The 55,973-nt window shown below is 70.6% G+C and carries 58 protein-coding genes, 2 tRNA genes, 1 pseudogene and 1 riboswitch (1 of these 62 cut by a window edge); of the genes and pseudogenes, 27 read left to right on the top strand and 34 right to left on the bottom strand.

Annotated elements, in window-relative coordinates; genetic code table 11:
- The first annotated feature begins 102 nt into the window (after positions 1-102).
- Entirely contained in the window at positions 103-648 is a 546-nt protein-coding gene (locus tag ACN28F_RS15895; RefSeq protein WP_289208737.1) for a phosphoribosyltransferase family protein, read from the top strand.
- 23 nt (positions 649-671) lie between these two features.
- On the opposite strand, the gene ACN28F_RS15900 is transcribed toward ACN28F_RS15895, so the two are convergent.
- A complete protein-coding gene (locus ACN28F_RS15900) occupies positions 672-1,115 on the bottom strand; it encodes a hypothetical protein (RefSeq protein ID WP_289208738.1) in 444 nt (147 codons plus the stop codon).
- A gap of 74 nt (positions 1,116-1,189) precedes the next feature.
- Between ACN28F_RS15900 and ACN28F_RS15905 the strand changes: the two genes are divergently transcribed.
- Positions 1,190-2,008, top strand: coding sequence for a glycosyltransferase family 2 protein (locus ACN28F_RS15905; protein ID WP_421358465.1), 819 nt, complete (start codon positions 1,190-1,192; stop codon positions 2,006-2,008).
- Between the two features lie 10 nt (positions 2,009-2,018).
- Here ACN28F_RS15905 and ACN28F_RS15910 read toward each other — a convergent pair whose 3' ends face one another.
- A complete protein-coding gene (locus ACN28F_RS15910; protein WP_421358467.1) occupies positions 2,019-2,978 on the bottom strand; it encodes an LLM class flavin-dependent oxidoreductase in 960 nt (319 codons plus the stop codon).
- A 554-nt stretch (positions 2,979-3,532) separates the two neighbouring features.
- On the opposite strand from ACN28F_RS15910, the gene ACN28F_RS15915 reads away from it, so the two are divergent.
- Complete coding sequence (locus tag ACN28F_RS15915) at positions 3,533-3,817, top strand: hypothetical protein (protein WP_289208741.1); 285 nt, start codon at positions 3,533-3,535, stop codon at positions 3,815-3,817.
- A complete protein-coding gene (locus tag ACN28F_RS15920) occupies positions 3,805-4,185 on the top strand; it encodes a ribbon-helix-helix protein, CopG family (RefSeq protein WP_353850497.1) in 381 nt (126 codons plus the stop codon). The genes ACN28F_RS15915 and ACN28F_RS15920 overlap by 13 nt, the downstream gene beginning before the upstream one ends.
- Before the next feature lie 74 nt (positions 4,186-4,259).
- Here the strand turns inward: ACN28F_RS15920 and ACN28F_RS15925 are convergent.
- Both ACN28F_RS15925 and ACN28F_RS15930 read right to left on the bottom strand, forming a co-directional pair.
- Positions 4,260-4,333, bottom strand: a tRNA-Gly gene (locus ACN28F_RS15925).
- A 94-nt stretch (positions 4,334-4,427) separates the two neighbouring features.
- Positions 4,428-4,943, bottom strand: coding sequence for a pyridoxamine 5'-phosphate oxidase family protein (locus ACN28F_RS15930; RefSeq protein ID WP_289208742.1), 516 nt, complete (start codon positions 4,941-4,943; stop codon positions 4,428-4,430).
- 114 nt (positions 4,944-5,057) lie between these two features.
- Between ACN28F_RS15930 and dcd the strand changes: the two genes are divergently transcribed.
- Positions 5,058-5,636: a dCTP deaminase gene (gene dcd, locus ACN28F_RS15935; RefSeq protein WP_289208743.1), complete on the top strand. Its 579-nt coding sequence runs from the start codon at positions 5,058-5,060 to the stop codon at positions 5,634-5,636.
- Positions 5,637-5,770: 134 nt separating this feature from the next.
- Here the strand turns inward: dcd and ACN28F_RS15940 are convergent, their stop codons facing one another.
- The gene (locus ACN28F_RS15940) at positions 5,771-6,802 is read right to left on the bottom strand and encodes an NlpC/P60 family protein (RefSeq protein WP_421358470.1); all 1,032 of its coding nucleotides are present in this window, start codon (positions 6,800-6,802) and stop codon (positions 5,771-5,773) included.
- A gap of 6 nt (positions 6,803-6,808) precedes the next feature.
- A riboswitch (cyclic di-AMP (ydaO/yuaA leader) is annotated at positions 6,809-6,951 on the bottom strand.
- Positions 6,952-7,205: 254 nt separating this feature from the next.
- Positions 7,206-8,264, bottom strand: a complete 1,059-nt coding sequence (locus ACN28F_RS15945) for an NlpC/P60 family protein (protein WP_421358472.1) — start codon at positions 8,262-8,264, stop codon at positions 7,206-7,208.
- 161 nt (positions 8,265-8,425) lie between these two features.
- On the opposite strand from ACN28F_RS15945, the gene ACN28F_RS15950 reads away from it, so the two are divergent.
- Complete coding sequence (locus tag ACN28F_RS15950; RefSeq protein WP_421358473.1) at positions 8,426-9,145, top strand: GOLPH3/VPS74 family protein; 720 nt, start codon at positions 8,426-8,428, stop codon at positions 9,143-9,145.
- On the opposite strand, the gene ACN28F_RS15955 is transcribed toward ACN28F_RS15950, so the two are convergent.
- From ACN28F_RS15955 to ACN28F_RS15965, 3 genes are all read right to left on the bottom strand, one after another.
- On the bottom strand, positions 9,111-9,716 hold the full coding sequence (locus tag ACN28F_RS15955; protein WP_289208747.1) for a VanZ family protein: 606 nt from the start codon (positions 9,714-9,716) through the stop codon (positions 9,111-9,113). The two genes, ACN28F_RS15950 and ACN28F_RS15955, sit on opposite strands and share 35 nt — an antisense overlap.
- Before the next feature lie 10 nt (positions 9,717-9,726).
- A complete protein-coding gene (locus ACN28F_RS15960) occupies positions 9,727-11,928 on the bottom strand; it encodes a (Fe-S)-binding protein (RefSeq protein WP_421358475.1) in 2,202 nt (733 codons plus the stop codon).
- Between the two features lie 312 nt (positions 11,929-12,240).
- Positions 12,241-12,504 (bottom strand): cell division protein CrgA, encoded by a 264-nt coding sequence (locus ACN28F_RS15965; protein WP_278119775.1) that lies wholly within the window; start codon positions 12,502-12,504, stop codon positions 12,241-12,243.
- 230 nt (positions 12,505-12,734) lie between these two features.
- On the opposite strand from ACN28F_RS15965, the gene ACN28F_RS15970 reads away from it, so the two are divergent.
- From ACN28F_RS15970 to ACN28F_RS15985, 4 genes and pseudogenes are all read left to right on the top strand, one after another.
- On the top strand, positions 12,735-13,547 hold the full coding sequence (locus ACN28F_RS15970; protein WP_289208749.1) for a DUF881 domain-containing protein: 813 nt from the start codon (positions 12,735-12,737) through the stop codon (positions 13,545-13,547).
- Between the two features lie 81 nt (positions 13,548-13,628).
- A pseudogene (locus ACN28F_RS15975) lies at positions 13,629-14,773 on the top strand (class E sortase); the annotation flags it as partial.
- 2 nt (positions 14,774-14,775) lie between these two features.
- Entirely contained in the window at positions 14,776-15,090 is a 315-nt protein-coding gene (locus tag ACN28F_RS15980; protein WP_289208750.1) for a hypothetical protein, read from the top strand.
- 14 nt (positions 15,091-15,104) lie between these two features.
- The gene (locus tag ACN28F_RS15985; protein WP_282224647.1) at positions 15,105-15,755 is read left to right on the top strand and encodes an aminodeoxychorismate/anthranilate synthase component II; all 651 of its coding nucleotides are present in this window, start codon (positions 15,105-15,107) and stop codon (positions 15,753-15,755) included.
- A gap of 63 nt (positions 15,756-15,818) precedes the next feature.
- Here ACN28F_RS15985 and pknB read toward each other — a convergent pair whose 3' ends face one another.
- The 7 genes from pknB to ACN28F_RS16020 form a co-directional block, all read right to left on the bottom strand.
- Positions 15,819-17,654 carry a Stk1 family PASTA domain-containing Ser/Thr kinase gene (pknB, locus tag ACN28F_RS15990; protein WP_289208751.1) on the bottom strand — a complete coding sequence of 612 codons (1,836 nt, stop codon included), beginning with the start codon at positions 17,652-17,654 and terminating at the stop codon, positions 15,819-15,821.
- Entirely contained in the window at positions 17,651-19,156 is a 1,506-nt protein-coding gene (locus tag ACN28F_RS15995; RefSeq protein ID WP_289210773.1) for a serine/threonine-protein kinase, read from the bottom strand. The genes pknB and ACN28F_RS15995 overlap by 4 nt, the downstream gene beginning before the upstream one ends.
- 1 nt (position 19,157) lies before the next feature.
- A complete protein-coding gene (locus ACN28F_RS16000; RefSeq protein WP_289208752.1) occupies positions 19,158-20,666 on the bottom strand; it encodes a peptidoglycan D,D-transpeptidase FtsI family protein in 1,509 nt (502 codons plus the stop codon).
- Entirely contained in the window at positions 20,663-22,105 is a 1,443-nt protein-coding gene (locus tag ACN28F_RS16005) for an FtsW/RodA/SpoVE family cell cycle protein (RefSeq protein ID WP_421361412.1), read from the bottom strand. Before ACN28F_RS16005 ends, ACN28F_RS16000 begins: the two co-directional genes overlap by 4 nt.
- A gap of 79 nt (positions 22,106-22,184) precedes the next feature.
- Complete coding sequence (locus ACN28F_RS16010; RefSeq protein WP_421358479.1) at positions 22,185-23,657, bottom strand: BofC C-terminal domain-containing protein; 1,473 nt, start codon at positions 23,655-23,657, stop codon at positions 22,185-22,187.
- On the bottom strand, positions 23,654-24,136 hold the full coding sequence (locus ACN28F_RS16015; protein ID WP_282224643.1) for an FHA domain-containing protein FhaB/FipA: 483 nt from the start codon (positions 24,134-24,136) through the stop codon (positions 23,654-23,656). Before ACN28F_RS16015 ends, ACN28F_RS16010 begins: the two co-directional genes overlap by 4 nt.
- Positions 24,137-24,138: 2 nt before the next feature.
- A complete protein-coding gene (locus ACN28F_RS16020; RefSeq protein ID WP_289208754.1) occupies positions 24,139-24,960 on the bottom strand; it encodes an FhaA domain-containing protein in 822 nt (273 codons plus the stop codon).
- Positions 24,961-25,207: 247 nt separating this feature from the next.
- Between ACN28F_RS16020 and ACN28F_RS16025 the strand changes: the two genes are divergently transcribed.
- The 3 genes from ACN28F_RS16025 to ACN28F_RS16035 all read left to right on the top strand — a co-directional run bounded on the left by ACN28F_RS16025 (position 25,208) and on the right by ACN28F_RS16035 (position 27,306).
- Positions 25,208-25,293, top strand: a tRNA-Leu gene (locus tag ACN28F_RS16025).
- A gap of 136 nt (positions 25,294-25,429) precedes the next feature.
- Positions 25,430-26,503, top strand: a complete 1,074-nt coding sequence (locus ACN28F_RS16030) for an NAD-dependent epimerase/dehydratase family protein (protein ID WP_421358481.1) — start codon at positions 25,430-25,432, stop codon at positions 26,501-26,503.
- Positions 26,500-27,306 carry a WecB/TagA/CpsF family glycosyltransferase gene (locus ACN28F_RS16035; RefSeq protein ID WP_421361413.1) on the top strand — a complete coding sequence of 269 codons (807 nt, stop codon included), beginning with the start codon at positions 26,500-26,502 and terminating at the stop codon, positions 27,304-27,306. Before ACN28F_RS16030 ends, ACN28F_RS16035 begins: the two co-directional genes overlap by 4 nt.
- 469 nt (positions 27,307-27,775) lie before the next feature.
- Here the strand turns inward: ACN28F_RS16035 and ACN28F_RS16040 are convergent, their stop codons facing one another.
- Genes ACN28F_RS16040 through ACN28F_RS16050 form a run of 3 tightly spaced genes read right to left on the bottom strand, consistent with a single transcriptional unit; the run spans position 27,776 to position 29,111 of the window.
- Positions 27,776-28,168 (bottom strand): hypothetical protein, encoded by a 393-nt coding sequence (locus ACN28F_RS16040; protein WP_421358482.1) that lies wholly within the window; start codon positions 28,166-28,168, stop codon positions 27,776-27,778.
- A 17-nt stretch (positions 28,169-28,185) separates the two neighbouring features.
- Positions 28,186-28,854: a hypothetical protein gene (locus ACN28F_RS16045; protein ID WP_421358484.1), complete on the bottom strand. Its 669-nt coding sequence runs from the start codon at positions 28,852-28,854 to the stop codon at positions 28,186-28,188.
- Positions 28,854-29,111 carry a hypothetical protein gene (locus tag ACN28F_RS16050; RefSeq protein ID WP_281552414.1) on the bottom strand — a complete coding sequence of 86 codons (258 nt, stop codon included), beginning with the start codon at positions 29,109-29,111 and terminating at the stop codon, positions 28,854-28,856. Before ACN28F_RS16050 ends, ACN28F_RS16045 begins: the two co-directional genes overlap by 1 nt.
- A 335-nt stretch (positions 29,112-29,446) precedes the next feature.
- On the opposite strand from ACN28F_RS16050, the gene ACN28F_RS16055 reads away from it, so the two are divergent.
- Positions 29,447-29,866: a VOC family protein gene (locus ACN28F_RS16055; RefSeq protein ID WP_421358486.1), complete on the top strand. Its 420-nt coding sequence runs from the start codon at positions 29,447-29,449 to the stop codon at positions 29,864-29,866.
- Between the two features lie 43 nt (positions 29,867-29,909).
- Here ACN28F_RS16055 and ACN28F_RS16060 read toward each other — a convergent pair whose 3' ends face one another.
- From ACN28F_RS16060 to ACN28F_RS16070, 3 genes are all read right to left on the bottom strand, one after another.
- Entirely contained in the window at positions 29,910-30,308 is a 399-nt protein-coding gene (locus tag ACN28F_RS16060) for a hypothetical protein (protein ID WP_421358487.1), read from the bottom strand.
- A 638-nt stretch (positions 30,309-30,946) separates the two neighbouring features.
- A complete protein-coding gene (locus ACN28F_RS16065) occupies positions 30,947-31,180 on the bottom strand; it encodes a winged helix-turn-helix domain-containing protein (RefSeq protein WP_281552412.1) in 234 nt (77 codons plus the stop codon).
- 317 nt (positions 31,181-31,497) lie between these two features.
- Positions 31,498-31,719 (bottom strand): winged helix-turn-helix domain-containing protein, encoded by a 222-nt coding sequence (locus ACN28F_RS16070; protein WP_281552411.1) that lies wholly within the window; start codon positions 31,717-31,719, stop codon positions 31,498-31,500.
- Positions 31,720-32,123: 404 nt separating this feature from the next.
- On the opposite strand from ACN28F_RS16070, the gene ACN28F_RS16075 reads away from it, so the two are divergent.
- From ACN28F_RS16075 to ACN28F_RS16115, 9 genes are all read left to right on the top strand, one after another.
- Positions 32,124-32,381: a hypothetical protein gene (locus tag ACN28F_RS16075; protein ID WP_281552410.1), complete on the top strand. Its 258-nt coding sequence runs from the start codon at positions 32,124-32,126 to the stop codon at positions 32,379-32,381.
- Positions 32,382-32,469: 88 nt separating this feature from the next.
- The gene (locus ACN28F_RS16080) at positions 32,470-32,880 is read left to right on the top strand and encodes a DivIVA domain-containing protein (RefSeq protein ID WP_421358489.1); all 411 of its coding nucleotides are present in this window, start codon (positions 32,470-32,472) and stop codon (positions 32,878-32,880) included.
- Positions 32,877-34,649: a hypothetical protein gene (locus ACN28F_RS16085; RefSeq protein WP_421358490.1), complete on the top strand. Its 1,773-nt coding sequence runs from the start codon at positions 32,877-32,879 to the stop codon at positions 34,647-34,649. Before ACN28F_RS16080 ends, ACN28F_RS16085 begins: the two co-directional genes overlap by 4 nt.
- Positions 34,650-34,657: 8 nt before the next feature.
- On the top strand, positions 34,658-35,098 hold the full coding sequence (locus ACN28F_RS16090) for a hypothetical protein (RefSeq protein WP_289208756.1): 441 nt from the start codon (positions 34,658-34,660) through the stop codon (positions 35,096-35,098).
- 79 nt (positions 35,099-35,177) lie between these two features.
- Positions 35,178-35,465, top strand: a complete 288-nt coding sequence (locus ACN28F_RS16095) for a FitA-like ribbon-helix-helix domain-containing protein (protein WP_289208757.1) — start codon at positions 35,178-35,180, stop codon at positions 35,463-35,465.
- Positions 35,462-35,857 carry a type II toxin-antitoxin system VapC family toxin gene (locus tag ACN28F_RS16100; protein ID WP_289208758.1) on the top strand — a complete coding sequence of 132 codons (396 nt, stop codon included), beginning with the start codon at positions 35,462-35,464 and terminating at the stop codon, positions 35,855-35,857. The genes ACN28F_RS16095 and ACN28F_RS16100 overlap by 4 nt, the downstream gene beginning before the upstream one ends.
- Before the next feature lie 61 nt (positions 35,858-35,918).
- Complete coding sequence (locus ACN28F_RS16105) at positions 35,919-37,355, top strand: hypothetical protein (protein WP_289208759.1); 1,437 nt, start codon at positions 35,919-35,921, stop codon at positions 37,353-37,355.
- Positions 37,352-38,152, top strand: a complete 801-nt coding sequence (locus tag ACN28F_RS16110; RefSeq protein WP_421358493.1) for a 3-ketoacyl-ACP reductase — start codon at positions 37,352-37,354, stop codon at positions 38,150-38,152. Before ACN28F_RS16105 ends, ACN28F_RS16110 begins: the two co-directional genes overlap by 4 nt.
- Before the next feature lie 157 nt (positions 38,153-38,309).
- Complete coding sequence (locus ACN28F_RS16115; RefSeq protein WP_289208761.1) at positions 38,310-38,846, top strand: hypothetical protein; 537 nt, start codon at positions 38,310-38,312, stop codon at positions 38,844-38,846.
- 102 nt (positions 38,847-38,948) lie between these two features.
- Here ACN28F_RS16115 and ACN28F_RS16120 read toward each other — a convergent pair whose 3' ends face one another.
- The gene (locus tag ACN28F_RS16120; protein WP_421361415.1) at positions 38,949-39,170 is read right to left on the bottom strand and encodes a DUF397 domain-containing protein; all 222 of its coding nucleotides are present in this window, start codon (positions 39,168-39,170) and stop codon (positions 38,949-38,951) included.
- The gene (locus ACN28F_RS16125) at positions 39,146-40,021 is read right to left on the bottom strand and encodes a helix-turn-helix domain-containing protein (RefSeq protein ID WP_421358495.1); all 876 of its coding nucleotides are present in this window, start codon (positions 40,019-40,021) and stop codon (positions 39,146-39,148) included. The genes ACN28F_RS16120 and ACN28F_RS16125 overlap by 25 nt, the downstream gene beginning before the upstream one ends.
- Before the next feature lie 442 nt (positions 40,022-40,463).
- Between ACN28F_RS16125 and ACN28F_RS16130 the strand changes: the two genes are divergently transcribed.
- Positions 40,464-40,748 (top strand): hypothetical protein, encoded by a 285-nt coding sequence (locus ACN28F_RS16130; RefSeq protein ID WP_289210776.1) that lies wholly within the window; start codon positions 40,464-40,466, stop codon positions 40,746-40,748.
- A gap of 39 nt (positions 40,749-40,787) precedes the next feature.
- Here the strand turns inward: ACN28F_RS16130 and ACN28F_RS16135 are convergent, their stop codons facing one another.
- Positions 40,788-41,711, bottom strand: coding sequence for a PASTA domain-containing protein (locus tag ACN28F_RS16135; RefSeq protein WP_289208764.1), 924 nt, complete (start codon positions 41,709-41,711; stop codon positions 40,788-40,790).
- Between the two features lie 124 nt (positions 41,712-41,835).
- On the opposite strand from ACN28F_RS16135, the gene ACN28F_RS16140 reads away from it, so the two are divergent.
- The gene (locus tag ACN28F_RS16140; protein WP_421358498.1) at positions 41,836-43,026 is read left to right on the top strand and encodes a hypothetical protein; all 1,191 of its coding nucleotides are present in this window, start codon (positions 41,836-41,838) and stop codon (positions 43,024-43,026) included.
- Between the two features lie 40 nt (positions 43,027-43,066).
- Here the strand turns inward: ACN28F_RS16140 and ACN28F_RS16145 are convergent, their stop codons facing one another.
- Positions 43,067-44,548, bottom strand: coding sequence for a glutamate--cysteine ligase (locus ACN28F_RS16145; protein ID WP_289208766.1), 1,482 nt, complete (start codon positions 44,546-44,548; stop codon positions 43,067-43,069).
- Between the two features lie 309 nt (positions 44,549-44,857).
- Positions 44,858-45,433, bottom strand: a complete 576-nt coding sequence (locus tag ACN28F_RS16150; RefSeq protein ID WP_289208767.1) for a YceI family protein — start codon at positions 45,431-45,433, stop codon at positions 44,858-44,860.
- Between the two features lie 98 nt (positions 45,434-45,531).
- On the opposite strand from ACN28F_RS16150, the gene ACN28F_RS16155 reads away from it, so the two are divergent.
- Positions 45,532-46,023 carry a MarR family winged helix-turn-helix transcriptional regulator gene (locus tag ACN28F_RS16155; protein WP_289208768.1) on the top strand — a complete coding sequence of 164 codons (492 nt, stop codon included), beginning with the start codon at positions 45,532-45,534 and terminating at the stop codon, positions 46,021-46,023.
- Between the two features lie 298 nt (positions 46,024-46,321).
- Here the strand turns inward: ACN28F_RS16155 and ACN28F_RS16160 are convergent, their stop codons facing one another.
- From ACN28F_RS16160 to ACN28F_RS16190, 7 genes are all read right to left on the bottom strand, one after another.
- Positions 46,322-48,997, bottom strand: coding sequence for an ATP-binding protein (locus tag ACN28F_RS16160; RefSeq protein ID WP_421358500.1), 2,676 nt, complete (start codon positions 48,995-48,997; stop codon positions 46,322-46,324).
- Between the two features lie 93 nt (positions 48,998-49,090).
- Complete coding sequence (locus tag ACN28F_RS16165; RefSeq protein ID WP_289208770.1) at positions 49,091-50,251, bottom strand: acyl-CoA dehydrogenase family protein; 1,161 nt, start codon at positions 50,249-50,251, stop codon at positions 49,091-49,093.
- A gap of 35 nt (positions 50,252-50,286) precedes the next feature.
- Positions 50,287-51,819 carry an acyl-CoA carboxylase subunit beta gene (locus tag ACN28F_RS16170; RefSeq protein ID WP_289208771.1) on the bottom strand — a complete coding sequence of 511 codons (1,533 nt, stop codon included), beginning with the start codon at positions 51,817-51,819 and terminating at the stop codon, positions 50,287-50,289.
- A 94-nt stretch (positions 51,820-51,913) separates the two neighbouring features.
- A complete protein-coding gene (locus ACN28F_RS16175) occupies positions 51,914-52,837 on the bottom strand; it encodes a hydroxymethylglutaryl-CoA lyase (protein WP_289208772.1) in 924 nt (307 codons plus the stop codon).
- A 93-nt stretch (positions 52,838-52,930) separates the two neighbouring features.
- Complete coding sequence (locus ACN28F_RS16180) at positions 52,931-54,280, bottom strand: acetyl-CoA carboxylase biotin carboxylase subunit (RefSeq protein WP_421358502.1); 1,350 nt, start codon at positions 54,278-54,280, stop codon at positions 52,931-52,933.
- Positions 54,281-54,345: 65 nt separating this feature from the next.
- Entirely contained in the window at positions 54,346-54,957 is a 612-nt protein-coding gene (locus ACN28F_RS16185; protein WP_421358504.1) for a TetR/AcrR family transcriptional regulator, read from the bottom strand.
- A 174-nt stretch (positions 54,958-55,131) separates the two neighbouring features.
- Positions 55,132-55,683, bottom strand: coding sequence for a YbaK/EbsC family protein (locus tag ACN28F_RS16190; RefSeq protein ID WP_289210777.1), 552 nt, complete (start codon positions 55,681-55,683; stop codon positions 55,132-55,134).
- A 168-nt stretch (positions 55,684-55,851) separates the two neighbouring features.
- On the opposite strand from ACN28F_RS16190, the gene ACN28F_RS16195 reads away from it, so the two are divergent.
- On the top strand, positions 55,852-55,973 hold the 5' portion of the coding sequence (locus ACN28F_RS16195; protein WP_421358506.1) for a glycosyltransferase family 2 protein. The gene runs 1,459 nt beyond the window's last position; the window shows 122 of its 1,581 coding nt (coding positions 1-122); its start codon is at positions 55,852-55,854; its stop codon lies off the right edge, out of view.

A 55,973-nucleotide genomic window follows, 5' to 3' on the forward strand; every position in this document is an offset into this window, starting at 1 on the left:
GAGCCCCGGCAACGCCCGACAACCCGGCTACGGCGGTCACGGCACCCGTCACGGCACCGTCGCGGCACCCGTCGGCGGCGTACCTGGCGGCATACTCGGCCGGTGACCGACGGGATCCGACGCCTACTGACCGACACGTTCCGCTGGCACGACCCCGGCCCGACCAGCAGCCACCTCGTCAGCGACATGTCCGGCTGGTGGCGCGACCCACGGATCGTCGCTGCGCTCGGGCCCGCGCTGGCGGCGCTCGCCGCCGACGACCGCCCCACGGTGGTGATGGCACCCCAGGTGACCGGGCTGCTCATCGCCCCACTCGTGGCGAGCGCGCTCGGCGTCGGCGTGGTGCCGGCGTACAAGGAAGACCCGCAACGGGCCATCGCCGATGCCACCACCTGGACCACGACGGCACCCGACTACCGGGGACGGACCCTGCGGCTCGGCATCCGCGACCGCCACCTGCGCCCCGCCGACCGGGTCCTGCTCGTCGACGACTGGGTGAGCACCGGTGCTCAGCTCCGGGCGATGGCGCAGCTCGTCGCCGTACGGCAGGCCACCGTCACCGGCAGCGCGGTGATCGTCGCCGACTGCCCGCCGGCCGTCGTCGACGAACTACGCATCCGGAGCCTGCTGCACGGTACGGAACTCTGACCCACGACCGACCCGGCCACGAGCTACGGCGTCGCCTCGTGCCCGGGCCGACCGGCGGTGCGCCGGGACTGCTTCATCTCGGCCTCGTGGATGTGTCGGCGGCCGCCCGCCAACTCGTCGCGGGCCGCCCGCTCGATCTCCTGGAACGCCGCGTAGTAGCCGTCGTCGAACTCCTCGACCAGCTGGAACGTCCACCGGCCCGCCAGCACGTTGCGGCCGATCAGCTCGTCCTGCACCCGCTCGGCGATCTGATGGTGGCCGGCGTCGCTCAGCAGCTGCACCACCCGGTCCAGGGTCGCGTCCGCACCGCCGATCAGCTGGTGCATCGAGTACAGGTGACCCCGCGCGCGGTGCACCGTCTCCAGCGCCTTACTCAGCTCGCCCAGTGCGGCCACGGTCGCGTCGTCCACCCCGACGGGACGGGAGTGGGCGGCGTCCACCGAGCGCTGATCCGACGATTCCGGCATGGACAATTAGTACCAGTGCACCCGGCGGCACGACGGTAGGTCCCGGATCAACCACCATCGGTAAAGTCACTCCGGTGCAGCGATCAACCCGGATCATCTCGGTGGTCACCCCCGTCCATCCGCCGAGCATCCCGTTCCTGACCGCCGCGTACGCCGCACTGCGCGACCAGCGGCTACCCGCCGGCTGGCAGTGGCGGTGGCTGGTCCAGGAGGACGGCCAGACCGGTGCGGTCGCCGCCGCCCTACCCGACGACCCCCGAATCAGTACGGGGACCAACCGCCCGGGTGGCCCCGGCGTCACCCGCACCATGGCGCTGTCCCGGGTGGACGGGCCGCTGGTGAAGGTGCTCGATGCCGACGACCGGCTCACCGCCGACGCGCTGGCCCGCGACATCGCGGTCCTCGCAGCCGATCCGACCATCGGCTGGACCACGGCGCGGGCGCTGGACCTGGCCCCGGACGGCAGCACCTCGGCGGTAGCCACCGACCCGGCACCCGGCAGGCTGACCGCCGGGACGGTGCACCGGCACTGGCAGGCAAACGCCCACCAGTTGCCGGTGCACCCGGCGACCCTGTGCATCCGGACCGACCTGCTGTTCGCCCTCGGCGGCTGGATGGCGCTGCCCGCCTCGGAGGACACCGGGCTGTTGCTGGCGGCCGACGCGGTACGCGACGGCTACTTCATCGGCGAGGCAGGGCTGCTCTACCGCCGGTGGGCCGGTCAGGTGACCAGCCAGCAGGCACACTGGTCACCTATCGAACGGGCCAACCGTACCCAGGTCATCGAAGCCCGGGTCGCGGCGCTACGCCGCAGCTGGACCCGGACCGACGCGGCACCGACACCCGTACTGGCAGCGACCAGCTACGACCTCGACGAACTCGGCCCGCTGTAGGTTGCGGGCTCTAGTCTTCCAGCGGTACGCCGCCCAGTGCGCCGCCGCGCAACCGGCGACTCAGCTGTCCGATCACGGGGGTCAACGGATCCAAGGCATCCTCGCGTACGACAAAACGGGTGACGCCCCAGCGCCTCTCGTGCTCGGCGATGGCGGAGAGGATCTCTGACTCGGTGCCGATCAGCACGAAGGGCGTGGCCAGTAGTTCGGCCACGGTCATGCCGAGTGCCGCGCTCATGCCTGCGGCGTCGGCTTCCGCGTCGTCCGTCACGATCACCTTCTGTACGAGTGCCTCGAGCTGCGGCGGGTCGTCACGCCCGTGGGCACCGACCGCGACCTGCCGCAGTTGTGCCTCGATCTCGTCCCTGCGCCAGCGGGTCTGGTGCTGGTGCCCGTCGGGGAGGGTGCGGCCGAACCCGGTGAGACCGACGACGTCGGCGTTGCCTCCCGCCCAGCGCAACAGGTGGGAGTTGCCCGTGCCGACAGTGAGCGGCACTCGGTCCTGCACTGGCCTTGGCCCGGTCAGCCGGGCCGCACGTGCGGTGACCTCAGAAATGTCGACACTCACCTCCGCACCGTCGAGCAGGGCACGCACCGCTTCAGCCACCGCGGTGCACCGCCGTACCCGACCCGCGACATCGGGCCGATGTCGCCCGATCGCCTCCCACTCGGCCGGGGTGTGGCCCGCGCCAAGGCCGAGGCGGGCGCGGCCGCCGGAGACCACGTCGAGCGTGGCGACATCGGCCGCGAGCAGCATGGGTTCGCGGACTCCGGCATTGGATACGTACGAGCCGAGCCCGATGGCCGACGTGACGGCCGCCGCAGCCGCGAGAGCGACGAAGGGCGAGGCCGCCGAGCCCGGATGGTCCGGGACAAGTAAGGCGTCGAATCCGGCGGTCTCGCACTTCCGGGCGAGTTGCAGCCAGCTACCGGCATCGGATGGATTCGCCTGCAGTGAGATCGCGGTCACGACGCCAGTCTGTCGCGGTCCGGGTCGGACCTGCCTGCCCAGGTCGTGAGATCTGCCGCACCTGCGGCGGGGGCGATCAGCACTACCAAGATCAGCATCCGAGTCGATGACCAAGCCTACGAAATGATCAAAAGGTGGCAGAGCTGACCAACCGCAGCCCCAGCGAGCTGATCCGCGAAGTGCTGCAGGCCGCGTAGCCGCGAAAGTAGCGATCCGGCGACCCACGCACATGCAGCAGCAGACCCTGGTTGGGACTGGCGTCCTGACCAGGGCTTTCGGTGTGGAGCGGGTGACGGGAATCGAACCCGCACTGTCAGCTTGGGAATCGCCGACCCGGGCCCGTGCTGGGCTCGTCCCCCAGGCCACAGGGGCCTCCCGTAGCGTGGGCTGGCCTTCATCGTCCTGGCCTACTGGCAAGGCAATGGCACGATTGGACGGCGCGCGGGGAATTCCCAGCGCAACGACAGATCGAGCTGCCTGGCCGGGCCCTTGCCGGCGGTCGAGCGAACGTGTCATCCTAGCCAGGACAGGTTTCGTCGGACAAAATACGACGCGTGGCCAGGTACAGGTACTCGTGGGCGCAGTCCGCCAGCAAGCACAACATAGCGCAACATCGATCACGGTACGTCATCGAACACTGCGGTCAGCCGTACGCCCTCCCACCAGAACCCCCGGACCGGCCAGAACGGCTGCTGTTCCTCGGCGACGACAGGGACGGCGTCGCTCTCGAAGTCGTCGCCATCGAGTTGCTGGACGGGACGCTGCGCGTGATCCACTCCATGGACATGCGACCCAAGTACAACCGGCTCTACAAGGAGGCGAAGCCATGGCGGGTGTAACGCGAGCGACGAAGGACCGAACGACCTCCACGACATCTAACAAGACAAAGGCACCACGCCGGGCAACCACCACCGCAGCCCGGGCGACTCGGGCAGCCAGCCGACAGACCAAGGACGGTACGACGCTCACGTCGCAGCTGGAGAGCGAACTGGTCGCAGAAGCAGAGGCTGGGTACGACCCCGACAGTCTCGCACCCCGCCGGGTCGGCAGACCGCCACTCTCCAGCAGTGGCGGCGCATCGCACAAGATCAGCATCCGAGTTGACGACCAAACCTACGAAATGATCAAAAAGGTGGCAGAGCTGACCAACCGCAGTCCCAGCGAGTTGATCCGTGAAGTGCTGCAGGCCGCGTACCCGCGAAAGTAGGAAGCTGGCGGCGATCCCGCGCGCATACGACGAAGCCCTGGTTGGGATTGTGATCCTGACCAGGGCTTTCGGTGTGGAGCGGGTGACGGGAATCGAACCCGCACTGTCAGCTTGGGAAGCTGATGTTCTGCCATTGAACTACACCCGCGAGCGGCCCTACTCTACCCTGTCGGCCGCCCTGGTGCGCAACGCCCTCACGCCCGGCTCGTCGAGACGACCGGCGGTCGGGCGACGAGTGTCGATCAGCAGGCGACCGCAGCCGCCGCCTCGTGGGGAACGGGGGTGCCGCTGGCCGGGTCGATCCAGACCTGCACCGCAGGCTCCAGCGCGATCGTGGTGGCGGGGCCGGCGCCGGTGCCGTGCCGGGCGACCATCGCCACGTCGACGGTGAACTCGAACAGTCGCCAGTCCACGTGCGGCACGGCACGCGCGGAGCGGGCGAGTCGGGCGACGGTGGCGACGTCGGTGACCGGGCGCGCGCGGCCGGCGAGGTACGCCTCGTCGTCGCTCTCCTCCGGCGGGAACGAGTGCAGCGCGTACCGCCCGTCGCGCTCCAGGTCGCGACGCTTGGGCGAGTCGACGATGAAGCAGAACAACCCGTCCTTGGTGATCACGGGCGAGACCGGATGAACCCGGGGGCCACCGTCGGCACGCACCGTCGCCAGGTAGCCGAGACCGGGGCCGTACTGCTGCATGAGAAGCCGGATCGCCGTGGCCAGGCGGGGCTCGTCGGCTGCGAACTGGGACCAGGTTGCCATGCCGACCATTCTATCGAACATGTGTTCGAAGAGATAGTCGGAACGCGGCGTGTCCGCCCTCGACGATTACCCCAGCCGGCGAGGTGCCCGGCCGAGGGTCGCTATGGTGTGACGATGCTCCTCTCCGACCGGGACATCGTCGCGGAGACCAAGACCGGCGGGCTCTCCCTCGAACCGTTCGAGCCTGCGCTCATCCAGCCGTCGAGCATCGACGTCCGGCTCGACCGGTACTTCCGGGTGTTCAACAACCACCTGTACACCCACATCGACCCGGCGACCCGGCAGGACGATCTGACGTCGCAGGTCGAGGTGCCCGACGGCGACCCGTTCGTGCTGCACCCCGGCGAGTTCGTGCTCGCCTCGACGCTCGAGGTCGTCTCACTCGGCGACGCACTCGCCGCCCGGTTGGAGGGCAAGTCCAGCCTGGGCCGGCTCGGGCTGCTCACCCACTCGACCGCCGGCTTCATCGACCCGGGCTTCTCCGGCCACGTCACGCTCGAACTGTCCAACGTCGCGAACCTGCCGATCAAGCTGTGGCCCGGCATGAAGATCGGCCAGCTCTGCATCTTCCGGCTGTCGTCGACCGCCGAGCATCCGTACGGGTCGTCGGTCTACGGCTCCCGCTACCAGGGACAGCGCGGACCTACCCCGAGCCGGTCCTGGCAGCAGTGGCGGACCTGGCCGACCAGCTGAGCCAGCGCGGGCAGGTAGCGAAAGACGCCCTCCCAGGCCGGGGGGAGACCTGGGAGAGCGTCTTTCTGGTGGCCGGTGCTGCCGCGCAACGGGGGGATCCGCGACATGCGCCAGGCCATGGGGAGGAGTGAGGTCTAGCCGGGCCTTCCGTAGCTGTGGATGCCGGAGCCGAGCTTGCGCATCGCGATCGGCTCGCCGGCCTGCGAGGCGTGCACGATCCAGCCGTCGCCGACGTACATTCCGACATGGGACAGGCTGTAGTAGAAGACGAGGTCGCCGGGGCGCAGCTCGTCACGGCTGATGTTCCTGGTCACCTGCCGCTGACGTGCCGCGTTGTGCGGCAGTGAGACGCCGCCCTGCCGCCAGGCGGCCAGGGTCAACCCGGAACAGTCGTAACCGCTCGGGCCGGCGGATCCCCAGATGTACGGCTTGCCGATCTGCGCGCAGGCGAAGGTGACCGCCTTTCCGGCGGCTCCCCCCGGGTAGGTCGCCGGGCAGGGTGCCGGGCGCAGCGAGCCCAGGCTGGTGGACGATCCGTACGCCTGCAGTCGCAGCTCCTGGAGCCGGTCGACCTCGGCGTCGATCTCCTTGGCCTTCGCGGACAGCTGCGCCTCGGTGCTGGTCAACTCGACGATCAGTTGGTCCAGCGGAGCTTTCTCCGCGGCGTACTTCTCCTTGAGGTCGACCACGGCCTGGACGTCGCGGGCCTGCCGGCGGGCGAACTGGTCGAGCAGTTCCAGCTGGTCGGCGAGGTGGGTCGGCTTGCCGCTGGTCAGGATCGCGCTGAACGCCGACGGGCTGCCGCCCTTGTACGACCGGGCGGCGAACTCGCTGACCCGGTCCATCGCGAGGTCGATCTGGACCTGCAGCGGTTGGATCTTCTTCTGCAGCGCCTCGGCCTGCTTCTTCTTGGCTGTGAGGTCCTGCCGTACGGCGTTGTGCCGTTCGATGGTGGGCTCCAGCTCGGCCCAGACCTCGTCGATCTGCGCTTCGATCTCCGCCACGGTCTGTTGCGCCTGGGCGGGTGCGGGTGCGCCGGTCAGCAGCAGGCCGATGCTGGCGGTGACGGCGATCGCGCCCCGGAGGAGGCGTCGACGGGTGTTCCGGACTGTCCGGAGGTGGTCCTGGTCGGACCATCCGGATCGCCGAGGGGCTGTCGTAGCCACCAGGACTCCTTCTCCCCAGACCGCCTACCGGGTTAGCTGACGGGTTCGGGCGGAAAGGAGACGCCCTACCACAGACGACGCTGTGGATTCACCCCGGTTCCGTGGGTCCCCGGCTCGCCGTGTCGCTGACGATTTGGCGGTGTCAGGCCGAGGTCAACCGGGCTGGTTGACGTCCTCCCGACTCGACGATCCCCAAGGGTAGAGAGGGCCGTTCTCGTCACGCAAGCGAGGTGACTACTCATTTCTCAACGTACTCGATCGATTGCTAGTCGTATATCACCCGCCGTCGTTCACGCGTTCGAAGAACAGGGTCCAGCCGGTCCGAAAGTGCCGGTCCGGACGATCGATGATCGCCGACCGCCCCGCACTTTCGGACCGTACCGGCCGACGTTGACCTGCACGTTCAGCCGACGCGCTTGAATCCGACCACCGGCATGTTGTCGATATTCTCCATTTGCACGGGTTGTCCCGGACGTGGCGCGTGCACCATCATGCCGTTGCCAATGTAGAGACCTACGTGACGCAGATCACTGAAGAAAAAGACAAGATCACCTGGGCGCGCCTCCGACCGACTGACCGTCGAACCCTGGTTCCACTGCGCGCCGGTGAAGTGGGTCAGCCCGACACCCGCACTCGCCCACGCGTACTGCGTCAGACCTGAGCAGTCGAACGCGTTAGGACCGGTGGCACCCCAGACGTACGGCTTGCCGATCTGCGCGCACGCCGTACCGACCGCGACCCCCGCCGCCCCGCCGACCGATGCGGCCGGGCACGGCCCGGACGCCCCGGAACCGCCCGTGAAACCGGTGGTCCGGTACGCGGCCAGCCGCGCCTGCTCCAGCCTGTCGATCTCGGCGTCGATCGTCTTGCGCTTGTCGGCCAGCTCCTCGTCCTGCGCCTTCTGCTGCGCGATCAGCTCGTCGAGCGCCTGCCGCTCGGCAAGGTAGCGGTCGCGGGTCTCGATCACCGTCGCGATCTGCTGCTGACGCCGCTTGGAGATCCGGTCCAGCACCAGCAGCTGATCAGCGAGACTGGTCGGCGAACCGGTCTTCAGCAACGCGTTGAGTTCGCTCGACGGACCGGTGCGGTAGTAGCTGTTGGCCACCTCGCCGATCTCGTCAGCGGCAAGACTGGCCTGCAACGACAGTGGCGCGATCCGCTTGTCGAGTTCAGCGGCCTTTTTCTGGTTGGCCTTGAGTTCGCTGCGAACTTTGTTGTACTGCTCGATCACCGGTTCCAGCTTCAGCCACTGGGCGTCCAGTTCGGCTTCGATCTCCGCCAGAGAGGGTTGGGCGGCCACCGGGGCAGCCGGCCCCACGACCGCGGTCAGGACGAGCAGCAGGGCGACGACACCACGCCCGACAATGGGCGAAAACTTCTTTGAGTCACCAGATAGAAACTTAAAGTAATCACCTGTGCGCGTACGGGTGAGCACACGTGCCATTGGCAGCGACTCCTTCATGAACGATCGCCGGGGCCTCCCGGGCGGGGGAAACGGAGGCCGACATTCGCAGCGGTCGGTGCACCACCCTATTGGAAGGATGCGCATTCGCTCAAGGCTGGAGATCCACCCACCGCACCACATGACCGGCAGCGTCCATCCGATCACGCTAGCGTGACACGATGACGACACTCAGCCTTCCCGAAGAGTTGGTGCTCCTGGGTCACGACGACTCCGGCACCGTACTGATCGCCACCGACGACCTCGACCACGGCGTCGCCGGCGCCGTACTGTGCGACCTCGCCGCGACCGGCCACCTCGACCTCGACGTCGACGGCCGGGTCACCGCAGGCGGCGAACGCGCACCCGACCCGCTCGGCACCGACCCGTTGCTCGAGGCCACCTGGCGCAGAATTCACGCAGCGGCCCGGCAACCGCCGGAACACTGGGTGACCGCCCTCGCACCCGGGCTGGTCGACCGGGTGCTCGACACGCTCACCGAGGCCGGCCTGCTCCGGCGTGAGCAGGGTCGGGTGCCGATCCTGCGGCGTACCCGCTACCCGACGCCGGACGGCACGACCCCGGAGCCCGAGACCGAGGCACGGCAACGGCTCCTGACCGCCCGCCGGGGCAACGGACCGGTCGGTGCCCGCACCGCCGCGCTGGCCGGGCTCCTCGACGCCCTCGACGCGCTGCGGATCCTCGGGCACACCGACGCGCAAGCCGCCGGTACAGACACCGGTACGGACGGTGGCGCCGCGGACTGGCCTCAGCGGTGCCTGGCCCGGTACCCGTCGGTGGAGTGGGCGGTGGCCGCCACCCGTACCGTGCTCGACGAGCGCCGGGGCAGGATCGCGCGCGGTGTGTTCATCGCGACGAACGTCGCGAGCGGCGGGAGCTGACCGGCCCGGAGCCGACCACCCGCCAGCCCACCGCCACGACCCCGCCGGCGGCCGCACCGAGCAGGACGCCCGTGGCGTTGTTGACCCAGTCGTAGCCGACGCATTCCCGCCCCAGCCCGGACACCGCCTGGGCCAGCTCCACCCCGGCCGGTGCCAGCAGCAGCAACCCGGTGGCGAGCACCGGTCGACGTACCGCCAGCACCGTGCAGAAGGCCAGCGGTACGAACATCGCGACGTTGCCGACCCGCTCGCCGAGCGAATCCACCGTGACCAGCCCGGACCAGAGCACGGCCGGGTCGGTCAACGACCGGGCGCAGGCCGCGATCACGGCGGCGTCCGGCCCGGAGACCGAGACCCCGGGAGCCAGCGGTACGCCGGTGCCGACCGGTGCCGGAGGCAGGGTGAGCGCGGCGACCGCCGCCGCACCCAGCAGCATGCCCAGGGTGGGCCAGCGGGCCCAGCCGAGCCGGCGGGCCAGTGGCCGGTGGACCAGCACGCCGACGACGGCGAGAGTCGCCAGGGTCAGGAACGGCCAGGGTTGGGAGAGGAACTCACGGGCCCAACCCAGCACCCGCTTCTCCCTACTCCTCGGCGGCCGTCGACGATGCTACCGCCGGCGTGACCGACCTGAGCAGCACGGTCGCCACATCGACGACCTCGACGCCCTCGCCCGCCGCGCCGCTGGACTGCTTTCCGGTGACCCCGTCACCGAGCATGGTGAAGCAGAACGGGCAGCCGACGGCGATCGTCTGGGCACCGGTGGAGAGGGCTTCCTCGACCCGGTCGACGTTGACCCGTTTGCCGATCCGCTCCTCCATCCACATCCGCGCGCCACCGGCCCCGCAGCAGAACGACCGCTCCGAGTTGCGGGGCATCTCGCGTACCGCGTCGTCGGCACCGAGCGCGGCGCCGAGCACCTCGCGGGGTGGGCTGAAGACCCGGTTGTGCCGGCCCAGGTAGCAGGGGTCGTGGTAGGTCAGACCGCCGTCGACCGGGGTGACCGGGGTGAGCTTGCCGGTGGCGACCAGGTGGGCCAGCAGCTGCGTGTGGTGTACGACCTCGAAGTCGCCGCCGAGCTGCCCGTACTCGTTGCCGAGGGTGTTGAAGCAGTGCGGGCAGGTCGCGACGATCTTGCGCTTCGTCGGCTCCCGGTCGCCGAACGCCTCGTTGAGGGTCTCCACGTTCTGCTGGGCCAGCATCTGGAAGACGAACTCGTTGCCGATGCGCCGGGCCGGGTCGCCGGAGCAGGTCTCGCCCTCGCCGAGGATGGCGAAGTCGACGCCGGCGGAGTGCAGCAGGGTCGCCACCGCCCGGGTGGTCTTCTTGGCCCGGTCCTCGAAGGCACCGGCGCAGCCGACCCAGAACAGGTACTCGAAGTCGTCCACCTCGCCGACCCGGGGCACCTCGAAGTCGAGGCCCTTGGTCCAGTCCTCGCGGGTGTTCGGCGGTGCGCCCCACGGGTTGCCCTTGTTCTCCAGGTTGCGCAGCATCACGCCGGCCTCGCTGGGGAAGCTCGACTCGATCAGCACCTGGTAGCGACGCATGTCGACGATGTGGTCGACGTGCTCGATGTCGACCGGGCACTGCTCGACGCAGGCGCCACAGGTGGTGCAGGACCACAGCACGTCCGGGTCGATGACCCCGCCGTCGTCCGCCCCGCCGATCAGCGGGCGGTCGGCCTCGGCCAGGGCCAGGGCGTCGACCGTGGCGAGCTGCTCGGCGGTGGCCTTCTCCTCGCCGGTGAGGTCCTTGCCGCCGCCGGCGAGCAGGTACGGCGCCTTGGCGTACGCGTGGTCGCGCAGCGACAGTACGAGCAGCTTCGGTGACAGTGGCTTGCCGGTGTTCCAGGCCGGGCACTGCGACTGGCAGCGGCCGCACTCCGTACAGGTGGTGAAGTCGAGCAGACCCTTCCAGCTGAACTGTTCGACCTGGGCGACCCCGAACTGGTCTTTCTCGGGGTCGGCCTCTTCGAAGTCGAGCGGCTTGCCGTTGCTGGTCATCGGTCGCAGCGCGCCGAGGCCGGAGTTCGGTGTGCCCGGGTCCCGCTTGAAGTAGATGTTGAAGAAGGCGGCGAACCGGTGCCAGGCGACGCCCATGGTCAGGGTCAGCGCGATGACGATCAGCCAGGTCATCGAGATGAGGATCTTGACGAGGGCGGTGATGCTGATCGCCGCGTCTGAGGCGGGCAGCAGCGCACCGAGGGCGTGGCTGACCGGGGTGGCCCACACCGGGAAGTCGAAGTGGTCGGTGGCGACCCGGAAGCCGCGGATCAGGAACCCGCAGACCAGTACGGCGAGCACGACCGCTTCGACGAAGTAGCCCTGCCACATGGTGGAGCCGGTGAACCGGGAACGGCCGCCGGCCCGGCTCGGCCGGTTCGCCAGCCGGATGCCGATCAGCACCAGGATGCCGGCCAGGCCGAGGATGGAGACGTACTCGGTCACCAGGCCGTAGAGCAGCCAGCCACCGATCACCGGGATGCCGCCGCCGGCGTCGACGACCTCGAAGTACGCCTCCAGCACCAGGATGGAGAGCAGGACGAAGGCGACCATGACGAACCAGTGCGCGGCGCCGACGACGCTCCAGCGCAGCATCCGGGTGTGGCCGAGGGTCTCGCGGAGCATCACGGTGGCGCGGGTCGCCGGGTCACCGGTGCGGGTGGGGTCGGGCTGGCCGAGCCGGATGATCGAGACGAACTGCCAGACCGCTCGGCCGGCGAGCGCCACCGCCACCACGGTGACGATGGCGGCGACGACCGTGGTGACGATCTGAACCGTGCCCATGCGCTGGCCTCCCGGTGTGCTGCGGACGCGCGGCGGGTGACCGGGTCGCCGGTCCCGTCGTCAGCCTACCGTCAGGTTACCCGGCAGTAACGTAAGGAGCAGCGTCACCGATCCGTCGGTCACCGCAACACTAGGGCAGCACCACGCCGAGCCGATCGGCCGGGGCGACCAAAACAGCAGGTCAGACCGCCAGCCAGCACCGGCTGGTCAGCCGAGGGGAGACCGGACGGGAAACCGACTGGTCAGCCCGACGGGAAACCGGTTGGTCAGCCCGACGGGAAACCGGCCGGGCCGACCGCACATCCGACTGTCTCAGCGCCAGCGGGACAACAGGATCAGCGAGCTGACCATCGCCCCGAAACCGACCGCGAGGTTCCAGTAACCCCAGGTCGCCACGGGGTACGCCGTCTCCGACAGGTAGTAGACGACGAGCCAACCGATCCCGAAGACGATCAACGAGACCGCAGCGATCGGCAGCCAGATCGGGCTCGGCTTGCGGGTGGCAGCCGTCTGGGTGGGCCGGACATCGGTCGGCGGGGTGTAGACCTTCTTCTTGCGAACCTGCGACTTGGGCACGACGCTCTCCTGGTGGCAATCATCCGGCCCGGTAACCGGACGCAGCGGCGACGGTCCATGGCCAATAATGTTCAGGAGCTAGCGTAGTCAAGTTGGCGCGTTCCGGCCATGGACGTCGGCGGAGCAGCGGCGACATTTGGACACAACCAGGGACACCAGGTGCGATACGCACCAACGGAAGTCCACTATGCGGACAGTTGTCGATGGCTACCGGGCCGGAAGGGGCTGCAGTGGAATACACCTCCGGCAGCGCGTCCTGGCGGGACGTCGTACGCCGAGCGCTGGGCGGGCTCCACCGCCGGCGGCCCGGCCGCCGACAGTTCGGCTGGTCCAGCGGAGTGCCGCTGATCGCCCTGCTCGCCGGGCTGCTCTTCACCACCACCGCCACCACCGCCGGCGGCACCAGCCTGCGGGAGGACCGCCGCCCCCAGCTCACCCAGCTGATCGTGGACAGCCGCAGCCAACTGGCGGTCGCCGAGGAACGCGCCGCCGCGCTGCGCGAGCAGGTCGACCAGCAGGCGAACATCGTCGCCGGGTCCGACCAGCCGATCGCCGACCAGCGGGCCCGGGTCGAGGCCAACCGCGCCGCGGCCGGCTTCACCGCACTGGCCGGACCGGGCATCGTCGTCGAGCTCGACGACGCACCCCGGCTGGCCGATCTACCCGACGGCGCCAGCAACGACGACCTGGTCGTGCACCAGGGGGACGTTCAGGCCGTGGTGAACGCACTGTGGGCCGGCGGCGCGGAGGCCATGTCAATCATGGATGTACGGGTGTTGTCCACCAGCGCGGTACGCTGTGTCGGAAACACGCTGCTGTTGCACGGCGGGGTCTACTCGCCGCCCTTCCGGATAGCCGCCATCGGCGACCCGACCGCCCTGCAGCAGGCGCTGGACGACTCCGAAGGGGTGCAGTTGTTCCGGGACGCGGTGACCCACTTCCAGCTCGGCTACCAGCAGACGGTCGAGTCGGAGCTGGGCGTCCCGGCGTTCGACGGCTCGACCGCCCTGCACCACACGACAGTGCCGGAGACAGCCAGATGACCTGGGCAGGGCCGCAGCAGCAGGCTGGCAGGCCGGATGAGGTGGACCCGCACCAGGCCTACCGGCCACCGGACGACGCCACCGCCGTGCTGCCCCGGTTCACCGGCCAGCAGCAACCGGGCCGCCACCAGCCGGGCCACCACCACCAGCCGGGCCGCCACCAGCGGGGCCAGCAGGAACCGGGGCAGCAGCCGTACCAGCAGCAACAGCAGCCGGGCCAGCGGCACTTCACCCCGCCGCCGGCGGTCCCGCCCAGCGCGGCCCTCACTGCGGCGATCCCGGCATACCCGACGGAGTCGGCCGCCTCCACCACCGTGCTACCGGTCGTGGTCAGCAGCTATCAGCCGCCGACGGACGGCAGCATCCCGCCGTCGACCAGGCGCGCGGGCGCGGACCGCGCCGGGACGGGCGGTACGGGTGCCGACGGCGCAGGGGCCGAGGACGGAAAGCCGCCGGCCCGCCGGGGCGAGCGGGTGGTCAAGCTCCGGCCCGAGCGCACCGACAGCGGCTACAAGAGCGTCTACTCGGAGCTGACCCGACCCACGGTCTGGACCCGGCTGCGGACCGCCGCCCGGGTCAGCGGCGAGCTGTTGATCACGTTCGGCATGATCGTGCTGCTCTTCGCCGGCTACGAGATCTGGGGCAAGTCCGTCATCGTCAACGCCCACCAGAACGATCTGAGCGAACAACTCGCCCAGCAGTGGGCCGAGGTCCCCGCGCCGGTGGTCAGCGACGGGCCGTCACCGTCACCGGAGCCCGCCGCCCCCCAGGTCCAGGGCACCCCGGTCGCCGGGCTCTACATCCCGAAACTGGACAAGAACTGGGTCGTGGTGGAGGGCGTCGAGCAGGACGACATCCGGTACGCACCCGGTCACTACCCGGACAGCGCCCAGCCCGGCCAGGTCGGCAACTTCTCGGTCGCCGGGCACCGGAACCGGGCCACCTTCTGGCGGCTGGACGAGCTGCGCGACGGCGACACCATCGTCGTCGAGGACCGCGACACCTGGCACATCTACGCCGTCACCCGTAACCACATCGTGCTGCCCAACCAGACCGAGGTCGTCGCCCCGGTCCCCGGCGACCGCCGGGCGCAGCCCACCGAGGCGATGCTCACCTTGACCACCTGCCACCCGAAGTTCGACAACTACCAGCGGCTCATCGTCCACGCCGAGCTGGTCCGCAGCCAGCCCAAGGCCGACGGCCGGCCGGCAGAACTCGGCGGCTGACCGTGTACGCCTGGATCTGGCGCAAGCTCCCCTTCGGCCTGCCCGGCAAGCTGATCGGTTCGGTGCTGCTGGCCGGGTTGTCGGTGGCGCTGCTCTGGTACGTCGTCTTCCCGTGGGCCGAGCCGCTGCTGCCGTTCGACGACGTACAGGTGACCGACAGCGGGGACGGGACCGGCGGCGACCCCGGCGGCGGTCCGGCCGACGGCGGTGACCCGGCCGATGGTCAGGACCCGGATGGCGGCGGGCTCGACGAGCACGACCTGCCGTACGACACCGGGACGAACAACCCCGTACCACCTGATGTGAACGTCGACTAGGGCGAGGCGGCCACGTGCGCGTACTGGTGATCGACAACTACGACTCGTTCGTCTTCAACCTCGTGCAGTACCTGGGTCAGCTCGGGGCCGAGTGCGAGGTGCAGCGCAACGACCAGGTCACCGTCGACGAGGTGGGCCGGTTCGACGTCGCCGGCATCCTGCTCTCCCCCGGGCCCGGCGATCCGGACCGGGCCGGCATCTGCCTGGACGTGATCCGGCGGTACGCCGGACAGCTGCCGATCTTCGGTGTCTGCCTGGGGCATCAGGCGATCGGTGCCGCGTACGGTGCCGTCGTCGAACGCGCGCCCGAGTTGCTGCACGGCAAGACCTCCCAGGTGCACCACACCGGGGCCGGGGTCCTGGCCGGTCTGCCGGAGCCGTTCACCGCGACCCGCTACCACTCGCTCGCCGTGCGCGCCGAGACGTTGCCGGACGAGATCGAGGTGACCGGTCGGACCCCGTCCGGGGTGGTGATGGCGATGCGGCACCGCCACCTGCCGGTGGAAGGCGTGCAGTTCCACCCGGAGTCGGTGCTCACCGAGGGCGGTCACCTGATGCTGGCGAACTGGCTGGCCGACTGCGGCCTGCCGCAGGCCCGGGAGCGGGCACCGCGACTGGCCGCCGAGGTCGACGCCAGGCGTCGGGCCGCGTTCGCCGCCGCCTGACGGCGCCGGACCCCGGCCCGGCGCCGTCAGCCGCCGGACCAGCGTCGGAGACCGGGACCCGCGTCAGCCGAGCAGCCCGGTGAGACTCGGCACGGGCACGAGCGGGCTACCGGTGCCGCCGCCACCGGTGCCGCCCGTGCCGCCGCCCTCGCCGTCACCGTCGCCCGGGTCGGGCGGCGGAGTGGTCGGGGTGCTGCTGGGCGTCGGCGTGAGCGTCGGGCTCGGTGAAGCCTCGGGCTCACGCGCCTGGCTGACCACGATCTCGACCCGGGAGTTGACCCGCTGTTCGCCCCGGCTCGGATTCTGGCTGGTGACCCGGCCGGAGTCGGCGGGGTCGACCGGGTCTCCGTCGATGACCCGGACGTCGAAGCCGGCGTTCTCCAGCGCGGCGACCGCGTCGGCCTCGGTGCGGCCGACGACGTTGGGCACATCGCGCAGGTTGTTGAGCGAGACGTGCACCTCGACCACGGTGCCGGGCTCGACCGCCGTACCGGCCGCCGGCACGGCGACGACCTGGTCCTTGGGTGCGGAGCTGTCGACCTCCTCGAACTCGGCAACCAGGTCACGGTCGGCGAGCGCCCGCTCGGCGGCGTCCCGGGTGAAGCCGTCCAACGACGGGACCTGCACGGTCCCCGGGCCGGCGCAGACGGTGAGCGCGACCTCGCTGCCGGGCTCGACCTGGCCCGGCTCCGGGGACTGATCGAGGACCGTGTTCAAGGTGCAGTCCGGCTCCTCGCGAGTCGACTCCTCGGAGACCAGCCGGAGATTGTTGATCTCCAGGCGGGCCTGCTCGATCGGCAGACCGACCAGGCTCGGCAGCGCCACCGTCGGAGGCTCCTGCTCGTTCGTGGTGGCGTAGATCAGCCCGGCGGCGAGGGCGACCACCGCCATCACGCCGAGCACGCTGAGCCCGGCGATGACCGCCGGCGAGGTGCGCCGCGACGACGAGCCACCGCTGGCACCGGCCGGGATCCGTTGGGTGGAACCGGTCCGGCTCGTCGCACCCATCGCGACCGTCTCGTCCTGGCGCAGGACCGGGGTGGCCAGCACCGGCCGGCCGGTGGCGGCCCGTAGCAGGTCGGCGCGCATCTCGCCGGCGCTCTGGTAGCGGTTGACCGGATTCTTCGCCAGGGCCTTCAGCACGATCGCGTCGATCGCCGGCGTCACGTCCCGGTTGATGTCGCTGGGGGCCCGGGGATCCTCCCGGACGTGCTGGTAGGCGACGCTGACCGGACTGTCGCCGACGAACGGCGGGTGGCCGCAGAGCAGTTCGAACAGCACGCAGCCGGCGGCGTAGACGTCCGACCGGGCGTCCACCGACTCGCCCCGGGCCTGTTCCGGGGAGAGGTACTGCGCGGTGCCGATCACCGCCGAGGTCTGGGTCATCGTGGTGGCACCGCTGGCCAGCGCGCGGGCGATGCCGAAGTCCATCACCTTGACCTGGCCGGTCTGGGTGAGCATCACGTTGCCCGGCTTGATGTCCCGGTGGATGATGCCGTGCCGGTGGCTGAACTCCAGGGCGGCGCAGATGTCGGCGCAGTATTCCAGGGCGCGGCGCGGGTTCAGCCGGCCCTCGGCGGCGAGCACCTCCTTGAGGGTGCGCCCGTTGACGAACTCCATGACGATGAACGGCAGGGTCTCGCCGGTCGGGGCGTACTCCTCACCGGTGTCGTAGACCGCGACGATCGCCGGATGGTTGAGCGAGGCGGAGTTCTGTGCCTCCCGCCGGAAGCGCTCCTGGAACGTCCGGTCCCGGGCGAGGTCGGTACGCAACATCTTGATCGCGACGTCGCGTCCGAGTCGGAGGTCGCGGCCGCGATGGACCTCGGCCATGCCGCCATAGCCGAGCAACTCGCCGACCTGGTACCTGCCACCTAGCAGGCGAGCCTGCGCGGTCATCGTCCTTGTCGTCCTTCGCTCAGATGGTCGTGATCATGCCTGGCGGTGCCGTGTCCTTCCACAGACGGTACGGCCCCGACATGAATTTCGACGTGTCCGGATGCCATCTGGTTCTCAGCCGTGACCAATCGCTCCACGGGCTGGCCGAGGGCGCCCGTGCTGCCGAGGCTGTCCCTGATCAGGTAGATGGCCAGGCCGCTGCAGACCAGGGCGACGATCACGCCGAGAATGACGGCCAGGACGGTGAACAGCTGTCGGGACACCCCGCCGCCCGAGCGGGGCGGTGCGGTCGCCGGGCGCTGGTACCCGTACGGGTTGGGCTGCTGGTGCGGGCCGAGCGGCGGCCGGGCCGGCGCGGCGGGGCGCTGCTGGTACCCGGCCGGCGGGTAGCCGCCGGGCTGCGCCGGCGCGGGTGGCCGGTAGCCGGATGCCCCGGTGACCGGCGGGCCATAGCCGGGTGCCCCGGAGGTCGGCGGACCAGGCGGGCGGTAGCCGGGTGCCCCGGAGACCGGCGGGCCCTGCGGTGGCCGCGGTGCCGGCGGGAGCGGACCGGGTGACATCGGGCCGACAGGGGAGACCGGCGCGCCGGAGGTCGGCCGGGGTGCGACCGGCGGGCGGGGGGCGGCCCCCGGGTGGTGTCCGGCTCCCGGATGGTGTCCGGTGGCCGGTGGGCGGGGCTGCCCGGCGAGGGTGGTGGCGGCCTGCCGGGTGACCGCAGCCAGGGCGGCGGCGGTCGGCCAGCGGGCGGCCGGGTCCTTCGCCAACGACCGCTCGACGATGCTGCGGACCACGGGTGGGATGTCCGACGGCAACGCGCGGGGCATCTCCCGTACGTGTTTCATGGCGATCTCGAGCGGATTGTCGCCTTCGAAGGGCCGCCGACCGGAGAGGCACTGGTAGGCGACGACCCCGAGGGCGTACACGTCCGACGCGGGCGTCGCCACCGCGCCGGACGCCTGTTCCGGCGAGATGTACGACGCGGTGCCCAGCACCGAGCCGGCGGCGGTCAACTGCCCCACCATTTCGGAACGGGCGATGCCGAAGTCGGTGAGCACCAGGGTGCCGTTCGGCCGGACCAGCAGGTTGCCCGGCTTGACGTCGCGGTGCACGATGCCCTTCTCGTGGGCGGCGTGCAGCGCGTCGGCGGCCTGGGCGACCAACGCCATCGTGCGGGCCGGGGTGAGCCGGCCGACCCGGGACAGGGTGCGCGACAGTGCGTCGCCCTCGACGTACTCCATCACCAGGAAGGCGATGTGCTTGTCGCTGCCGTAGTCGTAGACGTCGACCACGCCCGGGTGGTTGATGGTGGCCATGGTCCGGGCCTCACCCCGGAACCGCTCGGCGAAGCCGGGCTCCTCCAGCAGCGCGGGGAGCAGGCTCTTGACCGCGACGGTACGGCCCAGCACCTCGTCGGTGCCGCGCCACACGTCGCCCATCCCGCCGCTGGCGATGCGCTCGTCGAGCCGGTACCGGCCACCGAGCAGGACCCCGGAGCTCAGCATCTCATCGCCCCTCACGCTCGGCGATGATGGCCCGCATGATCTGGCCGGAGATCCGGGTCGCCTCGGCGCTGCCGCCGTCGCCGGCGTTCTCCAGTACGACGCAGACGGCCGAGATCGGCTCCCCGTCGGCGGAGATGGCGAAGCCGATGAACCAGCCGTGGTCGCGGTCGTTCTCGCCGGCCTGTGCGGTGCCGGTCTTGCCGCCGACGGTGTAGCCGTCGATGCGGGCGTTACGGCCGGTGCCCTCACGGACGACGCTGACCATCATCTCCTGCAGGTCGGCGGCGACCGAGCCGCTCACCGACTCCCGCAGCTCGCGGGGGTCGGCCGTGTAGTAGCTGCTGGTCCGGTCCGCGTGCAGCAACTGCTGCACCAGGTACGGGCGCATCTGGCTGCCGCCGTTGGCGACCGCCGCCGCGATCATCGCGCCTTCCAGCGGGGTCATCCGGACGTTGTTCTGCCCGATCGACGACTGGGCCAGCGCGGCGCCGTCCTCGGAGCCGTCCGGGTTGGCGATGTCCCCGGTCCGGCTGGCGGCCACCGGCAGCCCACTGTCGCCGTTGGTGCGGCCGACCACCTGCTCCTCGTCCTCGAACCCGAAGTCGCGGGCCTTGGCCTTCACCGTCTCGGCGCCGAGCGCGACGCCCAGCTTCGCGAACCCGGTGTTGCAGGAGTCGGTCAACGCGGTGATCAGGGTCACCTCGTCCTGCGGGCAGATCGACGGGACGGCGTTGCGGATGTCGGTGCCGGAGTCGGGGTGACGGTAGACCGGTCCGGCGGAGATCGGCGTGTCGATCGTGGTGCCGTTCTCCAGGGCCGCCGCGGCGACGACCACCTTGAAGGTGGATCCGGGCGGCAGCACCTCACCGAGCGCGCGGTTACGCAGTGGCTTGTCCGGGTCGCCCTCCAGCGCGTTGTACGCCTCCTGTGCGGCATCGGAGTCGTGGCTGGACAGCGGGTTCGGGTCGTAGCTGGGCAGCGAGACCAGCGCCTGGATCGCCCCGGTACGCGGGTCGACCGCGACCGCCGCTCCCCGGCTGACCCCGACCCGGTTCTCCAGCAACTGCTGGTACGCGGTCTCCTGAGCGCGGCGGTTGATGGTCAGCAGCACATTGCCGCCGCCGGTCTCCTCGCCGGTGAACAGGTCCCGTACCCGGTCGGCGAAGAGCTGGTCGCTGGTGCCGGCCAGGAACTCGTTCTCGGCCCGTTCGACGCCGAGCGCGGCCAGGTTGACCGGCTTGTAGCCGACGACGTGCGCATAGAGCTCGTTGTCCGGGTAGGTACGCAGGAACTTCAGCTCGCCGTCGGTCTCGGTGCTGGTGGCCAGGGCCCGTCCACCGGCTTCGATGTTGCCGCGCTGGCGGTCGTACTCGGCGACCTGGACCCGGCCGTTGTAGTCGCTGGTGCGGTACTCCTCGGCCTTGTAGCCCTGCACCCAGTTGAGATTGGCGAAGAGCAGGCCGAACAGGACCATGATGACCACGCCGACACGGCGCAACGGGGCGTTCATCGGCGGATCACCTCCGTGGGGGCGCCGTGCAGCTGGGCTGGTGGTCCGGCGGGCGTACCGGGTGGGCGGAGTTCGGCGCCCACGACGGGGCGGCGGCCCGCGTCGGAGATCCGCAGCAGCATCGCCACCAGCAGCCAGTTCGCCATCAGCGAGGAGCCTCCGGCGGACAGGAACGGGGTGGTCTGGCCGGTCAGCGGGATCAGTCCGCTGATCCCGCCGACGATCACGAAGACCTGCAGGGACAGGGTGAACGCCAGGCCGCCGGCGAGCAGTTTGCCGAACGAGTCCCGGACCGCGAGCCCGGCCCGCAGCCCGCGCTCGGCGATCAGCAGGTAGATCACCAGCAGCGCGGAGAGGCCGAACAGCCCGATCTCCTCGCCGATGCCGGCGAAGATGAAGTCGTTGTGCACCTCGGGCACCTTCAGCGGCTGGCCGCCGCCCGGTCCGGCGCCGAACAGCCCGCCGGTGCCGAGCCCGAGCAGCCCCTGGACCAGTTGGTAGCCGTCGGCGTACGGGTCGGAGAACGGGTCGAGCCAGATGTTGGCCCGCTGGTAGAAGTTGGCGAACGGGCCGCCGACGATGCCGCCGAGGTAGTAGGCGAGGAACGCGCCGCCGAAGAACAGCAGCAGACCGATGATCAGCCAGCTGACCCGTTCGGTGGCGATGTACAGCGTCACCACGAACATGCCGAAGTACAGCAGCGAGGTGCCGAGGTCCTTCTGGAACACCAGGACCATCACGCTGAGCAGCCAGACCACCAGCACCGGGCCGAGGTCGCGGCCACGCGGGAAGTCGATGCCGAGCACCCGCCGACTGGCCAGTGAGAGAACCTCACGTTTACGGACCAGGTAGTACGCGAAGAACGACAGCAGCGCCAGTTTGGCGAACTCGCCGGGCTGGATCGAGAAGCCGCCGACCAGGATCCACAGCTTGGCCCCGTTGACCTCGGAGTACCGGGCCGGCAGCACCGCCGGGATCATCACCAGCACGATGCCGGCCAGGCCCAGGGTGTAGGCGTACCGGGCGACGATCTGGTGGTCGCGGACCAGGATCAGCAGTCCGGCGGCGAGCACGACGGCGGCCAGGGTCCAGGCCAGTTGCCGGCCGCCGGTCCCGGCGAAGATCGGAAAGTCGAGCCGCTCGGCGGCGGGTTCGCTGGCCAGGTCGAACCGGCGCAGGAAACCGACGCCGATGCCGTTGAGCAGGGCCACCGCCGGCAGCAGCGCCGGGTCGGCGTACGGGGCGAAGAACCGGATGACCAGGTGCAGGCCGAGGAAGACGAGGCCGACAACGGCGGTCGGCACCCAGAAACCGGCCCGTACGGTGCCGAGCACGGCCGCCTCGGTGGCCGCCGCGTAGAGCCCGACCACCACGAGGGCGAGAGCCAGCAGGCCGAGCTCGGCGTTGCGGCGGGTCCGCAGGGTGCGGACCCGCGGCATCTCACCGGTGATCGCCGGTGGTGGGGCGGGTCCGACAGGCGCCGTCACGGGAGTTCCTTCACGTCGTTCGCCCCGGATCTCAGTCGACCGTCCGGCAACCGGCCGGGTTGGTCACCGGCGGGACCGGCTCGACCGACTCGGTCGGCTCCACCGGCGGCGCGTCCGGGGTGGTCTGCGGCGCCTCTGGCGACGGGCTGTTCCCCGGCAGCGGCGTACCGGAGGCCACGGCGTCCGGGTCGGGCAGCGGCGTACCGGTCGGGTCGACCACCGGCGGCGGCAGGGTCGGCGACGGGGTGGGGGTCGGCGAGGGCGACGGCGGGCAGGTCGGCTTCAGGTTGGGATTGTCCGGTTCGTCGCGGGTGAGCTCCAGCAGGTGGCGCTGCGCGTCGACCTCGCTGCCGGCGTGGATGCCCCGCTTGACCCGGTCCTGGGCCACCGAGGTCAGGTCGGTGAGCGCGATCTCGCTGGTCTGGTGCACGGTGGAGAGGCTGACGCCGGCGACCTCACCGGGCATGCCCTGGAAGATCGCCAACTGGCCGTCGCTGGTGGCACCGACGTAGTACTGCCGTTGGGTGTAGTCCCACCCGGCCCAGACGCCGGCGCCGAGGATTCCGACGAGCGCGACCAGGACGAGCGCCGCGCGTACCGGGCGTCGTCGGGGCAGCTCGGGGTCGTCGTCCAGGCCGGTGGCGGGTTCGGCGGACTCGGGCGCGGCTGGCCGGGGGGCGGACAGCGCGGAAGCGCGGGCGGCGGGGGTGGACTCGTCGGCGGCGGTGGCCATGCCACGGTCGCGGGAGGCCGCCCCGCCGACGATCGGGGCCTGCTCGTGGATGCTCTGGTCGGTGGCGTCGGCGATGACGACGGTGATGTTGTCCGGCCCGCCGCCGCGCAGCGCCAGCTGGACCAGCCGCTCGACGCACTGCTGCGGGTCGGTGTACTCGCGCAGCGTCTCGGCGATGGTCTCCGCGCTGACCACGCCGGAGAGCCCGTCGCTGCAGATCAGGTAGCGGTCACCGGCGACGACCTGGCGTACGGAGTATTCGGGGTCGATGTCGCGCCCGTCGAGTGCCCGGGTCAGCAACGACCGTTGCGGGTGGCTGCTGGCCTCCTCGGCACTGATCCGGCCCTCGTCGACCAGCATCTGGACGTACGTGTCGTCCTTGGTGATCTGGGCGAACTCGCCGTTGCGCAGCAGGTACGCCCGGGAGTCCCCGATGTGCACCATGCCGATCTTGCTGCCGGAGAAGAGCGTCGCGGTCAGCGTGGTGCCCATCCCCTCCAGGTGGGGATTGGCGTCGACGGTGTCCCGTAGATGCTGGTTGGCCAGGCCGACGGCGCCGCGGAGGGCGTCGACCATGGCGTCGCCGGGGACGTCCTCGTCGAGGGGGGCCAGCGCCCCGATGACGATGTTGCTGGCGACGTCACCGGCGGCCATCCCGCCCATGCCGTCGGCCACGGCGAGCAGCCGCGGCCCGGCGTAGACGGAGTCCTGGTTCCCGTCACGGATCAGTCCGCGGTCACTGTGGGCGGCATAGCGCAGGGTCAGAGTCATGGCCGTAACTCAAGAGATGTGCGGCCGATCCGGATCGGCACGGCGAGGGGTACGGGGGTAGGTCCGGTGACCTTAGCGCGGTCCAGGTAGGTCCCGTTAGTGGAACCCATGTCCTCGAGGACCCACTGGCCGTCCCGGGGCACGAGCCGGGCGTGCCGGGCCGACGCGTAATCATCGGTGATCACCAGGGTGGAGTCCTCCGCACGACCTATCGTGATCGGAGATTCACCCAAGGTGATCCGAGTGCCGGCCAACTGTCCGGCGGTCACCACCAGCTGGTGGGCCGCCCGCCCCCGTTTGACCTTGGCCGGCCGGGCTGGTGCCGCCGTGGTACCGACACCTCGCGGCGCCGCCACCAGGCGGCTGGCACGGGTGCCGGCGAACAGATCCCGCCGGATCACACCGACCACCGTGAACACGAAGATCCACAGCAGGACGATGAAGCCGATCCGGGCAACGACGACGACGAATTCGGGCAAGGTTAGCCATCCACTCGGAACGTGAGCGTGGTCGTTCCGAGCTGGATCATGTCACCAGGGTTCAGCGCCACCGCGGAGACCCGCTGCCCGTTGACCATGGTTCCGTTGGTCGACCCTAGATCGGTCAGCACGACCTGTGATCCGTCGAAGTCCAGCCGGGCGTGTCGGCGGGAGATCCCGACGTCCGGCAGGCGCAGGTTGGCCTGGTCGCCACGGCCGATCACGGTCGAGCCCATCTGCAACGGGTAGGTCCGGCCGTCACCGGAGACCAGCCGGATGTTGCGGCCACCGCCATGACCCTGCGGCGGCGGGCCGTACCCGCCGGGCTGCTGCTGCTCGTACGGGGAGTAGCCGCCGCCGTGGCCGGCACCGCCACCGCCGCCGTGCATGTCGTACCCCGGCTGCTGCACCGGCGCGACGTCGCCGCCGGTGAAGACCTCGGCGGTGACCCGGAACATCCCGGTGTCCAGCCCGTCGCCGCGCTCGATCTCGACGATCACGTCGCCGTAGACCGTCCAGGCCTGCTCACCGATGAACTCGGCCTGCGACTGGGCGAGCTCCTGGGCCAGGGCCGCCGCGTACGGAGCCAGCCGGCTGTGGTCGTACGGCGAGAGATCGATCACGTAGCGGTTGGGCACCAGCGTGCGCCCACCGGCAAGGATCGCCTTGTGGGCCTCAGCCTCCCGCTGCATCGCGTTGAGGATCTCCACCGGGTGCACGACACCCTTGAACACCTTGGCGAAGGCCCCTTCGACTAGGCCTTCCAGACGCTTCTCGAAGCGTTGCAGCACGCTCACCGGCTCCTCCTCGGGTTCCGAGGACATGATGGTATCCGGCCGTCGCCCGTGCCACCCGCACGCCGATCGACCACTGCTCCCGGCCTGTCCCGAACGACCGGCCCGCCCCGTGCTACTCTTCGCCAGGCGTCGCGGGCGATATCAAGCTCGGGGCGACCAGGGACAGCGTAGTATGTCCCAGCACCTGCCAGCGGGTGGCCCCGACCGACACCCCCACCGGGATCGGGAAGGACCGGCCGGGTTAGTCTTCTACCGACTGTCCCGGACAGCATCCGGGGAAGTGGCGGAATGGCAGACGCGCACGGTTCAGGTCCGTGTGCCCGAAAGGGCGTGGGGGTTCAACTCCCCCCTTCCCCACCAGCAGGTCGGGCGGCTGATGCCGCCCGGACCAGCTAGCAACGATCAAGAAGGCTCCGCCCGACGGCGGGGCCTTCTTCACATATCGCCCGGATATCCTGTTGACCGTTTACTCCACCCCCCAGCTCAGGAGTGTCGTGTGAGCGTCGCGTTGGTTACCGGTTCCGGCGGTCTGATCGGATCGGAGGCGGCCCGGCACTTCGCCGGACTTGGCCTGGACGTGGTGGGCATCGACAACGACATGCGCCGCGAGTTCTTCGGCCCCGAGGCGTCCACCGCCTGGAACGTCGAGACGTTGCGGCGCGACCTCGGTGCGGCGTACACCCATCAGGCGGTCGACATCCGCGACCGCGACGCCCTGGCGGGCCTGTTCCGGCGGTACGGCCGGGACATCGCCGTGGTGATCCACACCGCCGCCCAGCCGTCGCACGACTGGGCGGTGCGCGACCCGTTCACCGACTTCGACGTCAACGCCGGCGGCACCCTGAACGTGCTGCAGAACGTCCGGGAACACTGCCCGGAGGCGCCGGTGATCCACTGCTCCACCAACAAGGTGTACGGCGACCGGCCCAACAGCCTGCCGCTGATCGAGCAGGAGACCCGCTGGGAGATCGCCCCCGACCACCCGTACGCCGGCGGGATCACCGAGGACATGTCGATCGACGCCTGCCTGCACTCGGTCTTCGGCGCGTCGAAGGTCGCCGCCGACATCATGGTGCAGGAGTACGGCCGCTACTTCGGCATCCGTACCGCCTGCTTCCGGGGCGGCACGCTGACCGGCCCGGCGCACTCGGCGACCGAGCTGCACGGCTTCCTCGGCTACCTGATGCGCTGCAACATGGAGCGGCGGACCTACAAGATCTTCGGGTACGGCGGCAAGATGGTCCGCGACGCCATCCACAGCCACGACGTGGTCTCCGCTTTCGAGGCGTTCTTCCGGGACCCGCGCCCGGCAGCGGTCTACAACCTCGGCGGCGGCCGGCACTCCAACTGCTCGCACCTGGAGGCGTTCGCCCTGGCCGAGCAGATCACCGGCCAGCAGATGATCACCGAATATCAGGAGGCGAACCGGGTCGGCGACCACCAGTGGTGGATCGGCTCGAACGCCGCTTTCCAGCGTGACTACCCTGGCTGGAAGCAGGTCTACGACGTACCGATGATCCTGCAGGAGATCTACCAGGCCAACGTCGACAAGTGGGTGCCCGGGAAATGATCGACCAGGGCAAACGCAACCTGCTCGGGGTGCTGGTCGACTCGGTCGACTACGAGGCCGCCACCGAGCGGGTGATCGACGCCGCCCGGGAGCGCCGCCCGCTGGCGCTGACCGCGCTCGCCGTACACGGGGTGATGACCGGGGTCCTCGACCCGGCACACAACGCCCGGCTCAACTCGTTCGACCTGGTCACCCCGGACGGCCAGCCGGTGCGCTGGGGGCTGAACCTGCTGCACGGCGCCGGCCTGAAAGACCGGGTGTACGGGCCAACACTCACCCTGCGGGTGCTGCAGCGCTGCGCCGACGAAGGGCTGCCGGTCTACCTGTACGGCTCCACCGAGGAGACGCTGGACCGGCTGGTGCCGAAGCTGGAGCAGATGTTCCCGGCGCTGAAGTTCGCCGGGGTCGAGCCGTCGAAGTTCCGCTCCGTCGGCCCTGGTGAGGATGTGGAGATCGCCGACCGGATCCGGGACTCCGGTGCCCGGCTGGTGCTGGTCGGGCTGGGCTGCCCCCGCCAGGAGGTCTTCGCGTACGCCATGCGTCCGCTGCTGGACATGCCGCTGATGGCGGTCGGCGCGGCCTTCGACTACCACGCCGGCCTGCTGCGCAAGCCGCCATCCTGGATGCAGCGGTACGGCCTGGAGTGGCTGTGGCGGCTCGGGTTGGAGCCGAAGCGACTGTGGCGCCGCTACGTGATCCTCAACCCGAAGTACCTGAGCCGGCTGGGCGCACAGAAGCTCGGCATGTGGCAGGCCACCCCGCCGCCGGCAGCCACCGACCGCCCCGCCACCTTCGCCGTCTGACCGCCTGGCCTGGCTGTCCCGGCTCCGGGAACCCCTGTCGCGCCCGCCGAGCTGCGTTCACGGCCCGGCGTACGGAACTGCGACCGGCGAAAGCTTGGTGCTGGTCAGCGCTGATTGGAAGAACTATGCCGCTGGCCGCGATTCTTCGGCCTGCCACCAGGCCACAGCTCTGGCGACGAAGTCGGCGACATCTACGTCGGTAAGGTCGCGTCCGAAGTGGCCCTCAATCCTGTCCCGCAAGAAGCATGCGAGGTCGTCTGCGTCTGCCCCGGCGGCCAACCTCGTCAGTAGCGGTCCGAGTAGACAGTCGTACTCGTCATCGCCCGCGTATAGCTCCCCAACGCCGAGGAGGTCCCAGTCGTTAAGCATCTGGCGCAGCGCCCTTGTCCGGACCCAGAGCCGTGACCTCCCGGCATGCTCCAACAGGCTGCTCCCCATCCGCCAACCGCGATCGGGCCGCTGATCGCGGCTACATGTACTGGGCGGCGGTCTGCTCGACTTCGTGGATGAACTCCTCCAGTTCGGCCTCGGTCCACTCGCGGTCCTGCAACAGCGTGCCGAGCACGGCGATCTGCATCGAGAAGGCGGTCTCCGCATCGATGTCGTCGATCAGGTCGGGCTCACCAAGGGCTGCTCGGATCATGCCTTCCATCGCCAGGGCTGAGAACTGCTCGCCTTCCTCGTAGCGCCTCCTCGTGTCAGCAACAAAGGAGGCAACTGCCCGAGGATCGTCTGACGAGCCGAACCTGCGGTTGACGGCGATCGCGAACGCCGCGCCGATGGTCTGGCTGCCCCCAGCCCAGCCGAGCCGGTTGAGCTCGGCCAGGTGTCGATCAACCGATCCCCAGTCCTGCCTGGCCATCGCCCGGATGAGGTCACTCAGCTCTTGTCTTGCGACCATTTCTTCCGCAACCTCGCTATCTGTCTGCTGGCTATCTGGCCTGTCTTGTGGATCGCGATACCCGCTACGAGGCCGACAACGACCAGGTTGCCAGCGGCGTCGGCGGCGTCGATGCGGGTCGGCGTGGCGGGGACGATCGATGGAGACGAGGTGCCCGCCGATTGCGTGCCCCCGCTGCCAGCTGGCGTACGGATCACCTGCGCAACCTTTTCCGCCACTTCGCCCATGGTCTTGGCGCTGTCCTGGACGTCTTCTGACTTGCGCGCAAGCCTACCGAGAAAGCCACCGACGTTACGCTGAGCCTCGGAGCGCTTGGTGGTGTCGGCGAGGAGTTCTTCGCCGGTCGGGCCGGTGAGTGTGGGTTCGGTGGGTGCCGAGCCGGGGGCGATACGGTTGGCGTAGGCGTTGAGGTGCCCGACGGCCTCCATGAGCAGGCGGGCGACCTTTCCGGCCTTGTCTGCGGCGGTCTTCCACTCGGTGGTGGCGTTCGTGACAGCGCGCGCCGACGCTCCTGCGCTCGCAGCGGAAAGGGACTGGTGCGCGTCGGTCACTTCCTGTTGGGCACGCAGGGCCGTCGCGGCGGCCGAGCTGAGGCCGGTCGATGCCCGAGCGAGCTGGGCGATGACTTCGGCAACCGTCCCAGCCATCACAAATCCGTGCGGTACGTGTCGACCAGTTCCTCACCGACGTCCAGTCGGGCGATCGCCAACTTGATCTCGCGGAGCGCGGACCTGGCCTCGGTCAGGGCGTCGGTAGCCAGTTCATGGTTGCTGCCCTGACAGGTGTAAGTCGCCAACTCCAGGGCCTCGCCCGCTGTAGCGGCAGCCTGTTGCAAAGTGTTCATGCCGCTGCGGGCGCTCTCCAGGCCCCTGCCCAGCTGAGCCTTGACCTCGTCGACGCTCACCGAGCTGGCCTCCCCGGTCGCGGAGCCGCCGTACCGGAAGGCGACTCACGTTCGTCAGGTACGCCCGACCATAGTCGACCAGCTACGGACCGGCGACCCTGCGCGACGGATATCCGTCACCCGGGCTGGGGTCGCTGCGGCCCACCCGGCCCAGCCATCGTTGTCGACGCACCGGCCCTGCTGAGGTAGGCACGGCAGCAAGCAGGCGTCACAAGTAGGGCTGCGTCCAGCTGGGCTGACCGCTCCATTCGCGTCCGGACCTGCCGATGTCAGGATGTTCGCTCGGCGACTTCGTGGTGTGATGACAGGGCCAGCACCGTGAGGAGGCGTCGTCAGTGTCCGACTATCCGGTTCTCATGCACACCGCCCTGGACGCCACCGACGCCCGGGCCCTCGCTGAGTTCTACCGGGAGTTCCTCGGACTGCAGTACCGCCCTGGTGACGAACCTCCGGCTGACGGGACCACCGATGACGAAGACTGGCTCGTCCTGGTCGACGGCAACGGCAACCGCAAGCTTGCCTTTCAACAGGTGCCTATATTGGCGCGGCCAACCTGGCCGTCACACGACGTTCCGAAGCAGATGCACCTGGATCTCCACGTACCAACCGTCAACGAGTTGGAGCGACACCGTCGACGAGCCGAGCAGCTCGGAGCCAGCTTGCTTCACGACCGCACCCAGAATTCAGAGGAGCCTCTCTACGTTCTCGCCGATCCGGAGGGACATCCGTTCTGCATCCTCGTCGGCTCGGGGTAGGCCAACGTACGGATCTGCCGCTGACAAGGCGCGGTCGCCGCTGCTACCGAGACTGGGGCAAGGCGGATGGCGTGCGGTCCAGATCGTCAAGCAGCGCCTGCAACCGGTCCCGGCATCGCAGGACTAAGCCGGAGATGCCGTCGAAGGTCTCGGCGTCGACAACGCCGCTCTCGAACCACATCGCACGCACAGCCGACCGGCCCTGCACCAGGTAGTTCCCGGCAGCCTCGACCAACCCAACGAACTCTCCACGGCGGTCCAGCGGGGCGAGCTGAGCGACACCTCGTGCCGCTCGCAAGGGCTCGCCCGGAGCACCGAAGATCGTGGCACCGTCGCCGCCGGCCTGACCGGCACCGATCCTCGCGAGCAGGTACTCCAACTCGGTCGCGGCCAACGTCAACCTGCCGACGGCCAAGACCGTCTCGTCGGTAAGTCGCCGCATCGGACAACCGTAGCGGACCCGGCACCACGTCGAACGTCCTCACATGCCGCGACTCGCGGAGCACCCGACGGCGCAGCTGTCAGCGACCGTACGACGAGTCGTGCAGGAGCAGCTCGAAGGCCGGCCCCCGGCGGAAGGGCAGCCAACCGGCGGCCAGGGCCTGGCGGACGCCAAGAGCCACGGTGCCCGGCAACACCGGCTGGCTCGGTAATCCGAGCCAGTTGCCGGGATGAGCGCAAGGCAACGATGCCACCATCAGGGCGCCTGGCTGCTCCTCACGCTCGACAACGAAGCTCAGCCGCGACCAGCCGAGGGCTTGACAGTAAGTGGGTCTATGCCGAACCGACCAGCGGTAGGCCACGCCATCCACCGTGATCCTCCGAGGACCCCTTACTGCCAACGTCATTCGCACCCCACCGGTCTCGGCCATCCCCGTGACGGGCACTGTAGCGAGAACCCCGTAGCGCCACTATCGGTAAGGCGTAGCCCGCTGCTCAAAGCCTCCGCATCTGCCGCGATCCGGTGCGAGCACCTAACCCAGCTGTTACGGAGCGTAGCCGGCATACACTACGCGGCGCTCTAGGCTGTGGGCATTCGCCGGGAGCGTGGCAGCCTTGCCACGAACTCGGCAGCGAGGATTACATCTCCATGGCTTGCTCGGCGACGTACGTGCCCTTGCCCTGGTGGCCTTCGACCAGGCCACGGTCGCGCAGCAGCCGCAGGGCGGCTTGGGCTGTGGAGACGCTGACCTTGTACGTGTCGGAGAGCTGGGCGTATGTCGGCAGCTTGTCGCCCGGCGACAGCTCACCGGACCGGATCTGCTGGGTGATGTCATCGACGACACGTAGGTAGTCGGCAGGTCGACTGGGCATTTCAGGTACTCCTCGCAACTTCACCTCATGTGCCCATCATGCAAATATCGCACATTTCCAGTCTTCAGTACGTCAAGCGCCACGGCAACGCGCCGCCATACATAGGGACGGAGCCGCTGCTGCGCCTTCTCCGCCGTACAAGACTCGAATGTAGACAGCTCAGTATCCGAAATCTTGAGCCCGGTAATCTGCTCATCGGTCAGCTCGCCGCCGTCAAAGATGAACGAGAGCAGGTCGTCCCAGGGTCCGTGTGGTGACACCCAATCGACCACCAGCAGCCCGGCTACGTGCACGTCCAGCCGCAGGTAGGACGGCAGCTACTTCTCCGCTACGTACACGCCGCGACCGGAATGTCCGACGACGAGGTCTCGGTCGTGCAGGAGTGAGACGGCGCGGTACACGGTTGCTGGGCTGACGTCGTACTGGTCGGCAAGCTGGGCGGTACTGGGCAGCTTGGTGCCAGGCGGTAGTTCGCCGCTCTTGATCTTCGCGGTCAGTTCGTCTGCGATCCGTCGGTAATCGGCTGGTGCTGAGGGCATGGCACATCCCCTTGGTTCGGCACCACTATTCGATCACGCACAACCTCCGTCAGCAAGTGATGCAAGAAACCTGGGGTCCGAGGGTTTACCTACATCAGCTGTTGACGTAGGTTGGTGCTCGGTCAGCCCCTTGGTTCGGCAAACCCGGCGGTCGACCCCGTCAGGGCGGCACCAGCTCTGCCGTCCTGACGGCCCTCACCACGCGGCCCTGCGTGCGTACCGCCGATTGAGGCTGCGCGCGCAGGGCGGGCGGCCCGACCTCCGCACCCCCGTTCGGGGTCGGGCCGCCCTTCCACCCGCTCTACCCCGAAGACCATGCACGACCCGCGTGCTTGAAAGGCGACCTACCATGCGCAGACTCCTCGACTTCCTCCGCGTGAAGATGCCGGCGGCTGATCGGTAGCGTGCCGGCCGACCGGTCGCCGGCGGACCCCCGGCCCGGCGACGAGTTGATCATCGACGGCAGGGCGAGTGTGCAGTTCGCGGCCGGGCGAGGTTTCCGGTTCCGGGTGACGACAGTGGACAAGCGCTGGACATACGAGGGCTGGGTCTGGTTGGCCGGGTACGTGTTGGCACCGGACGGTGAAGCCCGCGAACGGCGGGAGATCTTCGTCCAGCGCGACGGTCTCCGCTGGGCTCGCACCCCACCCCGACACCGCTGACCAGGGCGGCGGCACAACTGCGACGTAAGCCGCGCCGTCTCGACCCGTACCCCTGAAGGTTCCCGACTCTTGGAAGGTGGTTCCTGCTGTGCGTAGGTTCTTTGACCTGTTCCGTCGACCGCCGGTGCGGAGCCGTCGCAACCGGCGGTTGCTCGCCGAAATCGCCCGTCACAACCAGCGGCCGACCGACTCTGCCGCCGGCGAGCGCCGGCCGGTGCGGCGAGCCCCGAACACCGTCGGCCACTTGTACGGCAGGCCGGTGCGGCCGTCGATCAGTCCCGGTCTGGTCCGCGACCGCCGGTTCGGCGACCGAACCCGGCGCGGCTGCGACCCCACCGAGGTACGCACGTTCCTGCACCTGGTCGCCGACGAGCTGACCGCCCTGCGCGCCGAACTGGCCGCCACCCGCGACGAGAACGTACGGATCAAGCAGGCGTTGCGGGACTGGCAGTCACAGCAGTTCCAACAGTTCCAGGCAGGGGCGGGGGTGACGGGGTGACCGGGGTCAACGGGGTGCCGGCCGGCCCGGTCCGCGTCGTCGGGTTCGGGTCCGAGCGGCGGCGGGCGCAACTCGTGGTCACCGTCGCCAACCTCGACACCGGGCAGGTGGCCTCGACCAGCCTCGTGCCGGGCTCGTTCACGCCGCTACCGACACCAAACGGCACCTGGTGGCTGCCGTACGCGCCGATCGTCACCGACCTCGCCACCCGCGCCGGGGTGGCTGCCGCGACACTGTGCGATCCGGACTTCCCCGACGAACCCGGCCGGCTCCCGTCGTCCGGGCTGACCCTGCCGATCCAGTGGCAGCCCGGCACCCCGGAGCGGGACCGCCACCGGTGGGAGGCGTCGGCGCTCGCCAACCGGCTCACCGCGCCGTGGCTGGTCCTGATCGGCCGCAGCAGCGCACCGCGGCCACCGGGCGACCCGGCCCGGCTGCTCGGCCGGCTGTGCGCGCTCGCCGACCAACTCCACGTCGACCTGGTCCTCGAAGCCCGACCAGCGTCGACCCCGAGCGGGCTGAGCTGGGACATCCGGTACGAACTCGCTGGCGGGAAAGTGCCCGACTACCCGCACCGCTGGGTAGCCGACCTGCCGGCGGCGATCGCCTCGATCAGCCCGGAACGGGCCGCGTCCGGGCTGGCCGTGGCCGACTGGAACCTGCCCGCCCACTACCTCACCGAGGCTGCCCTCACCCCGCACCCGGTGCCGGTCGGGCTCGACGGTCACCCCGGCGGCCACGACCTCGACCAACTCGAACGACGCATGATCGCCGACGCCGAGCAGCACGGCGGCGCGCAGGCGATCTGGCGGAACCGGCACTGGTGGCACACCAGCCTGCGACCCGACGACACCGAGCCGGGCGGGGTCGGCGGCAGGTTCCGGCGCGGCTGGGAGCCACCAGCGCCGAGATACTGGGGCGAGCCGATCCCCACCCACCCGTGCCGACGATGCACCGACGCGGCAGATCCGCCCTACTGCACCGACTGCTACGGCACCCGCCGGGTCCGCCACGGCGCCGTCGTCACCGTCACCGACCTGCGCGGCCGGACCGTGCACCGCAACTGGCGACCCGACGACGGCACCCCACCCGCCCTCGCCCACACCGACCAGGCGTCCGGCACCAGCGTGTGGCAGCTCCCCGAGCACTACCGGATCGGCCCACTCGCCGCCGAGTTCGGCGTACAGCCGACCGACCTGACCGACATCGACGGCGAACACGTCATCGACCAGCACCTGCGCAACGGCATCAGCCAGATCCCCCACACCGGCGGGGACCCGGTCGCCGCGTACCTTGCCGAAGCCGCCGCCGCCCACGACGGCGCCCGCATCATCGCCCGCGCCACCGACTGGCCCGGCCCCACGCTCGACCAGTTGGCCCGACTCGTCACTGGGCTCGGCCTCGCCCTGGACGTCACCGCCGTCGACCACCGCGACAGCGTCGGCCGGCCGGAGCTGATGCAGGGTCACACCTGGTCGGTCCAGGTCGCCGACCCTGCCACACCCATGACCGTCGACCCGGTCCCCACCAGCGCCGCCCTCCCCGAAGCCGTCGCCCTGTGCAATCGCTACCTCTACGGCGCACTCCGCGCCACCATCCCCACCGACCCCCAACAACCCATCCCCGCCCCACAACAGCCTGCCACCACCGGCCCAGCGCCCGACACCACCAGCTACGTCACCGAGGTACGCAGCCTCGCCGCCGACCACCCCGGCGAACCTGTCACCATCCGCATCCAACCCGACGGGACCCACACCACGAGCTGCTGATCCCACCATTGGCGGTTCGGCGGGCCGGGTTCCTGCGAGGTCCGTCGCAGGTCCTGCCGTCGTTGGCGGATGCCGACGTGATCCTGGAGCGCCGTGACGAGGAGAACCTCGTGCTGATGCGGGCCGAGCGGTTCGACGCGGTGGCGGCCGGGCTGCGGATCGCGGCCCGGTCGTTGGCGCTGCTGGCCCGCCGGCAGCGCGGTCTCGCCGAGGAGCTGCCGTGGCTGACCTGGCTCCCGCCGGAGGAGCGCGTGTCATGCGTACGGGAACTGCTCGCCGATCTGGTCGCCGGTGCCGACACCGGGCTGTTGACGCCGTTCGCCCGCAACCTCGCCTCGTGGCGGTCCACGGCCGAGGCGTGGGCCGACCCGAGCCTCGCCCGGGACCTGCAGGGTCCGTTCGACGGTGACGGCCCGGTGATCGACAAGCCGATGTCGGAGGCGGCGTGACCGGCCGGGGTGAGCAGATCCTGCTGCCGCAGCCGAAGCAGACTTGACTCTGCAGTCATAACGCATTCAAAATGAAGTCATGACTGTGGTGCTCACCATCCGCGACGTGCCGGAGGAGGTGCGGGACCTCCTAGCCCAGCAGGCCCGCGAACGCGGCCAGTCGCTGCAGGCGTACCTGCTGGCCGTCCTCAACCGGCAGGCTGACTTCTGCCGCAACCGGCAGCTCCTCGCCGAGCTCAGCGACGAACTCGACGGCGGCAGCAGCGGAGCCGGACCGACCTCGGCCGACGCCTCCGACCTGCTCGCCCGTTCCCGCGCTGAACGGGATTTCCCGGACTCCGCGCCATCCGGGCGGGACGTCGCGTGATCGTCGTCGACGCCTCGGTCCTCGCGAGCGTGCTCGTCTACAGCGACGACCGCGGTCGCAAGGCCCGCGCCGTCCTGGGTCGCGATCCCGAGTGGGCTGCACCGGAGCACTGGAAGGTCGAGGTCTTCTCCGTCATGCGAGGGCTCGCCCTCGGCGGGAAGATCACCAACGAGATGGCGGCGCGGGCGGTCGACCGGATCAGCCGCCTCGGCGTCGACACCGTGCCGATCGACGATCTGCTCACCCGGATGTGGCAGGTCAAGGCGAACATCAGCGCGTACGACGCCCCCTACGTCGCCCTCGCGGAACGCCGCGCCCTGACGCTGGTGACCGCCGACGGCAAACTCGCCCGCGCGGCGAGCGCGTACTGCCGGGTCGAACTCGTCGCGTAGCGGGACGCGGGTTCGGCGGCCTGGTCTTCCGCCCAGGCAAGCGCTTTCCTATGCTGATCCGATGATTCGGATCGACGACGCGCTGACCCCGGCCAGCCTGCAAACCAGGATCGACCGCCTCTGGGAAGCCTCCGCCCACAAGATCGACTCGATCGAGAAGACCTGCCCGCCCGGGTCGGCGTCGCCGGTCTTCACCGTCGACGGCCGGTACGCCGCGCGTGGCTGGACCGAATGGACCCAGGGCTTCCAGTACGGCTCGGCGCTGCTGCAGTTCGACGCCACCGGCGAACAGCGGTTCCTGGACTCCGCCCGCGAGTTGACCGTCGCCGTGATGGCCAGCCACGTCAGCCACATCGGCGTGCACGACCACGGCTTCAACAACGTCAGCACGTACGGCAACCTGTGGCGGCTGATGGCCGAAGGACGGCTCCCGCACGACCGCGCCGAGCGCGACTTCTACGAGCTGGCGTTGAAGCTGACCGGGGCGGTCCAGGCGGCCCGCTGGCGGGACACCGCCGACAGCACCGGCTACATCTACTCGTTCAACGGGCCGCAGTCGCTGTTCGTCGACACGATCCGCTCCTGCCGGGCGCTGGCCGTGTCGCACCTGCTCGGCCACGCGCTCATGGGTGAACAGGACGAGCGGATCTCGCTGCTCGGCCGGCTCATCGAGCATGCCACCAACACGGCCCGGTACAACGTCTTCTACGGCGAGGGGCGGGACAGCTACGACACCCGGGGCCGCACCGCCCACGAGTCGATCTTCAACGTCAACGACGGCCGGTTCCGCTGCCCGAGCACCCAGCAGGGCTACTCGCCGTTCACCACCTGGACCCGAGGCCTGGCCTGGGCGATGCTCGGCTTCCCGGAGCAGCTGGAATACCTGGCCGTGCTGCCGGACAGCGACCTCGAACCGTACGGCGGGCGGGCCGAAGTGACCGCGATGATGCTGCGGGCCGCCACCGCCACCTGCGACTTCTACCTCGAGCACACCCCGACCGACGGCATCCCGTACTGGGACACCGGCGCACCCGGTCTGGCCGCTCTCGGCGACTACCTGGACCGGCCGGCGGACCCGTACAACGATCATGAGCCGGTCGATTCGTCGGCCGCCTGCATCGGTGCACAGGGTCTGCTGCGACTCGGCCGCTACCTGACCGACGCCGGGCAGCCCGACGCCGGTCGCCGCTACTGGCAGGCCGGGCTGACCGTGGCCGGCACCCTGCTCGACGAGCCGTACCTGAGCACCGACACCCGCCACCAGGGACTGATCCTGCACTCGATCTACCACCGGCCGAACGGCTGGGACCACGTGCCGGCCGGCAGTCGGGTGCCGCACGGCGAGTCGAGCATGTGGGGCGACTACCATGCCCGTGAGCTGGCGCTCTACCTGCAGCGGGTGGCGCGCGACGAGCCGTACTACACGTTCTTCGGCCCGGCCGGCACCGACGGCGCGGGCATCGCCGACAGCGCGGGCACCGTCGGGGGCGCACGGTGACCGCCGCGGACCAGGCCGGCAGCGCGGACCAGGTCGCCATCGTCACCGGCGGCTCGCGCGGCATCGGGCGCGGGATCGTGCTGGCGTTGGCGGCCGCCGGGTACGACGTCGTGGTCAACTACGCCCGCAACGCCGACGCCGCCCGCGAGGTCGGCGAGGAGGTCGAGGCGCTGGGTCGCCGGGTGCTGCTGGTCGGCGCGGACGTGTCGGTCGGCGCGGACCGGCAGCGGCTGGTCGATCAGACCGTGGCGACCTTCGGCCGGATCGATCTGCTGGTCAACAACGCGGGCGTGGCCCCGGACGTACGGGCGGACCTGCTCGACGCGACCGAGGAGTCCTTCGACCGGCTGATCGACATCAATTTGAAGGGTCCGTACTTTCTGACCCAGCAGGTCAGCCGGGCGATGATCGACATGGTGGCGGCCGGCGCGGTCACCGCGCCGAAGATCGTCATCGTCTCGTCGATCAGCGCCTACACCGCGAGCGTCAACCGGGGTGACTACTGCGTGGCCAAGGCCGGTCTGGCGATGACCGCCCAGCTGTACGCGGCCCGACTGGCTGAGCACGGGATCAACGTGTACGAGATCCGGCCCGGCATCGTGGCCACCGACATGACCGGACCGGTCCAGGCGAAGTACGACGATTTGATCTTCAACCAGGGTCTGACGCCGATCCGCCGCTGGGGCCGACCGGACGACGTGGGCCGGGCGGTGGTGGCGGTCGCCACCGACCTGCTGCCGTTCAGCACCGGCCAGGTGCTCGACGTGGACGGTGGCTTCCACCTGCGGACGCTGTAGCCAGCAGACGCTGTAAACCTGCGGACGCTGTAGCCAGCGGACGCTCCAGTGCCAGCGGACGCTCCAGTCTGCCGGCACCCCTACGGGTGACCGATGGGGGGTCGACCAGGGCTACGCCCGGAGGTGCCGGCGTCGACCGGCCGGCAGGATTCGGGGCATGGACATCGCTCTGGTCGGCTGGTTGGCTCTGGCCGGCGGCTGGCTCGCCGCCGCCGTGATCGCCGAGTCGCTGCCGTCGGTGGGCAGCCCGGCGGCGCTGCGGCGCCGGGTCGGCTGGCTGACCGCGTTCGTGCTGGCCGGCCTGGGCGGGGTCGCCGGGTTGATCGGGGGCGGGGCGGCCAGCGCGCAGGTGCTGCTGGTCGCCGTACCGGCGGCGGCGGTCGCGGTGGTGACCCTGCCGCGCCTGCGGCGGCTGTACGGCGGGTCGGCGGCGTTCGTCACCGCGCCCGCCGCGCCGAGTCCACCGGGGCTGCTGGCCCGCGCGGCGCACCCGCTGGTGGCGTTGCCGGTGCAGGTGACGGCGGTGGCGCTGGTGCCGGTCGCGGCGTGGTATTTCGGCGGCGGGCCGGGGCTGGGGTTGGTCGACGACGGGCTGGTGCTGGCGGCAGCGGTGGCCCTGCTGGTCGTGGTCGGGGTGCGGCATGCGCTGCGGCACAGCGCGCTGGCCGAGCGGGCGTTGGCTCGGCACGGTTGAGCCACGGGGGCACGGCCGCGTCGGGGGCACCGTCGGGGCAGGGGGGAACGATTGAGCCCCGGGGGTACGCCCCCGGGGCTCAATCGTGGCCCAACCGTTGACTCAGTCCAGGTCGAACTCGCCGTCGCGGGCTCCGCCGAGGAACGCGTCCCACTCGTCGGCGGTGAAGATCAACGCCGGCCCGGTCGGGTTCTTCGAGTCGCGGATCGCGATCGCCTGGTCGACGAAGGCGACCTCCACGCAGTTGTCGCAGTTCGGTCCGCTGCGTGAGCTCTTCTGCCAGACCGCCCGGGTGAGGTCTACCCGGAGCCCCTTAACCTCGATGTCCACAATGGCTCCTTAGCACGTTTCGCGATCATGGCGACGGACTCCTCGGGGGTGAGAGCCGCCGCGCGTATGTGATCGAAGATGAAGATGTATTTGCGTAGTTCCTCGGTCTTCTCCAGGAAGAGCCCACCGGTGGCGTTCTCCGCGTAGACCACGTCCGCGTCGCTCGGCTCCGGGAAGTCGAGGATCGTGAACGTGCCGTCCATGCCGGCGTGTGCACCCACCTCGAAGGGCAGGATCTGCAACGTGACGTTCGGCAGGTCTGCCGCTTCGACGAGGCGGTGCAGTTGTGCCCGCATCACCGCGTCCCCACCGACCGGCCGACTCAGCACCGCCTCATCGAGCACCGCCCATACGTCGATCTGATCTTCCTGAGTCAACAACGACTGACGCTTCAGTCGGACATGGACGCGGTGGTCGACTTCTTCGGCGGTGATGTCGGGGCGGGCGGCGCAGATCATCGCGCGGGCGTAGTCCGCGGTCTGCAGCAGCCCTGGGACGACCTGTTGCTCGTACGCCCGCACCGACCTGGCCGCCGCCTCGAAGCCCACGTAGGCCCCGGTCAGCACCGTCGAGTACGGATGCCACCAGCCCTTCTGCCGGGCCTCCCGGGCGATCTGCACCAACTCCTCGGCCTCGGTGCCGGTCACGCCGTAGATCTCCAGCATGTCGCGGACGTCGCGGGGCGTCGCAGTCGTGTGCCCGGTCTCGATCCGGGAAACTTTCGACGAGGAGCACTCCAGGCGCTCCGCGACAGCATCGATCGTGACGCCCGCAGCGTCCCGCCGCCGGCGCAGTTCGGCGCCGAGACGGCGGCGCCGGACGGTTGGGCTTCGGCGCTCGGTCACCGGTCACCTCCGGTCAGGGGTGTAGGGGCAGTCGGCGGACCCCGCTCACGCAGCTGAGGGGCGACGATGGGACCGTCGCGAGCGGTAGTACGGGGCGGGGGAGGTCGCCGACGCGGGAAGAATCCCGTTCAGTCTGCCGTGGGTACACGTAGGACTTCAAGCAGCAATCTAGCGAGTGACTCTCGCACCACGCCAGACCCAACTTGCAACTTGCATTGATCGCGGCAGTGGTGCACCCTTTCCGTAGGCCTAAGGTCACTCAGCGTTGATGCATGATCGTTCCTTCCCGGTTGCGCCGTGCCGGGTCGGCGCGACCTGCCGCCACGTCCGCATCCGGTCGCCGACGACCGACCCCGCCGGGTCCGCCGTCGGTGACGGTGTCGACGTACGTGCCGCTGGGTGGCGACCTCGACAACGGCAATCCACCACAGGAGTCGCGATGCTGCTGCCCCGCTCAGGAGAGGTACTCCACGTGACCCGTGCGGCCAGCGTGCAGTTCACCGAACCGCTGCTGTTCCGGGTGATCAGGGTGCACGACTGGCCGACGTACCAGGGCTGGATCTGGCTCGACGGCTACGAGCTCAACGCCGCCGGCGACGCGGTGGACCGGCGGTCGATCTTCGTGCAGATCGACGGGCTGCGGCGGCTGCGGGTGGTGGCCGACCTGCCGGGCCGGGCAGCGCAACGCCGCCCGGCGGCCCAGGCGATGTCCGCGCGGGCCAGCTGACCTCAGCAGGCCGGCCCGCCAGCCCGCGCGGCGCCGCGTTCAGTCGTCCTCGTCGTCGGACTCCCCGGTGGGGGTCGCCGACGGACTCGGCTCCGGTGACGGCTCGCTGTCGGACGCGGCGAGCACGAGCTCGATCTCGGTGCCCGGCGGCACCTCGCTGCCGGCCGGCGGATTCGTCTCGATGACCGTGCCTGCCGGCTGGTCCGAGTCCCGGAAGGTCAGCCGGTAGCCAAGGTCGCTCTCGTCCAGCAGTTGCCGCGCCTGCGCCTCGGTCATCCCCACCAGGTTCGGTACGGCGACCTCGGTGGGCGCGCTGCTCTGCTCCGGCTCCGGCTCGGTCGGCTCCGCTTCGGTCGGCTCGGGCTGGCCCGTCGGCTCCGTCGGAGCGGACGCGGTCGGTGCCGTCGTCGGGCCGGGACCGCCCGGGTCCTGCGTGTCGTCCAGGTTGGCCACCCACCAGATCAGGGTGCCGACCAGGGCGATCACGACCAGTACCAGTACGCCCAGCAGGATCGGCAACCACCACGGCCGGCCAGCCTGACCGGGGCGCTCCGGCTCGCCCCAGCCGCCGCCGGTGCCGCCACCGCCCGCACCGGGCCAGCCCTCGGCGGCGTCACCGCCCGCCGGCCGCACCGGCACCCCGGCCCGACCCGACCAGGCCGGTTCCCGGTCGCCGCCGGTCGGTGGCATCGCTGCGGTCCCCGCGCCGGCCGGCGGCATGGCACCGGTCCCCGGGCCGGGCGGCACCGCCCCGGTGCCGGGCCCGGCCGGCGACGCCGTGCCGGGCCCAGGGCCCGGTTGGTCCGCCCTGGTCGGCCCGCCCGCGTCGCCGTCGCCGTCGCCGTCGGGGTCGCCGGCCCGGGTGGCCCACGGGTCGACCGGGCGGGGCAGTTGACTCGTGTAGTCCCCGACGTCGCGACCTGCCGAGCCGTCCTGGGCAGGATCTCTCGGTCTGTCGGCCATGCTCGTCCTCTCCGTACCACCCGGTGTGACATTCGGTAAGGCTCAAGATAGCCAGCCGCCGCCCGCACAGCGTGCCGACGCCCACGAGTCGCCTCGGCCCGCGCTGACCGCTACAGTGCCCGGCATGGCCGTACGAGGCTGGGGAAGATCGGTCGCCACGGCGACCGGCGTAGCTGCGGGCGCGGGTGCCGCACAGCTCGGCCTGGGCTACGGCCTCGGCATAGTCGCCTGGTTACCGTCCGTCGACATCGGCGGGGAGTCGGCCTGGGTCGCCAGCCTCGCCTGGGCCACCTGGATCGTGGCGACGTCGGTGGTGATCGGTGCCGTGGCCGCCGACCGGCTGGCCCCGTCGGCGACAACGGACGGATCGGCACCGGACGCACGCTGGCAGCCGGAGAGTCTGCTCACCGCGAGCCTGTGGCGACTGGCGCTGGCCGCCGCCGCAGCGGTCGGCGGCATGTTGATCGTGGCGCTGATCGCCGTACCGGCGCGCAGCGCGACCCGGGCCGACACCTTCTCGCCGCAGACGATCGCCGCCGGTTACGCGATGGTCGGCGCGGTCGTCGGACTGCTGATGGCGATCTGGGCGGTCGCCTCCCGGGCGGCGGCGGTCAACGTGATCGCGACCGTCGGCTGGTTGTGGCTGCTGGCCGTGGTGGCCGTGGTCGATTCGGTGCTGGCCGGCACCGGGCTGACCAGCGCCCAGCTCGGGGTCTGGCAGATCACCGCCGACGACGAGCGGTACTGGTTCCGCAACATCTACTGGCCGGGTGCGGCGTTGTCGCTGGGCTCGGCGTTCATCATCGGCGCGGTGTCGGCCTGGCCGGCCGCCCGTGACGCCCGTCGCCGGATCGGCGCGGCGATCTCCGGATGCGTCGGCCCGGTGCTGATCGCCGCCGCGTACTTCCTGGCCGCACCCCGGCTGGTCGGGCCACGCGCGGAGCAGTTGTCGGCGCACCTGCTGGCGCCGTACGCGGTGATCGCCGGGCTGGCGGGCTCGGTGCTGGTCACCGCGATCGCCCAGCGGCTGGAGGTCTCCCGGCAGCGGGCCGACCGCACCGACGCCGACCCGCCGAGCGTGGCCGACGGCGACGGCACGGGCAGCGCCGGCGCCGGCGACGGCTCGGGCGACGCCGACGACCGGCAGGCCGCGCCGGTGCCGACCCAGCCGGCGGGCAGCCCAACCGGCAGCCCGACGGGCAGCGCGGCCGGTGCGGCCGGTGCGACCGGTCAGGCGCCGGCGCGCGGTACGGCGTCGGTGTCCGGACCCGGTCGTGGGCGCCCGTCCGCATCCGGTGGCGGCAGCCCGTCGTAGGCAGCCCGCGCCGGCAGGACACGTAGGCGCTGCCGGCGGATCAGTCGACCGGCCAGGTGTGCACCGGCTCGTTGCTGCGCTGCAACTCGGCGTAGCGCTGCAGCATGTGGTGCAGCGCCTCGGGCCGGGCCAGCCCGTGCTCACGCTCGGCACGCCAGACCGACTCGGTCTGCCAGACCGCGCCGTTGCGACCAGTACGGCACCGCTGCTCGATGATGCCGAGGAGCCGGTCGCGCTGCGCCGGGGCGACACCGAACCGGTCCAGCCCGGCGTACGCCTTCGGCAGCAGGACCTCCAGCACCAGGTCGGTGACCGCGATCTCGCCGAGCTGCGGCCAGTGTAGTTGGGCGGCGAGACCACGGCGGGCCGCCTGGTGGAAGTTCTCCTCGGCGGCGGCGAAGGTGAGCTGGGTCCAGACCGGGCGGTCGGCCTCCGCCAGCTCGCGGGCCAGGCCGAAGTAGAAGGCGGCGTTGGCCAGCATGTCGACGACGGTCGGCCCGGCGGGCAGCACCCGGTTCTCGACCCGCAGGTGCGGGCGGCCGCTCATAATGTCGTACACCGGTCGGTTCCACCGGTAGACGGTGCCGTTGTGCAGCCGTAGTTCGCTCAGCTCCGGCACGCCGCCGTTCTGCAGGACCTCGACCGGGTCCTCGTCGGCGCAGATCGGCAACAGCGGCGGGAAGTACCGGACGTTCTCCTCGAACAGGTCGAAGATCGAGGTGATCCACCGTTCGCCGAACCAGACCCGGGGCCGTACGCCCTGGGCCTTCAGCTCGTCGGGCCGGGTGTCGGTGGCCTGTTCGAACAGCACGATCCGGGTCTCCGACCAGAGCTGCTTGCTGTAGAAGAACGGCGCGTTGGCGCCGAGGGCGACCTGCACCCCGGCGATGGCCTGGGACGCGTTCCAGTACGCGGCGAACGTGTCGGGCGAGACCTGCAGATGGAACTGGACGCTGGTGCAGCCGGCCTCGGGGGCGATCGAGTCGGTGTACGCCTGCAACCGCTCGACGCCCCGGATGTCCAGCCGGATGTCCTCGCCACGGGCGGCGACGATCTGCTCGTTGAGCACCCGGTACCGCCCGTTGGTGGAGAGGTTGTTGAGCACCAGGTGTTGCGGGGTCAGGGTGGGCAGGATGCCGATCAGGATGATCGCGGCGTCGGCCTTGGCCGCCCGGTCGCCGGCACGGGCCAGGCTGGCCTGCAGGTCTGCCTCGTAGTCGGCGAAGCCGTCGCCCTCGATCAGCCGGGGTCGGGCGTTCAGCTCCAGGTTGAACTGGCCCAGCTCCGTCTGAAATGTCGGATCAGCGAGGTTGGCGAGAATTTCCGCGTTCCGCATGGCGGGCTCCGCGTACGGGTCGATCAGGTTCAGTTCCACCTCGAGGCCCGTGGTGGGGCGGTCGGCGTCGAACTTGAAGTCGTCGAGCATCAACGCGAACACGTCGAGACACCGACGGACCTTCTGCCGGTACCGGACGCGGTCCTCCCGGGTGAACGGCGCGCGTGATGCGACATCCCTGCCCATAATGCCCTCCCCGGCGCGTCGACACCCCGCCCCGCCGGCCCGATGGCCGAGCGGCGCGGCGAAGCCGTCTACGACTGTTGGTGGTGCAGCCCCTGCTCGACCGCGACTGTCGTCGGCCCCCCGAGCCGGGACAGGCGGTGATCGCCCCAAAGTGAGCGGGTCGAAGCGCTCGGTTTCACCTTTTCACATCCGGCGGGCGTCTTCTACTGGGCTTATCACACACAGCGGCACCCCGGTCACCGTCGACGGTGACCGGGGTGCCGCTGTAAGGTGCGGGGCTCAGGCAGGGCTCCGCTGCCGCAGCCGGGCTCACGCCTGGCGGATGGCCTCACCCTCGATCTCGATCTTGATCTTCTTGGCCACCAGGACGCCGCCGGTCTCCAGCGCGACGTTCCACGTCAGGCCGAACTCCTCGCGGTCGATCTCGGTGGTCGCGGTGAATCCGAAGATGTCCTGGCCGAACGGGCTACGGCCGGCACCCTCGAACTCGACGGCCAGCTCGACCGGGCGGGTGACGTCCTTGATCGTCAGCTCACCGGCGAGAACGAACTCGTTGCCGTCGACCGAGGCGATCCCGGTGCTGCGGAACTCCAGCGTGGTGAACTTCTCGGTGTCCAGGAAGTCACCGCTGCGCAGGTGGGCGTCACGGTCGGCCTGTCCGGTGGTGATACTGGCGGCCTGCAGCACTGCGGTGACCGAGGACTGCAGCGGGTCCTCGGCGACCGTGATGGTGGCCGTGGCCTCGGCGAACTCACCCCGGACCTTGCTGACCATCATGTGCCGGGCGACGAAGCCGACCCGCTTGTGCGCCTGGTCGAGCTCGTAGGTGCCGGCCGTCGGGATGGTGATGCCGTTCCACTCGCGGGTGTTCTGGTCGGTGCTCATGGCTGCCTCTCGGGGACAAGCGGTTGAGGGATGACGTGTGCAGCAGCAATATTAGACTAAGCAATATTCCCCGTGTCAAGCACTGCTAGGATGACCTGGTGACCGAGCACCTCGCCGACGATCCGCGGATCACCGCGATCGGGCTCCTCTTCGAAGTCCATGCTGGCCTGGCTGCCCGCTTCGCGGCGCAGTTCGAGGAGCAAGGGCTCTCCTCCGTCGAGTTCGAGGTGCTGATGCGGTTGCGTCGCTCCCCGAGCCACCAACTGCGGATGACCGACCTTGCCGCACAGGCCGCCCTGTCCACCAGCGGCGCCACCCGGGTCGTCGACCGGATGGTCCGCGACGGGCTGGTCTGTCGCCGGGCCTGTCCGACCGACCGACGCAGTTCGTACGCCGTACTGACCCGCGCCGGCCAGCAACGCCTCGACGAGACGCTGCCCCGGCACCTGGAGCTGATCGAGCAGTGGTTCACCGGCCAGCTGCAACCGGCCGAACTCGCGGCGTTCCTCGGCACTCTCCGGCGGCTTCGCGACGCCGTGCACCCCGGCGCCACCGCTGGCAGTGACGAGACGCTCGCGGAGACAGCCTGACCGACCGGCGGGACCGGCAGAAGGACCGGCAGAAACCAACAGCGGACACCTTCATAAGCCCACGAAAGCCGCATTCAGCTCGGAACTTCTGGATACCGTACTGACGGCCGGGAACGTAACGGGGGGTGCGGCGCGAAGATCCAGGGCACCGCTGTGGATCGGGGGCGGCTCCGCGCCAACCCGGGGGGCGTGTCGACGTCCGGCGGGTGATCACCCGATCCCCGCCGGACGTCCGCGTCGACCCGCCGGCACCGACACCTCATCCACCGGCGGCACCCGCGCCGCCGCGCTGGCATACTCACACCTGCTCCGGCCAGCCGATCTCCTGCCGTTCCCGGGGCAGCAACGTGATCCCGCTCTCCTGCGCCGCAGCCGCCAACCGGTCCAGGGCCGCCTGCCGGGCGGCCGCTGTCTCCGTACCCGCCACCAGAGCGACCAGGGCCTCGACCGCGTCCCGAGGCTGGCTGCCGCCGCACCGCGACCGGGCCGCCACGGCGTACCACTCCACCGCCAACTCCCGGTCACCCCGGCCTGCGGCGATCGTCGCCTCGATCAACGCGCACCGAGGGTCGTCGCCGGCACCGGCCGGGTCCACCGGTCGCACCGGACCCCGGTCCAGCTCGTCGACCGGCACCGAGTAACTGCGCAGCTGCGTCAACGCCGCGACCGCCTCGGCCAGCCGGCCGTCCTGGGCCAACGCCAGCGCCAACGTGCCGAGGACCCGCCTCCGGTGGCTCGGGTCGCCGACCGCGGTCAGTGCGGCCAGCACCCGACGGGCCAGGTCGACCGCCCGCGCGTACCGCCCCTCCAGCCGCGCGACCTCGGCGAGGTTGGCCCGGGCCAGCAGCCGCAGCCGGTCCTCACCGGTGCGTGCCGCCAGCCGGTCGACGGCGGCCAGCCGACGCCGGGCCGCCCGCAGGTCCCCGACCCGGACCTCGTGCCAGGCAAGGTCGTGCTGGGCCAGGGTCATGTCCCGCACCCGGCCGGTCCGCCCGGCGATCGCCAGAACCGCCTGGGCGTGGTCGCGGGCCTCGGTGAACTGGCCGGCGGCCAGGCACGCCGCGCTGAGCACCGTACGGGTGGCCAGCTCGCCGGCGGTGTCGCCGAGCTGGGCGAACGTGGCCAGCGCCGCCCGGGCGGCCGGCAGCTCCTGGGCGCCGGCACCATGTTCGACCGCCAGTTGCACCACGCCGACCTGCGCCCAGGCCCGCACGCTCGGATCCACGTCGACCATCCGTGGATCGTCGAGCAGTCTGCGCAGCCACCGTCGGCCGGCGACGTCGCGGCCCCGGAACCGCCACCACCTCGGCAGCGCCGCCGCCAGGCGCAGCGCGGTGTGCGGGTCGTCGTTGGCCGAGTGCGCCAACGCCGCCCACAGGTCGCTGGCCACCTCGTCGAGCCGGTTGACCGTCGCCACCAGCTTCGGCCCGGCGAGATCCGCGGTGGCGCGCTCCGCGAGCCCGGCGAACAGGACCGCGTGCCGACGCCGGATGGCGGACAGCTCGCCGTGCGCCGCCGCCCGTTCGGTGGCCAGGTCCCGGATCACGTCGATCAGACGGAACCGGTAGGGGCCGACCCCCCGGGCGCCGAGCAGTCCCAACGACATGAGCCGGTCGAGAAACGGCACCGGGTCGACCGGACCGCCGGCGTCGTCGGTGCCGGTGCCGGTGGTGGTGGTGGTGCCGGTGGTGGTGCCGGTGGTGGTGCCGGTGGTGCCGGGGGTGCCGGTGGCGTCGGGGGTGCCGTCCGCTGCCAGCATGCCCTCGGCGAGCTCCACCGACCACCGGTTGCGCAGCACCGAAAGCCGGCGTACCCCGCGCCGCTCCGCCGGTGTCAGCAGCGTGTAACTGGCCGCGACCGCGTCGCGCAGGGTCACCGCCACCGCTTCCCGCGACGGTGCTCCGGTCAGGTCGAGTGGACGGTCGCCGTACCGGTTGAAGATCTCGTTGAGGTCGAGTGCCCGGCCACGGGCCGCCGCCAGTTCCAACGCCAACGGCAGCCCGCCGAGTCGACGGACCAGCCCGACCAGGGCGCCGACCTCGGTGAGGTGGACCTGTTCCCGCCGTACCTTGCGCAGTCGGGCCAGGAAGAGTTTCACCGCCGGGTAGTCGGCGACCGCGGCGAGGTCCGCCTCGGTGTCTGCCGGCGGCACCTCCAGCGGAGCGACCGGCCACACCCGCTCGCCCGGCAGGCCGACCGGGTGCCGACCGGTGGCGACCACCCGCAGCGTGGGCGCCACCCGCAGCAGCCAGTGCAGCGCGTCGGCGGTGGCGACCGGGGCCCGTTCGACGGCGTCCACCAGCAGCAGGGCGGGAGCGTCGGCGAGCCGGCCCGCCAGGTCGTGGAGGCGGCCGACGTCGAACACGGTCGCGGTCGCGGTGAGTACGTCGCTGACGGACGAGCCTTCGGTGACGACGATCCCGCCGGCCCCGCCCGGCAACTGCCCCGTCACCCTGGCCGCCACCGCCAGCGCCAGGCTGGTCTTGCCGACCCCGGCGAGACCGACCAGGCTGGTCAGTCCCGCGCCGGAGCTGTCGGCCGCGGTGAGGATGTTCGCGAGCTCCGCCACGTCGCAGTCGCGGCCGATCAGCTCCGCTGGCGGCGGCACGCCGCGGCTGCCGCCGCCGGTGGTGCCCGGAGCAGGGTCGTCGCCGTCTGCCCCGGCAGCGACGGCGGCGAGCGTCGGAGCGTACTGGCGGGGGACCGCGGGGCGCAGCGCCGCCGCGTGGCCACGGGCAGCGGCGGCGAACCCGGCCAGGTCCGCACCGGTCAGGCCGAGCGCGGCGGCCAGCAGCTCCACGGTGGTGCGCTGCGGCCGGGAGGATCGGGCCCGCTCCAGGTCACGGACCGTACGGACGCCGATGCCGGCCCGGGCGGCAAGCTCCGCCTGGGTCAGCCCGGCGGCCAGCCGGCACCCACGGAGCAGTTCGTCGAACCCGACCGTGCTCTGGTCAGGAGCATGATCCGGACTCATGGCAGGAGAGAGTACGCAGCCAGGTGTCGTCCAGTCAGCTATCCGTCAGGCTGACGACCCGAATGGAACGGATTTCCGACACAACCGGGGACTTCACTCCACGTCGACAAGTCCAAGATCACGAGCGATGACCATCCGCTGAATCTCCGAGGTACCTTCGCCGATCTCCAGGATTTTCGCATCCCGCCAAAAGCGGCCAACCGGAAACTCGTTCATGAAACCGTAGCCACCATGTACCTGGGCGGCCTCCCGGGCGTTCTGCACGGCGCACTCGCTGGCGTGCAGCTTCGCCACCGCCGCCTGCCGTTTGAACTGCTCACCGGCGAGCATCCGGGCCGCCGCGTCGTAGTACGCCAACCGGGCGGTGTGCGCCCGTACCTCCATGTCCGCGATCTTGAACTGAATCGCCTGGAAGCCGCTGATCGGCCGACCGAAAGCACGCCGCTGCCCGGCGTACCGGACCGACTCGTCGACACAGCCCTGGGCCAGCCCGACCGCCAGCGCCGCGATCGCTATCCGTCCCTCGTCGAGGATCCGCAGAAACTGTGCGAACCCTCTACCCCGCTCACCCAGCAGATTCTCCGCCGGCACCCGACAATCGTCGAACGTCAACTCGTGAGTGTCCGACGCGCACCAGCCGACCTTCGCGTACCCGGGGGCGACGGTGAAGCCGGGCGTACCGGACGGGACGATGATCGTCGACAGTTCCTTCGAGCCGTCCGGCCGGGTCCCGGTCACTGCGGTGACCGTCACCAGCGAGGTGATGTCGGTGCCCGAGTTGGTGATGAACGCCTTCGCGCCGTTGATCACCCACTGGTCGCCGTCGAGCACCGCCCGGGTCGTGGTGCCACCGGCGTCCGAGCCGAAGCCCGGCTCGGTCAGCCCGAACCCGGCCAGCGCCTCGCCACTGATCAACTGCGGCAGCCACCGCCGACGCTGCTCCTGCGTGCCGAACCGGTAGATCGGCATCGCCCCCAACGAGACCGCCGCCTCCAGGGTGATCGCCGTGCTGGAATCGACCCGGGCCAGCTCCTCCAGCGCCAGGCAGAGCGTGAAGTAGTCGCCGCCCATCCCGCCGTACTCCTCCGGGAACGGCAGCCCGAACAGCCCCATCTTGCCCATCTGGCGGACGATCTCGTACGGGAAGGCGTGCCGCTCGTAGTAGTCGCCGATCACCGGCGCGACCACCTCTTGGGCGAACTCGCGGACACTGTCGCGCAGCGCCACCTGCTCGTCGGTGAGCCGGAAGTCCATGTCCAGGTCCTTTCTGGAGATGCCGGGAGGTGCCGCTACACCGGGGTGACGCCGTGCCGGCGGCGGGAGAAGTGCCGGTCCCGGCCGGCCGCCGCCGCGTACCGCCGGACCAGTTCGGCGCGCAACTGCTCGGGTCGGACGATGTCGTCGACGACGAGTTCGCTGGCGAGCCGGGTGAGGTCGATGTCCTGCTCGTACTCGGCGCGGCGCTGGGCCACGAACGCCGCCCGCTGCTCCGGATCCTCGATCGCCGCGATCTTGTTGGCGTAGACCGCGTTGACCGCGGCCTCCGCGCCCATCACCGCGATCTTCGCGGTGGGCAGGGCCAGCGTGGCGTCCGGCGCGAACCCGGGGCCGGCCATCGCGTACAGCCCGGCGCCGTAGGCTTTGCGGACCACGACGCAGATCTTCGGTACGGTGGCCTCGGAGATCGCGCTGATCATCTTCGCGCCGTGCCGGATGATGCCCTGCTTCTCCACCGTGCTGCCGACCATGAAGCCGGGCACGTCGGCCAGGAACAGCAGCGGTACGTTGAACGCGTCGCAGAGCTGCACGAACCGGGCCGCCTTGTCGGCGGAGTCGACGAAGAGCACCCCGCCCTTGAACATCGAGTTGTTGGCGACCACGCCGACCACCTGGCCGGCCAGCCGACCGAAGCCGACGGTCAGCTCGCGGGCCCACAACGCCTGGATCTCCAGGAAGCTGCCCTCGTCGAGCAGCCCTTTGACGAACCGGCGCATGTCGAACGCCTGCCGTTCACTCGCCGGCACCAGCGCGGCCAGGTCGACACCGGCCGGCGGCTCGACGGCCGCCGTCGCCGGTGGCGGCTGGTGCCAGTTGGCCGGCAGGTAGGACAGGTAGCGGCGGACCACGTCGAGCGCGTCGTCCTCGGTCTTGCAGAGGAAGTGCCCGACGCCGGACTCGGCGCAGTGCACCCGGGCACCGCCCATCGCCTCCAGCGTGGTCTTCTCGCCGGTGACCATCTCGACCATCCGGTCCGACCCGAGGTACATGCTGGCGTTGCCCTCGACCATCGCCACCACGTCGCAGAACGCCGGAATGTAGGCGCCGCCGGCGGCGGACGGCCCGAACAGGGCGCACACCTGCGGAATCGCGCCGGAGGCCCGCACCTGGTTCCAGAAGATCCGGCCGGCACCGCGCCGGCCGGGAAACAGATCGACCTGGTCGGTGATCCGGGCGCCGGCGGAATCGACCAGGTAGACCATCGGCAGACCGGCGTCGTACGCCCGCTCGATGATCCGGATGATCTTCTCGACGGTACGGGCACCCCACGAGCCGGCCTTGACGGTGGAGTCGTTGGCCATCAGGCAGACCTGTCGACCGTCGATGGTGGCTGTGCCGGTGATCACGCCGTCGGCGGGCAGCCCGTCGGCGAGGGCGTTGGCGTACCGGCCGTCCTCCACGAAGGAGCCCGCGTCGACAAGCCGGTCCACTCGCTCCCGGGCGAACAGCTTGCCCCGGTCGGCGTTCGCCGCGTGGTACTTCTCCGCGCCGCCGGCCCGGATCCGCTTGTCCAGCCGGTCCAGCGCCTCACCGTCCAGTGTCACGCCGCCCCCTCGCACCCGCCCGCACTAAACGATCGTTAGGTTACCGCACGACGGTCACCCTCGCGACCCCGACACCCCACCGAACGTAGGCGGGTCAGCTGGTCGGGGTCAGCCGGGTACGGGGCCCGGCGCGCAGCACCCCGGAGGGAAGCTGCCGGCCGACCAGCTCCTCGGCCAGCTCGGCGGCGGCCAGCAGCGCATCCAGGTCGATCCCGGTCTCGACGCCCATGTCGTGCAGCATGTGCACCACCTCCTCGGTGGCCACGTTTCCGCTGGCCCCGGGCGCGTACGGGCAGCCGCCCAGGCCACCGACGCTGGCGTCGAACTCGGTGACCCCCAGCTCCAGGGCGGCCAGCAGGTTCGCCAACGCCGCACCCCGGGTGTTGTGGAAATGCAACAGCACCGGCACGGCGGCCTGCCGGTCGCGCACCGCCGTGACCAGCTCGCGGACCCGGCGCGGGGTCGCCATCCCGGTGGTGTCACCGAACGCGAGCCGGTCCGCCCCGTCGGCCACCACCCGGTCGACGATCCCGGCGACCCGACCAGGTTCGATGTCCCCTTCGTACGGGCAGCCGAAGCTGGTCGCCACGATCACCTCGACGTGTGCCCGCGCGGCATGCAGCAGCGGGATCAGCTCGGCGATGTCGTCGAGGGACTCGGCGGTGCCCCGGTTGACGTTGCGCCGGTTGTGCGTGTCGCTGGCCGACACCACCACCTCGACCTCGGTGAAGCCGGCGTCGATCGCCCGCCGGGCACCGCGCAGGTTCGGCACCAACGCCGAGTAGCGCACGCCGGGGGCACGCCGGGCCCGCTGCCACACCTCGTCGGCGTCGGCCATCTGCGGGATCGCTTTCGGGTGGACGAACGAGACAGCTTCGATCCGGCGTACGCCGGTCGCGGAGAGCGCGTCCAGCAGGCGGACCTTGCCGTCGGTCGGCACCGGCTGCTCGTTCTGCAGGCCGTCGCGGGGGCCGACCTCGCGGATCGACACGGACTCGGGAAGGGGCGTCGTTGCCATCTGCCCAGCATCGCGCGCCCGGGCCGTCCACTCAATGGGATCCGACGAAGGTCACCGATGGGATACCGCGCCGACCGGCGTCGGTGCCGGGCCTCACCGCATCCGGCCGACGATGCCGGTGTCGTAGTCACCGGAGACGAACTCCGGGTGCTCCAGCAGCTCGGCGAAGAACGGCAGGTTGCACTTCGGCCCGGCCACCTCGAAGGCGGCGACCGCCGCCCGGGCGCGGGCGATCGCCTCGGCCCGGTCGGCGCCGGAGACGATCAGTTTGGCCATCAGCGAGTCGTAGAACGGCGTCACGGTGGTGCCGACGGCGTACCCGGAATCGACCCGGACCCCGTCGCCGGTCGGCTCCGTCCAGACGGTGATCGCGCCCGGACCGGGCAGGAAGCGTTTCGGGTCCTCGGCGTTGATCCGCAGCTCGATCGCGTGCCCGCGCGGGGCGAGCGTGTCCGGGTCGAACGTCGGCTCCAGGCCGGCGGCCACCCGCAGCTGCTCCTCGACCAGGTCGACGCCGTAGACCAGCTCGGTCACCGGGTGCTCGACCTGCAGCCGGGTGTTCATCTCCAGGAAGAAGAACTCGCCGGAGGTGGGGTCCAGCAGGCACTCGACCGTGCCGGCGTTGCGGTAGCCGACCGCCTCCCCGGCCCGTACGGCGGCGGCGAGCAGCCCGGCCCGCATCTCGTCGGTGACCGCTGGCGACGGCGACTCCTCCACCAGCTTCTGGTTGCGCCGCTGCACCGAGCACTCCCGCTCGCCGAGGGCGACGACCCGGTCGGTGCCGTCGGCCGTACGCCAGCCGAGGATCTGCACCTCGACGTGGTGTACCCGGGGGAAGTAGCGCTCGATCAGCACGGACCCGTCACCGAACATGCGGGCGGCGAACGCCCGGACCTTGTCGAACTCGGTCCGCAGCGCGTCGGCGTCGGCAGCGACGCCCATGCCCATCCCGCCGCCGCCGGCAGCGGCCTTGACCATCACCGGGTAGCCGATGGTGGCGGCGGCGTCGAGTGCGGCGTCGACGGTTTCGGCGGGCTCGGTGGTGCCGGCGGCGACCGGTACGCCGGCGGCGGACATCAGGTTCCGCGCGTTGATCTTGTCGCCCATCGCCTCGATGGCGTCGCCACCGGGACCGACCCAGATCAGCCCGGCCGCTTGCACCGCGCGGGCGAACTCGGCGTTCTCCGACAGGAACCCGTAGCCGGGGTGGATCGCCTCGGCGCCGCTGCTCCTGGCGGCGGCCAGGATGGCGGCCTGGTCGCGGTAGCTCTGCGCCGGCTGGGCCGGCCCGACGCAGATCGCCTGGTCCGCTTCGGTGACGAAGGGCAGCCCGGCGTCGGCCTCGGAGTGCACGGCGACGGTGCGCACCCCCAGCCGCCGGGCGGTACGGATGATCCGTCGGGCGATCTCGCCCCGGTTCGCCACCAGCAACGACTCGATCATGCTTCTCCTCGCGGTCGTGACACCAGGTGCGGCGGGGCTGCGGTCAGCCCCGTGCAGGGCTGCGGTCAGCCGTGCAGCGCGGCCAGGGTGGCGGCCCGCAGCAGGGCGGCCCGCCGGTCCCGGTCGACCTCGCCACCGAGGAACGGGGTGGAGTTCATCAGGCCGAACGCCGCGTGGGCCAGCACCCGTGCCTCGGCGGCGTCGAGCTCGCGGCGCAGGCCGGTCAGCACCCCGACCCACTCCTCGACGTAGAGCCGCTGCAGTCGGCGGATCCGGCGGCGCGGCTCCTCCGGGAGCCGGTCGAGCTCGTGCAGGTGCAGAGCGATGACCGCCGGGTTGGCCAGGGCGAACTCCACATGGAACTCGATCAGCGAGGCAAGGGCGGCGTCGGCGTCCGTGGAGTTCGCCGCCACCCGGGCCCGCCCGCCGTCGAGCAGTTCCTCGCTGACCGGAATCAGCGCGGCGGCGAGCATCGCCTCCTTGCCGGCGAAATGGTGATATAGGGCCGGACCGGTGACACCGGCGGCGGCACCGATGTCGTCCATCGAGACGCCGTGGTAGCCACGGGCCGCGAAGAGTCCGACCGCGATCTGGAGAATCTCGTCGCGGCGTGACCGTCGACGAGGTGCGACCGTCTCTGCCCCGTCCGCCGTCGTCACCTGCTGATCTACCGTCACCTGGCCAGCCTAACCCTGAATCGATCCCGAGTTGAACGCTCGTTCAGCCATTTCAAGCGCTGCCGGCTGATCCGCCGGTGGTCCACGCTGACCCGGCGCTGATATGTGACGATCACCGTACCGTCAGCGGGGGAATGCGTTCACCCCCGGCGGCCGGCCACGACGGCCTACCGGTCACCCGGCGGCGACCGCCAGGCCGTCGACGACCTGCGCCTGCGGCAGCACCCCCAGGGCCGGACCGGGCAGCACGATCTTGCTGGCCCGGATCCCGGAACCGATCACCACGTGCGGCACCGCCACCACCCGGGCGTCCACCAGGATCGGCCACTGCGGCGGCAGCCCGATCGGTGTGATGCCGCCGTACTCCATGCCGGTCGCCGTCACCGCGTCGGCCATCGGGGCGAAACTGGCCTTACGGACGTCCATCAGCCGCCGGACCACCCCGTTGACGTCGGCGCGGGTGGTGGCCAGCACCATGCACGCCGCGTAGCGGACGACACCGCCCCGTTTACCGGCGATCACCACGCAGTTGGCCGACTCCTCGAGCCCCACCTCGTAGGCGGCGCAGAATGCGGCGGTGTCGGCGAGGTCGGGGGCGATGGCGGCCACAGTGATGTCGTCGACGTCCACCGGGACGTCGGACGACCACTGCTCGATCGCGGCGGACACCGGGTCGGCGACCAGGTCGAGTCGGTTCCGGACCGGTTCGGTCCGCAGTCTGCCCAGCACACCGCCATCATGCACCGGCTTGGCGCTGCCCGCCGACCGGGGTTGGCCGGCCCGGCCGGTACCGTGGATGTGCCGTCACACCGACTTCGTCGGCGACACTGACTCCGTCGACGGCACCGAATCCATCTGTGACACCGACTCCGTCGAGCACACCGAGAGGTGACCGTGGCTGCCCCGAGGGCGAGCGTCGTGGTGCCGGTCTACGACACGCAGGTCTGGTTGCCGGCCGCGTTGGCGTCGATCGACCGGCAACCGCACCGGGCGACGATCGAGGTGATCATCGTCGA

Origin of the sequence: Solwaraspora sp. WMMA2101, from assembly GCF_049179175.1 — a bacterium.
Classification (GTDB): domain Bacteria; phylum Actinomycetota; class Actinomycetes; order Mycobacteriales; family Micromonosporaceae; genus Micromonospora_E.

What these genes read in the sequence shown, in the direction of transcription:
- ACN28F_RS16070 (WP_281552411.1), bottom strand. Translation starts at nt 31,719, where the DNA reads ATGCCCTCAGCACCAGCCGATTACCGACGGATCGCAGACGAACTGACC.
- ACN28F_RS16005 (WP_421361412.1), bottom strand. Translation starts at nt 22,105, where the DNA reads ATGCCGCGGGTCCGCACCCTGCGGACCCGCCGCAACGCCGAGCTCGGC.
- ACN28F_RS16140 (WP_421358498.1), top strand. Translation starts at nt 41,836, where the DNA reads ATGGCCGTACGAGGCTGGGGAAGATCGGTCGCCACGGCGACCGGCGTA.
- ACN28F_RS16160 (WP_421358500.1), bottom strand. Translation starts at nt 48,997, where the DNA reads ATGAGTCCGGATCATGCTCCTGACCAGAGCACGGTCGGGTTCGACGAA.
- ACN28F_RS16105 (WP_289208759.1), top strand. Translation starts at nt 35,919, where the DNA reads ATGATTCGGATCGACGACGCGCTGACCCCGGCCAGCCTGCAAACCAGG.
- ACN28F_RS16040 (WP_421358482.1), bottom strand. Translation starts at nt 28,168, where the DNA reads ATGGCCAGGCAGGACTGGGGATCGGTTGATCGACACCTGGCCGAGCTC.
- ACN28F_RS15900 (WP_289208738.1), bottom strand. Translation starts at nt 1,115, where the DNA reads ATGCCGGAATCGTCGGATCAGCGCTCGGTGGACGCCGCCCACTCCCGT.
- ACN28F_RS16145 (WP_289208766.1), bottom strand. Translation starts at nt 44,548, where the DNA reads ATGGGCAGGGATGTCGCATCACGCGCGCCGTTCACCCGGGAGGACCGC.
- ACN28F_RS16010 (WP_421358479.1), bottom strand. Translation starts at nt 23,657, where the DNA reads ATGACTCTGACCCTGCGCTATGCCGCCCACAGTGACCGCGGACTGATC.
- ACN28F_RS16045 (WP_421358484.1), bottom strand. Translation starts at nt 28,854, where the DNA reads ATGGCTGGGACGGTTGCCGAAGTCATCGCCCAGCTCGCTCGGGCATCG.
- ACN28F_RS16000 (WP_289208752.1), bottom strand. Translation starts at nt 20,666, where the DNA reads ATGAACGCCCCGTTGCGCCGTGTCGGCGTGGTCATCATGGTCCTGTTC.
- ACN28F_RS16115 (WP_289208761.1), top strand. Translation starts at nt 38,310, where the DNA reads ATGGACATCGCTCTGGTCGGCTGGTTGGCTCTGGCCGGCGGCTGGCTC.
- ACN28F_RS16035 (WP_421361413.1), top strand. Translation starts at nt 26,500, where the DNA reads ATGATCGACCAGGGCAAACGCAACCTGCTCGGGGTGCTGGTCGACTCG.
- ACN28F_RS16165 (WP_289208770.1), bottom strand. Translation starts at nt 50,251, where the DNA reads ATGGACTTCCGGCTCACCGACGAGCAGGTGGCGCTGCGCGACAGTGTC.
- ACN28F_RS16060 (WP_421358487.1), bottom strand. Translation starts at nt 30,308, where the DNA reads ATGCGGCGACTTACCGACGAGACGGTCTTGGCCGTCGGCAGGTTGACG.
- ACN28F_RS16180 (WP_421358502.1), bottom strand. Translation starts at nt 54,280, where the DNA reads ATGATCGAGTCGTTGCTGGTGGCGAACCGGGGCGAGATCGCCCGACGG.
- ACN28F_RS15945 (WP_421358472.1), bottom strand. Translation starts at nt 8,264, where the DNA reads ATGAAGGAGTCGCTGCCAATGGCACGTGTGCTCACCCGTACGCGCACA.
- pknB (WP_289208751.1), bottom strand. Translation starts at nt 17,654, where the DNA reads ATGACCGCGCAGGCTCGCCTGCTAGGTGGCAGGTACCAGGTCGGCGAG.
- ACN28F_RS15930 (WP_289208742.1), bottom strand. Translation starts at nt 4,943, where the DNA reads ATGGCAACCTGGTCCCAGTTCGCAGCCGACGAGCCCCGCCTGGCCACG.
- ACN28F_RS16065 (WP_281552412.1), bottom strand. Translation starts at nt 31,180, where the DNA reads ATGCCCAGTCGACCTGCCGACTACCTACGTGTCGTCGATGACATCACC.
- ACN28F_RS16175 (WP_289208772.1), bottom strand. Translation starts at nt 52,837, where the DNA reads ATGGCAACGACGCCCCTTCCCGAGTCCGTGTCGATCCGCGAGGTCGGC.
- ACN28F_RS15960 (WP_421358475.1), bottom strand. Translation starts at nt 11,928, where the DNA reads ATGGGCACGGTTCAGATCGTCACCACGGTCGTCGCCGCCATCGTCACC.
- ACN28F_RS15920 (WP_353850497.1), top strand. Translation starts at nt 3,805, where the DNA reads ATGGCGGGTGTAACGCGAGCGACGAAGGACCGAACGACCTCCACGACA.
- ACN28F_RS16150 (WP_289208767.1), bottom strand. Translation starts at nt 45,433, where the DNA reads ATGAGCACCGACCAGAACACCCGCGAGTGGAACGGCATCACCATCCCG.
- dcd (WP_289208743.1), top strand. Translation starts at nt 5,058, where the DNA reads ATGCTCCTCTCCGACCGGGACATCGTCGCGGAGACCAAGACCGGCGGG.
- ACN28F_RS16020 (WP_289208754.1), bottom strand. Translation starts at nt 24,960, where the DNA reads ATGTCCTCGGAACCCGAGGAGGAGCCGGTGAGCGTGCTGCAACGCTTC.
- ACN28F_RS15995 (WP_289210773.1), bottom strand. Translation starts at nt 19,156, where the DNA reads ATGCTGAGCTCCGGGGTCCTGCTCGGTGGCCGGTACCGGCTCGACGAG.
- ACN28F_RS15950 (WP_421358473.1), top strand. Translation starts at nt 8,426, where the DNA reads ATGACGACACTCAGCCTTCCCGAAGAGTTGGTGCTCCTGGGTCACGAC.
- ACN28F_RS16095 (WP_289208757.1), top strand. Translation starts at nt 35,178, where the DNA reads ATGACTGTGGTGCTCACCATCCGCGACGTGCCGGAGGAGGTGCGGGAC.
- ACN28F_RS16135 (WP_289208764.1), bottom strand. Translation starts at nt 41,711, where the DNA reads ATGGCCGACAGACCGAGAGATCCTGCCCAGGACGGCTCGGCAGGTCGC.